This is a genomic window from Alishewanella sp. HL-SH06 (genome assembly GCF_052656265.1).
In genome coordinates this window covers 3,476,591-3,534,261 of the sequence record NZ_CP199752.1, presented here as the reverse complement: position 1 = coordinate 3,534,261, position 57,671 = coordinate 3,476,591, and the positions used below count along the sequence as shown (strand labels likewise).

Sequence of the window (57,671 nt, the reverse complement as noted above, 5' to 3'; positions counted from 1 at the left end):
AATATTTAAACCCACCTAAAAATTACCCCACTCCAAACCACTACACTCAAAAAGATGAAGTTAGGAAGTCTGCCAGTAGTGTTGATAAGGCTAAAGAGTTTCCCAAGTCCCTTGAGAAAGATAGGAGTGATTATATAACGCTATTTTTTTCAGAGATTAGGGTCGTAGGTGTATCTTTTACCAATACTAATGGAACAAACAGGCAAGACATCTTATCGCGTCTCAGAGAGGGTGCAAAGTTATCTTTAGTGCACATTCCTGATGAAAAGTACCCTAACCGTGTCTCTGTGCAGTCTGAATTTGGTTGTGTCGGAAACCTACCTGATGAATTTGCAAAAATGATTCTCAATATAGGTGTTTCAGAGGGGGAAGGGCATGTGGCAAGCATTGGAAAGAACTCGAAAGGCCTGATTGGTTTATATATTTATTTACGCGCTTATATAAAAAATCGTGTTGTAAGTGGTGAAATGTTAAATGGTTACGATAGTAAAACTGATCAATTTTTAAGCTTTAAACCTTCTTTACTTTACTACTTTTTAAAGGATTTTCAGAGGATTTATAAACCTGAGCATAGAATCATTCTGCTACATAAGAATAAGGGAGTTATGTTATTGGAAGGGTTATCAAATAAGGCATCCATGCCTAACATGTCATATAACAGCAATAGTGAGCCTTACCTAAACGTCAATATTCTATCCGAAGGGAGAACTGCGAAATTTACTTGTGATGTACTAAAAACAGACACGGTGAAAGAGGTATTAATTAGAAAGTCTGAGAGTTCTGAATACATAGCATTTTTTAACAAAAAAGACTGCAGTGTAGAAGATTTTAATAATTCAACGCTTTCTAATAATGGATTGCTACTTACAGGACTTGCTTCATCAGCTTTCTTGGTTAATGCCTTAACTAATGATAGAGAACAATTTCATCAATCCAATTATGATTTTCGTTCTGATCCTGCTGATTACAATGATAGTGATTATTTGGAACCTGATGAGGATTATGAAAAATATTATTGGGTAGCTGATGAAGATGCTAGAGAAATGAGAAATGAATGGAATAAATATGACGATTTCGAACATGATCATTCAATTGATTACTCTGAAAGTGAATGGGATTGAACTTACTTATCAACTTTCAATACCGGGTTACTAGATGGATTTTTTAAAACAACAAGGCATAAAAGCATTTAACTCTGGTATTACACTATTTCCGGATTGGGCGGCTTATGTGATAGGCCAATGCAGGGAAAATGGTTATGATCAGAAAAAAGCATTGCCGACACTTAAGCAGTTGTATGCCCAGATATTGGCTAACCCCGCAGTGTATGGTGTGCCATCTTCTTTTATTCAACGTGAAAGCACGTTGGCTGATGTAAGGCGTTTCAATTTAGACGAATTGCCGCAAGTTGATACCGGGTTTTATCTGGAGATGCTTAATTTACTGCTCACTGCCTGTTTCGACAAATGTTTACCTCAGCGTTTAACAATTCAACAAGCGCAAGAGTATTTGCTATATAACCTTGATGCAGAGTTCCATACAGAAATTTACGGTTGCATAAAAAGCCTTTACACAGCTTTAAAATATCACCCTGGTGCGCAGCGTTTTTTTGTTAGCTCAATTCAAAAGGTTGATGTATTCAACCCTTATGCACCGCATCACTTCACAGATGAAGATAAACGCATACTGCTCTGGGTAGGGAGCCTGTTAGGCAGAATTCAACATTTGGAGGCCTATGAGTCACTTGGAGATGGCTTTATAGATTACTGTAAGCTATTTAGGGCTCAAGTAAGTTATTTGTTAGACGGTAGCTTAGAGTCTGAGGCAGGTTTCCGGTTATCCGTCACTGATAAAAACGGCCATGAAAACTATTACTTAAGCGTTACGTTGAATCCGGGAGGTTTTGAATTTAACCTTTATGCTGATGGGAGTAACAATTGTAACGAACGCTATTCGGAGTCGGTTTTATATTGGTATGTCAATGAGGACGGCATTGAGAACGATGATTCGGCAAAACAGGTTTTACTTGAAGAGTACGAATACTGGTTTATTAATATGCAACCGGGCATCAAAATTGAAGCCTCTATCTTTATTGGTGATATGGACGAGTTCGAAGTTTCAACTATTGTAAAAAAACCAAACTTTCCGAAAAGTGATTATAGCCAAACAGATTGGTAAGATTGCCACAGTATCATACTAAGATTCTAATAAAAGCTAATCCAAGAACCCTTAAAATGTTCCCTATCTGATCCCTGCGCTTTAAAAAGAATTTATTTAAACCAAAGAAAGAATGTAAGTCATTGAAAAGATTGGTGGCCCCAGCTGGACTCGAACCAGCGACCGATCGATTATGAGTCGAGTGCTCTAACCAACTGAGCTATGGGGCCATTATATGTATGTGTTAAATCGCTTCTCGCCACTTGCAGTGACCGCCTTACACCTAAGCTATGGGGCCATTTCAGCATCTTGATGCTAAGTAACGTAAAGCGCAGGCAGTATAAAAACTTTTCGGCGCTTTGTCATCCGGCTTGTTAGGCTAAGTGGAGTTAATTGCTGATTTTTTAGGCTTAATTGCCGAGAAATAACAAAGGCGCCAATTGGCGCCTTTGTTTTTGCGTTGTGCTTACTCGTCTAAGAAGCTTTTTAATACTTCTGAACGTGAAGGGTGGCGCAATTTACGTAACGCTTTCGCTTCAATTTGACGGATACGCTCGCGTGTTACGTCAAACTGTTTACCTACTTCTTCTAAGGTGTGGTCGGTATTCATATCGATACCAAACCGCATCCGTAGAACTTTGGCTTCGCGGGCGGTTAAGCCGGCTAACACCTCGTTGGTAGCGTTTTTCAAGCTCTCCATGGTGGCGGAATCGAGTGGTGATTCACCCGCACCGTCTTCGATAAAGTCGCCTAAATGCGAATCTTCATCATCACCAATGGGCGTTTCCATTGAAATAGGTTCTTTGGCAATTTTCAGCACCTTGCGGATCTTATCTTCTGGCATTTGCATGCGTTCTGATAGTTCTTCAGGTGATGGCTCGCGACCCATTTCTTGCAGCATTTGCCGTGAAATACGATTAAGTTTGTTGATGGTCTCAATCATATGCACTGGAATACGAATAGTCCTAGCTTGGTCAGCAATAGAGCGGGTGATCGCTTGACGGATCCACCAAGTCGCGTAGGTTGAGAACTTGTAACCACGGCGGTATTCGAACTTATCTACAGCCTTCATCAAGCCGATGTTACCTTCCTGAATTAAATCCAGGAATTGTAAGCCACGGTTGGTGTATTTTTTGGCGATAGAGATAACTAAACGTAAGTTAGCTTCAACCATTTCTTTTTTGGCGCGGCGAGCTTTCGCTTCACCAATCGACATGCGACGGTTGATATCTTTAATTTTAAAGATGCTGAGGCCAGTTTCTTCTTCAACTTTTTTCAGCTTTTCAATATTGCGTACTAAGTCTTCCTGCATTTCTTGCAGTTTCGGCGAGTAGGCTTTATTGGCTGCGATCTCGGCTGATAACCAAGCCGTTGAAGTTTCGGCACCGGTAAAGGCTTTCACGAAGTTTTTCTTCGGCATTTTGGCGTATTCAACGCAGTGTTTCATCACTAAGCGTTCTTGCACGCGTACCCGGTCCATCATTTCACGCATGTTTTTCACTAAGCGATCGAACTGCTTAGGCACCAGGCGGAAACAGCGGAAGACTTCGCTCAGTTTTTCAATTTCTTCTTTGGTTGTGGGGTGTTCGCGGCCGTTTTGTACGATGGAGTGACGAGTCACTTCATATTGGGTACGCAACTCAGCAAATTTTACGCGAGCAACTTCTGGATCAGGCCCCGTATCCGTATCGCTATCGTCGCTGTCGCTATCATCATCGCTGTCGTCGTCGGTATCTTTACTGTCATCCTGATGTTCTTCAGGTAAATCAGAGCCGATATTGCTACCCATCACAGGTGCTTCTTCAACTTCGTTCGGATCAATAAAAGCAGAGACAATGTCGCTTAGGCGAATTTCTTCTGCTTCAAACTTATCCCATTGTTCTAACAGGTAAGTAATGGCTTCAGGATATTCAGCAACCGAAGTTTGCACCTGATTGATGCCTTCTTCGATCCGCTTAGCGATAACGATCTCGCCTTCGCGCGTCAACAACTCAACGGTACCCATTTCACGCATGTACATACGTACGGGGTCTGTGGTGCGACCTAATTCTTTATCTACGCTAACTAGCGCTTGAGCAGCTTCTTCCGCGGCGTCTTCATCGGCGGCGGCATCGGACATGATCAGATCATCAGCATCAGGTGCAGTTTCGTACACTTGAATGCCCATGTCGTTGATCATACGAACAATATCTTCGATCTGATCTGAATCGATAATGTCTTGTGGAAGGTGATCGTTAACTTCAGCAAAGGTTAGATACCCTTGCTCTTTACCTTTCAGGATCAGGAGTTTTAACTGCGACTGAGGACTTTGCTCCATAGAGACTTATCTTCCACCAAAGTTGATTAATCTAAAAATGCGAACTAGTGATTATAACAAAGCGGGGCTTTTCTAGCCAGCCGCGTTAGCCAACTGTTCGCGGTTTTTTGCTTTTTAAAGCTCTTAACAGCAAAACATACTCATGTTGTTCTGCTTGTGTTAGTTGTTTTAATTTATCTTTTCGTTCCAACGCTTCTAGTCGTTGTTGTAAATATATATCTTCGATCGAGTGAAACGTGTCGAGAAAATCCTGACTTAATTGTTCCGGTTCGATTTGATGTTCCCATGTAGCTAACTTTAACAGGATGGCATGCTCAGGCAAATCTCGCCAGTATTCCAACAATTGAGCTGTAGTTAGCTCAGGTTTTTCTAATAACAGTTCTTGTATTTTTAATAACAAGCTCATGCCAGGAATGCTTGCTGTTGCCAGTTCGGGAGCGTAGGGCATGACCTTTGCTAAAGACGGATACTGTAATAACAAAGCCATGGCGCGACGCATCGGTGTAATTTTTAGATTAGCACTGGCTGGGCGTGGTGCTACAGGCCTGGCGTTGCTGGGTTTAGTCCGTTGTGTTTTACGGCCTAACAAGTTATCCAGTTTGTCGGTTAATTGCTCGCGGTAAAAACTGCCGGGTATTTGTTTAATTAATTCAGCGCCTTTATTGGCCAGTGCCGATTTACCCGCATCTGTTGCCACATCATGCATCACCAACAAATGCTCGAATAAATATTGTGACAGCGGTTGTGCTTGCTCTAAGCGAGCCAAAAAGGCCTCTTTACCTTCTTTTTGTACCAACGAATCTGGATCTTCGCCATCAGGTAAGAACACAAAGTTAAGTTCTACACCGTCTTTTAATTGCGGCAAGGCATTTTGTAAGGCGCGCCAAGCTGCATCGCGACCGGCGCGATCACCGTCGTAACAACAAATTACCTGCGGAGCATACCGAAACAGTGTATTAATATGATCTGAAGTGGTCGCTGTACCTAAACAGGCTACAGCAAAACGAATGTCATGTTCCGCCAGTGCCACAACGTCCATGTAGCCTTCAACCACTAACAGTCGGCTTAGATGACCAGGTTGTTGGCGTGCTTCATATAAACCGTAAAGCTCCCGACCTTTATGAAATAAGGTTGTTTCGGGTGAATTAAGGTATTTGGGTTGCCCATCACCGAGTACTCGACCACCAAAAGCAATGACCCGTCCGCGCTTATCGCGGATCGGAAACATCAGTCGGTCACGGAAAAAATCAAACTCACGGCCATTTTCGTTGCGGCTAATCAGTTTTAATTGTAACAACTGATCTCGTATCGCTTTACCACCTTGGCCGCTGAGTACTTTCATCAGTGCGTCCCAGCTCTCTGGGGCATAGCCTAGTTGAAATTCGGCAGCGGTTTGGGCACTCAAACCACGACGAGCTAAATACGCTTGCACTTCCGCTGCTTTACTATGCTGTTGTAACTGCTGCTGATAAAAATCAGCCGCTTTTTGCATCAAGCTATAATCATCGGCTTGCGGTGCCGGCCTGTGCGGTTGGTTGCCTTGCTCACGCGGCACTTCCATATGCAGATCTTTGGCAAGCTCTTCAATCGATTCAACAAATTCTAGCTGCTCAAACTCCATCATGAAGGTGATGGCATTACCGTGCGCGCCACAACCAAAGCAATGATAAAACTGCTTATCGGGGCTAACGGTAAAAGAGGGGCTTTTTTCGTTATGAAAAGGGCAGCAAGCGGTGTAGTTGCGACTACCTGCTTTTTTTAACGGTACGCGTTTATCGATCAGCTCGACAATATCGGTACGAGCCAGTAAATCATCGATAAATTGACGGGGAATTTGTCCTGCCACTTTTGTCCTTTTTAATGCTGTTTCAGAAAAAGACAAACCGTGTTACAAGAACACGGTGTGCAGATAAAGCATGTTTCGAAAGCGGCAAGTGATTAACTTGGCAGTAGCACTGCGCTCCGCTTTCTACCGACAACCGGCAGCTGTAGATTAGTACAGGCGGATACGGCGTGCGTTTTCGCGAGAAAGCTTCTTAGCATGACGTTTTACCGCTGCTGCTTTCTTACGCTTACGAATCCAAGTTGGTTTTTCATAGAACTCTTTTGCACGTACGTCTGCTAATACGCCGGCTTTTTCACAAGAGCGCTTGAAACGACGTAAAGCTACGTCAAAGGGTTCGTTTTCTTTTACTTTAACTACAGGCATTAAATTCTCACCTCAGGCCAAAACTGGTTGTCGTTAACCAATACGATTAAAAATGGTGCGGTATTTTACGCAAAAAGCGCCCCAGATGTAAAGCGCTTATGCGATCTTAAATCAGATCATCTGGCTATAGGTGCTGCAAGCCGTTACAATGCGCGTTTTCAGGGCGGCAATCATAACGGAAAAAAGCAGCGTCTGCTTGCGTTTTTCTGCATTTTCGTCGTGCTTGGCGCAAATAATCTGCTGAGGCTCCAAGAATGCGTGTATTAGGTATCGAAACCTCTTGTGATGAAACCGGTATCGCCATTTATGATGGTGAAAAAGGGCTGCTTAGCCATGTGTTATACAGCCAAATCCCTATTCATGCTGATTACGGTGGCGTGGTGCCTGAGTTAGCGTCACGCGATCATGTGCGCAAAACCTTACCCTTGATTAAACAAGCTTTAAAAGAAGCCGGTTTAACGGCAGCAGATATTGATGGTGTTGCTTATACGGCGGGGCCAGGTTTGGCTGGCGCCTTGTTGGTGGGGGCCACTTTGGGACGCAGCTTAGCTTTTGCATGGCAGAAACCGGCGCTGGCGGTGCATCATATGGAAGGGCATTTACTGGCGCCAATGCTTGAAGAAGACGTACCGGCCTTTCCGTTTTTAGCATTATTAGTGTCGGGCGGCCATACGCAATTAGTGGCGGTAGAGGGCATTGGTCAATACCGTTTACTGGGCGAGTCAATTGATGATGCCGCCGGTGAAGCTTTTGATAAAACAGCGAAGTTAATGGGTTTAGATTACCCTGGTGGCCCGTTACTGGCTAAGTTAGCGAAAACGGGCGATGCTGAAAAATACCCATTCCCGCGGCCGATGACTGACCGTCCTGGTTTAGATTTTAGTTTTAGCGGTTTAAAAACAGCAGCCTCTATGGTAATTCAAAAAGAAGGCAACGCTTTACAGGTGCAAGCGGATATTGCCGCATCATTCCAGCAAGCAGTGGTTGATACCCTTTTGATAAAATGCCGTCGTGCCTTGGCAGAAACCGGCTATAAACGTTTAGTGATTGCCGGTGGGGTTAGCGCGAATGAATCGCTGCAACAGCAATTAGCCGAGTTGCTCAGTAGTTTAGGGGGGAAGGTGTATTATCCGCGCAAGGAGTTTTGTACCGACAATGGCGCGATGATTGCGTTTGCGGGTTATCAGCGTTTAAAGGCTGGGCAACAGCAAGATTTAACCATAGGTGTAACGCCACGTTGGCCGCTAGAGCAGTTACCTGCGCTATAAAAATCTCGGGTGCTTATTCACGCACCCGTTTTGATTTATCCCAAATTTTACTTTCTTGGCCGCGGTAGAGGCGCAAAATGTTTTCACGATGCCGTGCAATAATCAGCAGGCTAAGCATAAACACCGGCAGGGTATATAAAGGTTTAATCCACCAGGTAAATAGCGGTGCCAAAGCCACGGTCATTATTGCGCCCAGCGAAGAGTAACCCGTCACTAATACCACTGTTAGCCAAGAGCCAATTAATAAACCCGCTAAATCTAAGCCAATCGGCATCATTGCTCCTAACGCGGTGGCAACGGCTTTTCCGCCTTTAAAACCAAAAAATATCGGATAAATGTGACCGATACAGGCGCAAATACCCACAGCCCCTAACCATACCGGTTCGATTTTTAAGAAATAAGAGCCCCAAACTGGAATAGTGCCTTTGAGAATGTCGAACACTAAGACCAAAACGGCCGGGAATTTACCGCCAAGACGCAGCACATTAGTGGTACCGGGGTTACCCGAGCCATGAAAACGCGGGTCAGGTAAGCGAAAAAGTTGGCAAACCAGCACAGCTGAGGAGATAGAACCTAGCAGGTAAGCAATAAGCATCATTAACAAGATCAGCAGGGTCATTCCATGGTTCCTCAGCACCCTTTTTTACGATACTATTGCGGCATAATTGTCGGACAGCAAAATACGGGCGTTGCTGTATATATTCTATCCGACCAGCCTACCTGAAATGAAAAATAACGCAATGCGGAATTAACTGGATGGACATCGTTTTTATCAAGCAGCTACAGGTTGATACCGTGATTGGCGTGTACGACTGGGAAAAAACAATCAAGCAGCGCTTGCTGTTAGATCTTCGCCTAACCGCCGATCAGCGGGCTGCCGCTCAAGCAGATGATATTCGCTTAACACTTGATTATGCGGTGATTAGTGCCCGCGTGATTGAGTTGATTACTGCCGAACCTATTGAATTAATTGAAACCGTGGCTGAGCGCGTGGCGCATTTGTTATTAACAGAATTTAGTACCAGCCAAGTGGAAGTGACGGTCAGTAAACCCGGTGCGGTGCCTCAAGCGCAAACGGTCGGGGTACAGATCACGCGCTTTGCGCCAGAGGTTGATCACTGATGCCACGTATTTATATCAGTGTAGGTTCTAACATTAATCGTGATTTTCACGTGCGCCATGGTGTACGCGCCTTAGTCAGTGAACTGAGTGCGGTAACGTTATCTTCAGTTTATCAAAGTGAAGCCGTGGGTTTTGTTGGCGATGACTTTTTTAATATGGTGCTGGGTGCAGACACCGATTTATCTATTGTTGATTGCATTAGTTTATTAAAGCGCATTGAAGATCAATTTGGTCGCGTGCGTGGTGCCGAGAAGTTTTCTGGTCGTACTCTGGATTTAGATTTGTTGACGTACGATCAGCAAATTTGTGATTCACCCGTGGTGTTACCTCGGGCAGAAATTACCGAGAATGCTTTTGTACTGTGGCCTTTGGCTGAAATTGCCGCAGATGAGATCCATCCTACCACCGGTTTAAGCTATGCCGCTTTATGGCAGGGCTACAACCAATCCCAAAAAATATGGCCCGTTGAATTTTCATGGAGTGAGCCAACTTGAGTACCATTGAAGTTATTATCCTGTCTTTAATCCAAGGATTAACCGAATTTTTACCTATTTCCTCTTCGGCCCATTTAATTTTGCCGTCTGCCGTTTTTGGTTGGCAAGATCAGGGTATTGCTTTTGATGTCGCGGTGCATGTCGGTACCTTGTTGGCAGTGATGTTGTATTTTCGACAGGATATTGGCAATTTAACGGTGGGTTGGGTGAAAAGCCTCGGTGGTCACCACAGCACGGATAGCAAGTTAGCATGGTGGGTGATCTTAGCCACAATCCCCGCAGCCCTTGCCGGCTTATTGGCGGCCGATTTAATTGAAACCTTTTTACGTTCACCTTGGGTGATTGCTATCACTACCATCGTTTTTGGTTTGGCGCTATGGTGGGCTGATGTCACGGCAAAACAGCATATTCCGATGAATGCATTAACCTTAAAGCAAACCTTGTTTATTGGTTTTGCCCAAGCTATTGCCTTAATCCCAGGTACGTCGCGTTCGGGGATCACCATGACGGCGGCTATGTTAATTGGTTTAGATAAAGTCAGTGCTGCGCGTTTTTCTTTTTTACTGTCTATCCCGATCATCGTGCTCAGCGGTGGCTATCAGGCCAGCAAACTGCTCAGTGAGCCAGCCGAATATGATATGGGCGGCATCTTGTTAGGGGTATTGCTATCCTTTATCAGTGCCACCATTTGTATTCACTTCTTCTTAAAGATTATCAGCCGCATGGGCATGTTGCCCTTTGTCATTTACCGCATGTTGCTAGGTATCGGCTTGATGGCGTTTTTAAGCTTGTCTGCGAGCTAATTACCGTTTAGCGTTTGTTGTGCGTGGCTAATGGCTTGCAAGCGAGCTAGTTGCAAGGCCTCTTTAATGGCGGGCCCGGTGATGCCTTGTGTAATCAGGGCTTTTGCACTAACCGCCATCGCTGCTTCGGCCAGCTTGGGTAACAGCACTGCAGGGGGATAATCCGCTTGTTCAAAGCCTGTTCTACCGCGCAAATCAGCGGTACAGCACAGTAAAATATCGCTCAAACGCTCAGGCTTTCGCCACAAATCGATAGCGTTAAACAGTTTTAATACGGTTTTAGCATTAAGTTCTGCGGCACGATGGATCAGCTGATGGTATTCACAGACCAACAATGCCAGATCGCGACAGTCGTTGGGTACGCGTAGTCTTTTACATAATGCCGTAATGAGCGCTAAGCCACGATGTTCATGACCATGATGGGCGGGTAATTCTGCTGTTGGTGTCGCCCCTTTACCTACATCATGCACCAAAGCAGCAAAGCGGATGTCTAAGCGTTGACTTAACGCGGCCGCTTGTTGCAGCACTAATAAGCTATGAATACCGCTATCAATTTCTGGATGCCATTTTTCGGGTTGTGGTACACCCCAAAGCGCGGCAAGTTCGGGCATCAATACCGACAGTGCACCACATTGCTGTAATAACTGAAAATAAGCAGCAGGGTGCTCGGTATTTAACGCTTTAGCGGTTTCAACCCAAACGCGCTCTGCACTGAGTGTGGTTAATTCACCGTGCTGACTAAGCTGTGTCATCAGTGCTAAGGTTTCAGGCGCTACAGTAAAACTAAGATGCGCATAACGCGCATAAAAGCGCGCAACACGAAGCACGCGCAGTGGATCTTCAACAAAGGCGTCAGAGACATGGCGTAGCTGTTTTTGCTCTATATCACGCTGGCCGTGGAAAGGGTCAATATAGTTTCCTGCTGCGTCTTGGGCGATGGCATTGATGGTCAGATCGCGCCGGGCTAAATCTTGTTCCAAAGTGACATCTGGGGCGGCATATACCGTAAAACCAGTATAACCTGAACCCGCTTTGCGCTCTGTGCGCGCTAAGGCATACTCTTCTTTCGTTTTCGGGTGCAGGAATACCGGGAAGTCTTTACCAACTTGTTGATAGCCTTGGCTGAGTAATTCTGCGGGTGTTGCCCCCACAACCACCCAATCGCGTTCGTGAAAAGGGTAACCGAGTAATTGATCGCGTACTGCGCCGCCGACAAGATAAATTTGCACAAGCTTTCCTGCTGCTGGTTTTTTTGCCATTATACCTGCCTTGCGATGAAATGCAGTGCTAAAGGAATGTGATGTACACCGGATTTTTTGGTTTAAACAGTGCGCCATTTTCAATAGCGCCGAATCCCGACTTTATGTATCTCAGCCCACGTCATGCTGAAGCGTTAGCTCATTTGCGTTATGGCTTGGGGGATGCCGGCGGCTTTGTGCTACTGACCGGCGAAGTAGGTACCGGTAAAACGACCGTCTCACGCAGTTTGCTGCAAGAGTTAGACGAGACCACCGATGTGGCGTTTATTCTTAACCCCACGTTATCGGAATTAGAATTACTGGCGGCCATTTGTGACGAGTTGAAAATTCGTTACCGCAAAACTGATGCGAGCTTAAAACTATTAGGCGACAAAATTACCCAACGGCTGCAAAAAAACCATGATGCCGGCAAGAAAACCATTTTAATTATTGATGAAGCCCAGCATTTACAGCCTGCTGTATTGGAACAGTTACGCTTGCTCACCAATTTAGAAACAAACACCAAAAAATTATTGCAGGTGATTTTAATTGGCCAGCCAGAATTACAGCAGCTGTTGCAACGTAACGATTTACGGCAATTAGCTCAGCGTATTACGGCGCGTTATCATTTATTGCCGCTTAATTTAGCCGAAGTGCAGCAATATATGCGTTATCGTCTGCAAGTGGCGGGTTGTCAGCGACCGGTATTCAGTGACAAGGCGGTGAAAAAACTGTTTGAATTAAGCGGCGGTATTCCACGGTTATTGAATTTACTCGCCGACAGAGCGTTATTAGCAGCCTATAGTCAACAGCAAGCGTTAGTCGAATTAACACATGTGCAACGGGCTGCAGCCGAAATTTTGCCTAGTCACCCCGGCACAAGTCAGCGACAAGCTTTACCTAACTGGTTATGGCCGCTGTTAGCGCTATTAGGTATAATACTTGGGTTTTTATTGGCGCTACAAATTGTGCCGATACTGCGCGGAGAGTAAAGATTATGTCCATTTTAATGGATGCGTTAAAACAGCAACAACCCGCACCTCAGGTGCCATCCACCTTTTGGCGCAATGTGGCAATTAGCCTTGCCTTAATTTTAGCCACTACCCTTGGTTTTGTAGCCGGTTATATGCTGTTAGCCAGCAAACAATCGCCAAGCGATGTGACTCAACCGGCCGCACTGATCCCCGAGGCAGCGCAACCCGCAGGCCCAGCGTTAATAGCAAAAACCCTAGAGACCAAAGCGGTTGAAGCACCGGTGGTTGCAACAACAGAGCCAGAACCGGCCGCTGAGCCAGAGCGTTTTGCGCCTGAGCCACAGGTGGTAACTGTGACAGCGAATACACCACAAGCTGAGCCGGTGAACGAGCCGGAGATCTCGGCTGAGTTACGTGAGCGTTTTGCCAGTGCACTGGCCGAAACAGCAGGTAATCCGCGTTCTGCCTCGAATAATCTGACAACACACAGTGCGCCGGCGCAAGATATTGCCATGCTGGATCTCACTTTACAGCGGCAATTACCGAAGTTACGTTTTGAAGCCCATGTTTTTGCTACCCAGCCCGCTCAGCGTTGGGTGAAAGTAAATGGTAAATCATTACAAGAAGGGCAATGGATCACGGCTGATGTGCGCTTACGGGAAATTACACCGCAATATGTGTTGCTCGAATTTGGCCAACAACTTTTTAGCATGCGAGCGTTAAGTGAGTGGTGAGTTACAAATAGTTACGCACTTCTAAACCATATTTTCTTAAATCAACACAGCCTTCTATTTGTTCTTCTTGCTGCCGCGATAAATCGATGACTCGCGGCGGCAGATGATGTTGATGCACACTGTGGTAAAATACCTTTACCCGTGGCAACGTCGGCTTTTTCTGATTATTCTCCAGTACTAAGGCTAACCGTCCAGTCGTTAATCTTACTACGCTACCAGGCGGGTAAACGCCAATACATTTAATAAACAATTGCAGTAAACTATTATCCAGTTGTGCTGGCGCCATCGCCATCAGTTGCCGGATCACATTAAGCGGATTCACGTAGCTGGTTTGCACATTACTTAATTTCTCATACAAATTAACGATGGTTAGCATACGGCTACCATTACTGATTTGTTGTTCTTGCAGTGGCGGTGAGCCACTGCCATCTAACAAGGCACAGTGTTGGCTGATCCAAAAAGACACTTCGCCAGCCAAAGCCGTGCTTTGCTGCAACACCATCAAACTGGTGCTAATGGCGTTAGCATCCGGTTGTTGCAACAGCATCGGCTGTTGCGCTTTACCCACATCATGCAGCAAGGCTGCCGTGATCAGGTTTTGGACTTTGTGTTTGGGGAAATTTAAAAAACGGGCGAAAGCGGCCATATAAACGGCACAGTTAATGGAGTGTTGTAGCAGCATATCGCTTTTTTCGGCGATTCGAGTCAGATACAGCAAAACATCCGGATTGCGACTAACCGAATCAAATAACCCGGCACTGACTTCATGTACCAAGCTCAAATCAATAGGCTCTTCGTTTGCGGCGGCTTTTAGCACCTGCTGCTGTGTTTTTTTAGTTTGCTCTAAACTGCGCTCGGCTTTGGGTTGCTCTTCGGCAAATACTGCACGAAATGCTTCGGGCTCTTTTTCAGTTGGTGGCGGTTTTGTTTCGACTGGACGTGGGGGAAGTTGTTTGCTCGGGTCAATGGCAACGACAAGCACGCCCTGATTTTTTAAATTGCGGATGCTTTCACGTGTGCGGACAAAGCCAGCATGTTTGATGGCCAGTTGTCCGGTTTGCTCCAGCACTTTGACAATATAGCTGCCGGGCTGTAAATGGGCTATCGACACTCTTTGATATGGCATCTAATGATCTTTGCATCCGTGGAAAGTGTTGAGACTCAAATAAGTCGTATTTCTAGCATAGCAAAAAGCCCGTATTTAAGCGGGCTTTTTTAGTAGCATAAGCGTCTATTTTGCCGCGTTAACCGACGTTTTCAGCCATTGTCATTAACGAGGCATTTCCGCCAGCTGCTGTGGTGTTGATGGTAATGGTTTTTTCAGTGACTAAGCGATGTAACATTCGTTCATCGGCAGGCGCGGTGATTAACGGCAGTATTGCACCTTCACGCGCGGCGATGAGTTCTGCTGCCAGCGGTTTTAAAGCACTGCTGACTTCAATCACGGCACCGGCCAGATCGGTATGCGCTAACAACGTCGTTAAGCAATCTAAGCGAACTACCGCTAACAGATGTTGTGGCATACCGGCAGCAATTAACGCTTTAATACAGGCTTCCGCTTCGATAACATCATCTTCTTCAACCGCGGTGATCACGGCATTACCTGCGGCTAAAGCAGTAATAATGCTTAATAACCAATGGCTAAAACTGCTGGTGTCATCACGCAATAACGCTAAGATCCCGCGTGGATCTAACGTTAAAGTGTTGCTTTCACCTGTCGGCCCCGGCAGATTTATCGGCCGTTGCAGCTCCAGTTCAACACGTTGTAACTTGCTGCGTGCCACGGTTAACACTTGCTCTAAATCAGGCTCTTGTCGACTGACAACCTTGTTAGAAGCCAAAGAGGCTAAGAACTGCCGTAACACAGATGTACGCTGATTAATGGGTAAGGCTGCCCATTTATGCTGTGCAATATCCGCCGCTGGCATGGCATAAGCCACGGCACGGCTGGTGGTTTCTGCCAGCAAACGCACTTTTTTACCTTCATCTAACGCTGGGCAATCAACACTCAGGTTATCTTTGACTAAGCGCTGCAAATACAGTGGGCCACCGGCTTTGGGGCCGGTACCCGATAAACCACGACCACCAAAGGGTTGCACACCAACCACGGCACCGATCATGTTACGGTTTACGTAAATATTTCCGGCTTTAATTTCACGGCGAACTTTTTGCGTTAACTGATCAATACGGCTGTGCACACCGGTGGTTAGGCCATAGCCGGTGGCATTGATTTGCGCAATCACGTTATCAATCTCTTCCGCTTTAAAGCGAATAATATGCACCACAGGGCCAAACACTTCACGCTCTAACACGGTGAGATCGCTAATTTCGTATAAGTGTGGTGCAAAGAAGAAATGCTCCCCTTCTGCTGGGATCGGACAAGCAAAATGCAGCGTCGCTTTATCTTGCAAATACTGTACATGATTGGTTAAACGCTCATGTGCTTTGCTATCGATAACCGGGCCTAAATCGGTGCTTAACCACGCCGGATCACCTACGTGTAGCTCTGCCATGGCGCCTTTGATCATGGTGATAATTTTATCTGCAACATCCTCTTGCAGGAACAACACCCGTAAGGCCGAGCAGCGCTGACCCGCGCTTTGGAAACCCGAAGAGATCACATCATCGACCACTTGCTCAGGCAAGGCTGTCGAGTCGACTATCATACAGTTTTGACCGCCTGTTTCTGCGATAAGCGGCACAGGTTCACCGCCGCGCTCAGCTAATTTGCGGGCGATCCAACAACCGGTTTCTGTTGAGCCGGTAAACATCACACCTTGCACACGCAGATCCGGCACAATGTGCTCACCCACTTGGCGCCCTGGTGCAATGACCAACTGCACCACATGCTTAGGCATGCCGCATTCACTTAACAGCTCGAGCGTACGCACGGCAACTAAGCTGGTTTGCTCTGCCGGTTTGGCAACAACAGTATTACCGGCAACAATAGCGGCGGCCACTTGGCCGATAAAAATGGCTAGCGGGAAGTTCCATGGGCTAATACATAAGAACACGCCACGGGCTTGTTGTGGTTTAGCGAACAACAGCTCAGCTTGATGCGCGTAATAACGACAAAAATCAACTGCTTCTCGTACTTCCGCTACGGCATCGGCCAGCACTTTACCGGCTTCTTTAACGCAGAGGGTCAGTAATTCATCTTGATGTGCTTCCATGGCATCGGCTAAGCGGCGTAATAAGGCGGCACGCTCCGCAACCGGCGTATCGGCCCAACTGGCAAAAGCGGCGTCGGCATCGCTTAACATTTGCTGCATGGCTTCAGGGGTAGCATATTGCAGGTAACCAATCACTTCTTTTAAGTTGGCCGGGTTTACTACCGCTACGTCATCCGCGTCGCTGCTGACGACGTGCAGTTTGTCTTCCCACTCTTCCATACTTTGTTTTAGCGGCGTCAGCTGGTTGATGTCGGTGAGATCTAAACCCCGCGAGTTATTACGGCTGTGGCCAAATAAGGCTATGGGCAGTGGAATGCCTGGGTTACGTTTACTTTGCCAACCTTTCACGATTTCTACCGGGTCATGCAGTAAGGATTCAACCGGAATAGAATCGTCGATAATGTTGTTAACAAAAGAGCTGTTGGCACCGTTTTCTAATAAACGACGCACCAGATAGGCTAATAAGTCAGAGTGTTCGCCTACCGGGGCATAGATGCGGCACGGGATCTTTTCATTTTCGACAATCAGATCATAAAGTGCATCACCCATACCGTGCAGACGTTGGAATTCAAAGCCAGTCAGATCACCTGCCATTTCAATAATGGTGGCGACGGTATAGGCATTGTGCGTGGCAAATTGCGGGTAAATACTGTCACGATAACTGAGCAGTTTTTTGGCACAAGCTTGATAAGAGACATCGGTAGCCGGTTTGCGGCTAAATACTGGGAAGTCGGCTAAACCTTCTACTTGCGATAACTTAATTTCAGTATCCCAATAGGCACCTTTTACTAAGCGCACCATCATTTTACGGCCAACTTTAACCGTTAACTCGCGCAGCCATTCAATGACATAAAAGCCACGTTTTTGATAGGCTTGTACGGCTAAACCAAAGCCTTCCCAACCATCCAGTTCGGGGTCGCTAAACACTTTGGCAATCACATCTAACGACATGTCTAAGCGGTCAGCTTCTTCCGCATCCACGGTAAAGCCGATATCGTATTTTTTAGCGGCTAATGCCAGTTGTTTTAAGCGCGGCACTAATTCGGCATGCACCCGATCTAAATGGCTAAATTCATAGCGTGGGTGAATGGCTGATAATTTTACCGAGATACCCGGGCTAACAATGGGGCCCCGACCTTTGGCTGCTTTACCAATAGCTTCAATGGCGGTTAAATAAGCCTCAAAATAGCGATCTGCATCGGCCATGGTACGGGCGCCTTCGCCCAGCATATCGTAAGAATAACTAAACCCTTTGGCTTCCATGACGTTAGCACGTTCTAGTGCTTTATCAATGGTGGTACCCAAGACAAATTGCGTACCCATAATTTGCATGGCATAGCGCACGGCTTGGCGGATCACTGGCTCGCCTAAGCGACCACAAGTACGCTTGAGCAAACCAAATTGTTGTTTTTTCTCGTCATCAGAATAATTAACTAATTTACCTGTGACCAATAAGCCCCAGCTTGAAATGTTCACAAATAATGAGCTGCTGTTGCCTAGGTGAGCACTCCAATCGCCTTGCGATAATTTATCGCGGATCAGTCGATCGGCTGTTAGGCTGTCAGGCACACGCAGCAAGGCTTCGGCTAGGCACATTAATACCAAGCCTTCTTCTGTCGACAGTGAAAACTCGTTTAATAGGGCATCAACCCCGCCTTTACCCACCTGCGCTTGGCGAATATATAAAACCAGTTGCCGTGCACGCTCCCAGGCCCGACTGCGTGTTTTCGCATCCACTTCTGCCTGTGGCAACAAAAAGTCTAGAACGTCATCTTCATCGGCGCGGTAATAATCGCGAATGAGTTGGCGGATAGGGTCTGTGGTGACCAAAGAACCATTAAACAGCATAGAATTATCCTGATTGTCGATACGTGAATTGGCGCTGTCATTTATGACTCGCACGAACATGCCTTTGGCTTTGTTGTTATCAGCGGCATTTTAGAGAAAAGACCACAGCATAGGGTGGTTATTTTTGCGGTTTAACCGTATATAATTCTGTCAACAATATCAAATACCCAAGAAAATACTGCTATGAACTCGAACCCCAAAGCGAAAGCACTTGATCGTATTGACATCAGTATTCTCGATACGTTGCAAAAAGAAGGTCGAATTGCCAATGTTGACTTAGCCAAAAAAGTCAATTTAAGTGCAAGCCCGTGTATTGATAGAGTAAAACGTCTTGAAAAAGAAGGGTTTATTGAAGGTTATGGCGCAAGGCTGAATAGTGGCAAATTAGGTTATGGCACCGCGGCTTTTATACAAGTAACGTTAGATAGAACCACCAGTGATGTGTTTGATAAGTTTCGCGATGCCGTGGTGCAGATCCCGGAAGTGGCAGAGTGTCATATGGTTGCTGGGGGTTTTGATTATTTACTGAAACTGCGCTTACCGACGATGGAAGCTTATCGGCAGATCCTTGCCAAGATAGTCGATTTACCCGGCGTAGCGCAAACCCACACCTATGTGGTGATTGAGCAAGTGAAAAACGACCGCGGTTTACCTTTAAAAACACATGCTGATGCCAGCACGCCCCCGCAATAGGGGCGTTGGCATGTTACATCCAGCGGTCGCTGTTACGACGGCTTGGAATTAATTTGGGTAACAATAAACCGAACACTAAACCGAAGGTTAAAATCACACCACCAATGGTCATTGGCTGCTGCCAAAAACTCGCTTGGGTGGCATTCAGCTCAGTCGTTAAACGCTCGTTATTACGTCGCAGTTGTTCTAATTCTTGTACGGCTAAATCACGCTCGAGTGTCACTTGATCTAAAGTGGCTTGCAGTTGGCTGGCGCCTTGCTCAAGGCTATTTAAGCGCGAGCTTTGCTCTTGAAAAGTGGCCGTTAATTCACTCAGTTGGGCATTTAAACCGGGCGTAAATGTCAGATGCTCTTTTGGCAACCAAGCGGTTTTATCTTCCTCATACTGAATTTGCGCATAATCATTGTCTTCAGACAGGAATACCACGCTGCTTCCGGCCGCTAACGTGCCGACGATACGATATTGATTACCCGGCCCAGAGTGCAAGTACACCACTAAGGCATCGCTGATAAAAGCCTGTTTTTGCTCAGTTTGGCTTTGTGCCGGTAACCAGCATAGCAACAGACTGAGTAAAAATAACGAACGAACAGAGCTGCGAAATAATCTAAACATAGGTATCCTGAGACTTAATTGAAAACAGATGTCATATAACAATAACGGCGATGATAGGCAGTTGTGTGGCAATTGACAAGGACTAATAGCCGTAAGGCCAGTTCGCTGTCGGAGAGTGGTAATGAGTCTGGAACTTGAACTTAAGTATTTAATTAGTGCTGCAGATGCCGCGTTACTGCCGGATCTGTTGCAGCTTTACCCCATTTTACGTACAACTGAACCGCAATCACTGCTAAATGCTTACTTTGATACGGCAGAGCATTGGTTTCGGCAACATGATATGGGATTGCGCTCGCGCTTAAAGTTAGGGCGTTTTGAGCAAACCTTAAAGCTAGCGGGGCAACAACATGGCGCCTTGCAAATTCGCCCAGAATACAATGTACCATGTCATGGCGTCATACCGCAGCTTGACCAGTTTCCTGCTGAAGTGTGGCCCGCAGACACAGATATCAGCGCACTGCAAACACAGCTGGTTGAGCTATTTCGTACTGACTTTCAGCGCAGTAGTTGGGTGGTACAATTGCCGGATGCTGAAATTGAAGTGGTCTACGATAATGGCGAAGTGCGAGCCGGGGAGCGGCGCCAAGCGATTTCGGAAATGGAGCTGGAGTTACTTTCAGGGCGGCCACAAGCTTTGTTTGAACTCGCCGAATTCTTATTAAAAGCCTTGCCATTACGCACCGGTTGGCTCAGTAAAGCCGCCCGCGGTTATCAACTGTTTCATAACAAGACCACCGCCAGACCCAAGCCGTTAGCTGCCCAACAAGCCGCACAACCGCTACTGGTGTATTTGCAGCGTTTACAGCAATTAGAAAACTGCTATTTGCAAGAGTTAGCGCCTGATTTGTTGAGCGAGGTCGAAGACGCGTTACAGCAACTTGCGCATCAATTAACCGATGAAGGACAACAACTCTTGTCCAGTCAGGCCCGCACAGCGGCCAGAGAGTTGGCAGAAAGCGGTGCTTTAGTCTTTAACAGTCAGGCGTATCATCTGCTGTTATTAAAGGTATCCGCTTTACTGTTACAAGACGTTTAAGCAAAGGAGTACAACATGACCGCATCACAGGGGCAGGGTAGCTATTGGCAAGCCGATTTTGAAGCCTTATCACCGCAATTGGACGCGGCAACGTTGGCTAAGCTGACTCGTCTGTTGCAGTCTAGTACTTTTATTGGCCGTACGCTCAGGCAACAGCCGCAGTTGCTGGCGCTCTGTTGTGATAGTGAACGCTTACAGCAGCATTTAGCCGCTGGTTTTCATGATCCCTTAACTGCCATCACTTCAACGGCTGAAAGCGACGTATTTTCTGCGTTACGTCGTTATCGAAATGCCAGTTTATGCTTGATTATGGCGGCGGATATTTTTGAATTACAACCAATTGCCGCCAGCCTGACGTCGGTATCGCAATTAGCGAATACCTTGATTAACAGCGCCTATCAATGGGCTTATCAGCAGCAAAGTCTCAGTAGTGGTCAGCCTTTAGATGAACAGGGCGAGCCAATGCCGTTACTGATCTTAGGCATGGGTAAGTTGGGTGGTGGTGAGCTGAACTTCTCATCTGATATCGATTTGATATTTACTTATCCCAGTAACGGCGAAACGGTGGGCGGACGCAGGCCCCTAGAGCATCAACAGTTTTTCACTAAGGTCGGGCAAAAGCTGATTGCCGCCTTACATCAGGTGACGGCTGATGGGTTTTGCTATCGTGTGGACATGCGGTTGCGGCCTTTTGGCGATAGCGGGCCGCTGGTACTCAGTTTTGCAGCACTGGAAGATTACTATCAAGAGCAAGGGCGTGAATGGGAACGTTACGCCATGTTAAAAGCGCGCGTACTTAACCCCGATAAGCGTTACGCGCCTGAGTTACAAGTCTTATTAAAACCCTTTATTTATCGGCGTTATATTGACTTCTCCGCGATTGAATCGCTGCGGCGGATGAAACAGTTAATTGAACAAGAGAATCGTCGGCGCAATCGGCGCGATAACATTAAGCTTGGCGCAGGCGGGATCCGCGAAGTGGAATTTATTGTGCAAACCTTGCAGTTAATTCGTGGTGGGCGTATTCCACAATTACAGCAACAATCGCTGTTAAAGGTGTTGCCTTTACTGCAAGAGCACGAGTTGCTGAGTGCCGAGCATGCTGCCGCCTTGCAGCAAGACTATCTGTGGCTGCGTCAAGTAGAGCAAGGCCTGCAAGGTATTGACGATAAACAAACACAAACCTTACCGGCCGAGGCGGTTGGTCAACAACAGTTATTAGCCTGTTTAGGGCGAACCGATTGGGCCAGTTTGCAGGCAGACATTGAAGCGGCTATGCAGCGTATTCATCAGTATTTTAAATTGGTGATTGAGCCAGAAGAAAACTTGGAATCCCAAGAGTTAAGCCTTGGGCGCCTATTGTGGGACAGTGACAGTGTGGGCTCGGACTTAGCAGAGCAAGTTGATTGGTTAGATATGGCTGAGGCAACCGCACTGCTCGAACAATTACAGCAGTTTAAATTGGATTGTCAACGCCGCTCAGTGGGCCCGCGTGGCCGTGAATATTTAGCCAAGCTGATGCCACAACTGTTGCATTGGTTACAGCATCAACAGGCTTCTAATACCATTTTAAGTCGGATCCTTGGTGTATTTAGTAAAATCGTTACCCGCACCGCCTATTTAGAATTACTTTTTGAAAATCCGCCCGCGATGCAGCAATTGGTGCTGCTTTGCTCGCAAAGCGGTTGGCTGGCCGAGCAACTGGCCCGTTATCCAATGTTGCTTGACGAATTGATTGATCCGAGCCAGTTGTATCAGGTGGCCACCATTGATGACTATCGTGATCGCTTACGTTTATATTTATTGCGGGTGCCGGAAGATGACTTAGAGTTATTAATGGAAACCTTGCGGCAATTTAAACAAGCGCAGCAGCTACGTATTGCCGCAGCTGATATTTCGGGGGCTTTGCCCTTGATGAAAGTGAGTGATCACTTAACCTGGTTAGCCGAAGTGATTGTTGAACAGTTGGTAAATTTAGCGTGGCAACAAATGGTGGCTCGTTATGGTTTACCGGCGGGAGCCAGTGATCAGGATAAAGGTTTTGCGGTGATTGGTTATGGTAAGCTCGGTGGTTTAGAGCTGGGTTATGGTTCGGATCTTGACTTGGTATTCTTGCATCAATGCCGCAGCCAAGAAGGCACCTCTGGCGATCGCAGCATCGATTCGTTGCAATTTTACTTAAAACTTGTGCAGCGTATTCTCCATTTAAGTACCACGCGAACCAACAGTGGCGTGCTGTACGAGATTGATACGCGCTTAAGGCCTTCCGGTAATTCTGGCTTGTTAGCTATTCATATCGACACTTATCAGCAGTATTTACAGCAGGATGCCTGGACGTGGGAGCACCAAGCTTTAGTTCGGGCGCGGATGATCTTAGGCTCGGCGGAACTGCGTTCCGAATTCAGCCAGATCCGGCAACAAATTTTAACTTTGCCACGGGATGCTGCGCAGTTAACCCAAGATGTACTGCAGATGCGTGCTAAGTTGCGTGAGCATCATGGTGTCGCGACGGATGATGTAAAGCACAGTGTTGGCGGTATTGTTGATCTGGAATTTCTCAGCCAGTATTTAGTGCTAGCTTATAGTAAAGACTATCCAGCGTTGTTTGAATTCACCGATAATATTCGTATTTTAGCGGCCGCAGCGGCCAGTGGTCTACTGCCAGAAGCGGAAGCCATGGCTTTAGCCGAGGCGTATCAGGTATTACGTGGCGCAGGGCATCGGCATACACTTGCGCCTGCTACGGTGAATGTGGATAGCGGCTTGGCACAGCATCGCGCGCAGGTACAGCAAAGTTGGCAGCACTGGTTTGCGAATGCACCAAAAGCTTAAAGCTGGTAGGGGTTAGGCCCGGTCGCCACACAATTTTGTTGGAAAAACGGATCGGTTAAATAGGTCACCACTAAAGCCCGGGCATTAGGACAAAAAAAGCCAAAAATAGGCTGCTTAAAATCCGGGCTGATGGTCACCGTCATTTCCTGTAATGCTTCGACTAAACTACCGTTTGTGACAAAGTACTCTTTCACAACGTAGTCGCGTGGTAATGCCCAAAAAAGCTGCATCTGTTCTTGATCAGCATAATCTTGCAACACCTGCTTAATGGTTTTTCCGGCTTCAAAACGTCGACGGATCTTTTGGCCACGCCAAGTTGCCGCCGCCGGTGCGGCTACTTGCAATTCACGTCGACGTAGGCGTAAGACCAATTCATCGCTCGTATCCGGAATGGTAATAATAAAATCGCTGGCATCGCGGGTTTTTTGCAGGCTGGTGCGATAATCCGAATAAAAACGGCTAAAGCCCTCGGCGGCCGCATTCTTTTTAGTCGGATCGAACAATAGCTCAGGTTTAGTGATGAGCAAAAACACTAGGCCAATGACCAAGATCCCCACTAGCAGCTGTAATAAAATCTTCATGGGTTATAACGTCCTAGTCATATAATGACGGTGCTTCAGCATCCGGTCGGGTTTTAAACCGCCGATGCAGCCACATATACTGTTCGGGGTTTTTTAATACGGCTTGCTCAACCCACTGATTAACGCGGGTTACATCGGCGCGATCATCGCCACTGGGAAAATGATCAAACGCCGGCAGTATGTCAATTTGATAGCCGCGATAATCAGGTAAACGATAAGTATAGATCGGGATCACCACGCAATTTGCCGCATTGGCAAAAAGTAAGGTGCCGGTGGTGGTGGCGGTATCTGCCACCGCAAAAAAAGGAACAAACTCAGCCCGACTGCGACCGTAATCTTGATCGGGAAGATAAAAACACACTTCTTGCTGATTTAGCGCCTGGATCAAGCCTTTAACATCCCGCTTGCCAATCATATATTTATTGCTGCGGCTGCGACCGTGGTACTGCAGATAATCCATTAGCGGGTTATTGTTCGGACGATAAAAACCAATGCTGGGGTGGGTTAAGCCAATCACTCGCCCAGCCGCCTCTAAGTGCAGAAAATGCCCCGCCAGCAATAAAATACCCTTGCCGTTAGCGACTGCCTGCTGGATATGCTCATAACCGGTAATATGTGCTAAGCGACGAACTCGCCAATCCGGCCACCACCAGCCAATCACCGTTTCAAACATGGCTTTGCCACTTTCTTCAGCGTTGCGCCATAACAAGGCTTCACGTTCAGCCGCGCTTTTCTGTGGAAAACAAAGCTCGAGATTTCGTCTAGCAATTTTTTGACGGGATTTTAAGGCTTTAAATAATAACTTACCTAAGGCTGCGCCTAGGGTCATCAGCACACGGTAGGGTAACCAGCTGATAAGGTACATCAAGCCGACACCGATCCATAACAGCCAATAACGCGGCAATAAAAAACGCCAACTAAACTGAGGAGACTTAACCAAAATTGATATCCGAAAAAAACAAACTGTCGGTATTGTATCGAAAAAATCGCAGCAGGAAAGGTGAAACTGGTAGGAGCATACGAAAAGACGAGGTATACCGACGCGCGGTATACCTCAACAGATTTACATCGTCAGTGCGTTGTTAATGGCTAACAGGTCTTCTTCTGTTAAGTTACCGGCAGCTTGTTTGAGCTGTAACTGCGCTAAGATGTAATCATAACGCGCGCCTGATAGGTTACGTTGTGCATCAAACAAATTACGGGTGCTGAGTAAGACATCAACGATAGTTCGGGTGCCCACTTCAAAGCCGGCTTCGGTTGCTTGTAAGGCGCTTTGCGCCGAAATAACCGCTTGTTCTAAAGCACGGATCACAGACATTTGTGAATTGACATCGTTAAATGAGCTACGCACTTGGCGAACCACAGAGCGATAGCTTTGCTCTAAAGCTTGGCTGACTTCCACATAGCTAGCTTGTGCCACACGCACGTTTGCATCAATAGCACCGCCGCTGTAAATCGGTACAGAGAGGCTAATGCTGATTGAGCTGTTGTCAAAGCGATCAAAGCCTGATGTTTTAGATACACCTAAATTGGCAATCGCATCAACGGTGGGTAAATGCCCCGCTTTCGCTAAATCAATATCAATTTCAGCCACATCTAACGAAATGCGCTGAGCTTGTAATACCAAGTTGTTTTCCTCAGCAATGCCAACCCACTCATTGGCTGCAGCAGGCTGCGGCCGTGAGGTAGAAAATTTGTCGGTATTCAACATGGCGACTTCAGCATGATACTGACCCGTGATTTCGCGCAGGGCTTCACGGGCATTTTCTAGGTTATTTTCACTGCTAATTTCACGCGCAACCACGCTGTCATATTGAGCTTGAGCTTCATGCACATCGGTGATCGCGGTTAAGCCTACCGCAAAACGTTGCTTGGTTTGCTCTAACTGGCGTTCTACAGAGCGTTTTTCGGCAGCCACGAACGTTAAGTTATCTTTGGCTTTTAACACGTCAAAATAAGCTGACGTCACGCGTAAGATCAGACCTTGCACTTCAGCGTTGTAAATGGTTTGGCTTTGCAGCGCCACTTTTTCTGCGCGTGGCAAACTTTGCCAATCAAACCAATCAAACAGGCTTTGCCGCGCGGTAACGTTGGCACCGATGCTGTTACTGCCACCGAAGCGTAAATCATCGTTAGAGGAACGACCAATTTCAGCGCCAAAGCTGACAGAGGGTAATAAACGGGCTTTAGAGATATCAATACGCGCGGTAGCGGCATCGCGGTTAGCGGCAGCACGTTGCACAACCGGATCCTTTTGGGTAGCGAGCTGATACACCGCCTTTAAGTCATCAGCCTGTAGTTGTAGGCTAAAAAAACTTAGCGATGACAGCACGAGAGTGCTTAATAACGTTTTTTTCATGTAATAAATCCTGGCTGAATAAGGAAACTGCCCAAATGATAACCTGTTAAAGTAAACTAGGTAACGTTTAAACCGTAAAGTTACCCGGTAGAGTGTAACAAAATGTGAGGGCAACCATGTCGCAATTCAAGATAGGACAGTATCCTTCTTTTCAAGCAGAAGATCTGGACATTATCGACAAAACCACGGTTTTTCAGGGCTTTTTTCGGATTGAGCGTTGGCAACTGCGACATAAGCTGTTTGCAGGCGGTTGGAGCCAGCCAATGATCAGAGAAGTTTTCGAGCGCGGACAGGCTGTGATAGTCTTACCTTATAATCCACAAACCGACGAAGTGGTGTTGGTTGAGCAGTTCCGCGTGGGCGTGGTCGATCAAGGTCAAAGCCCGTGGTTACTCGAATCTATTGCCGGTATGATTGACGATGGCCAAACAGCAGAGCAAACCGCAATTCGTGAAGCAAAAGAAGAGGCGGGCTTAACCTTAAGCGAGCTTTGGCCAATGTTAAATTATTTTTCGAGCCCCGGTGGCAGCACAGAGAAAATTCATTTGTATTTAGCCCGGCTAACACAACCCGTTACTGGCGGTTTATTTGGGCTCGATGCTGAACATGAGGACATCAAAATGCACGTTATGCCACGGCAAACAGCCATGCAATTATTAGCATCAGGGCACATTAACAATGCTGCGACAGTGATTGGCTTGCAATGGTTAGCGCTGCATTTAAGCGATGTGCAGCAACGCTGGGGTACACGCCTTGCATAAATCGATTTATGTACCGCAGTTACCCGACTTTTTGAGTTTGTGTGAACGCAACTATGCCGCACTGCTGCCGTTATTGCCCGAAACGCCGCAACTTGGCCAGCAATTATTTATCGCGCTGGGTGAGCAGGATATTTATTGCTTAACGGTGCTTGAGGTTGCGCGCTTTACTACGCGGGTGAAAATAGAGTTGAGCAGTGCCGATCATGTTTATTTTCAACCCAGTTTTGATGTGCAGCTTTACCATGATGCGCGGTTAGCCGAAGTGGTGCGAGCGCAGCAGCAATGGCGCTTTATTGGTGTGTATCCTTATCCGAATGCCACCATGTCGCAGCCTGATGAAAAACGACAAATTAATATGTTACTTCGCGATTGGTTAAACTTGTGCGCGCGGCGTGGTACTCGGCAGCATTCGGCGGTGTCAGGTTAATGCACAACTATGTATTCCCAGCAAAAGCGGCCTATCGTTTAGTGCAAATTACCGATTGTCATTTATTGGCGGAACACGATGGCATATATCGTGATTGCCAACCGGCGGTGCACTTACAAGCGATTTTAACACAATTACAACTGTCGCCACCCGACGCACTCATTTTAACCGGCGATCTCACCCAAGATCACACCTTGGGCAGTTATCAATTATTGGCACAACTTTGCCAAGAGCTAAGCTGCCCTGTGTTTGTGTTACCCGGTAATCATGATGATTTGGCTATGTTAGCTCAGCTGCAACAACAGCCACCGTTTCAAAGGGCAGAAAGTTTAAGCTTAGGCGAGTGGCAACTGTTTTTGTTAAATACCAAGGGCCCGACACCTGCCGGTGAGTTTGCCGAGGAACGGCAAAGCGCTTTAGCCCAGCAGTTTGCAAAAAGTCAGGCCAAACAGTTTTGGTTGTTTTGTCATCATCACCCTCAGGCATTGGGCTGTTTTATTGATAAACATGGTTTGCGCGATCAACAGACTTTTTGGCCATGGTTACTGCGCGAACCCAAAATTAAAGGGCTGGCGCATGGCCACGCGCATCTGGCTTATCACAAGGTGGTGCAGGGTATTGATATTGTCGGTTGCCCAGCCAGTTCGGTGCAGTTTTTAGCAAGCGATGACTGGCAAACCGTTAATGCCGGACCACAATGGTGCGAATGGTATTTTGCTGCGGCAGGTCAGGTCAGTTGGCAGTTTAAGAGGCTTTAATGCAACGAATTTTATATTTACACGGGTTTGCCAGTTCCAGTCTTTCGACCAAGGCGGTGCAAACCCAAGCTTACTTTGCTGCATTACCGAATGTGCATTTTCAAGCGCTAGATTTACCTTACACGCCCGATGCGGCGATGCAGGTATTAGAGCAAGCCATAGTGCAACCGCCAACAGCCATTATTGGCAGCTCGCTGGGTGGGTTTTTAGCCACGGTACTGGCCGAGCGTATCGGCTGTCGCGCCTGCGTGATCAACCCGGCAGTGGCACCGCATCGGGTATTAAACCAATTTTTGGGTGAGTACGAACACCCGGTGTTACAACAGCGTTATCAGGTACAAGCGCAGCATATGCAACAGCTCGAAGCCTTGATGCCGATGCAGTTGCAACAGCCCAGTCGCTATTTAGTCCTTTTGCAAAGCGGTGATGAGGTGTTAGATTATCGTTTGGCCGTGGATTATTATCAGGGCGCACAGGTTCAGCTAGTTACAGGTGGTGATCATAGCTTTGTTGGTTATCAAGATTATCTGCCACACATTGCCGATTTTTGTCTGCAACCTCAGGAAACGGGAAGCCAAATTACAGTATGACTGAACAACTTTATAATGCCGAGTCGATCGAGGTTCTCACCGGTTTAGAGCCGGTGCAGCGCCGTCCAGGTATGTATACCGACACCACGCGGCCAAATCACTTAGCGCAAGAAGTAATTGATAACAGCGTGGATGAGGCGTTAGCCGGTCACGCCGATTTAGTGCAGGTGATTTTGCATGATGATCAATCGATTGAAGTTATCGATAATGGTCGAGGCATGCCGGTGGATATTCACCCCGAAGAAGGGGTGTCTGGCGTCGAATTGATTATGTGCCGGCTACATGCGGGCGGTAAATTCTCTAACAAAAACTACCAATTCTCTGGTGGTTTACACGGTGTTGGTATTTCTGTTGTTAACGCCTTATCAAGCCGAGTGGATGTGAGTATTCGCCGCGATGGTCAGGTTTATGATATCGCCTTTGAACATGGTAACAAGGTGGCAGAGTTAGCCGTTAGTGGCACCGTGGGTAAACGCAATACCGGTACACGCGTTCGGTTTTGGCCCACCGCCTCTTATTTTGATTCACCCAAGTTTTCAGTGAGTCGTTTGTTACATGTATTAAAAGCCAAGGCCGTATTGTGCCCTGGTTTAACCGTAAAGTTCGATGACAAAGTTAACCAACAACAATATCAATGGTGTTATGAAGCCGGTATTCGTGACTATCTCGCCGAAGCCGTACAGCATTTTATTGCCTTACCTGAGCAGCCGTTTGTTGGTCAATTTACCGCCAGTACCGAAGCGGTAGAGTGGGCGTTACTTTGGTTGCCAGAAGGGGGAGAGCTAACCACCGAAAGCTATGTCAATTTAATCCCGACGGCGATGGGCGGCACGCACGTTAATGGCTTGCGCCAGGGGTTGTTAGAAGCCATGCGAGACTTCTGTGAGTACCGCAATTTATTGCCCAGGGGTATTAAACTATCAGCAGAAGATGTTTGGGATCGCTGCGCTTACGTGATGTCATTGAAAATGCAAGATCCGCAGTTTGCTGGCCAAACGAAAGAGCGTTTATCGTCACGGCAATCGGCGGCTTTTGTCAGTGGTATAGTCAAAGATGCTTTTAGCTTGTGGTTAAACGAACAAACCGATGTGGCTTTAGCCTTAGCCGATTTTTGTATTAACAATGCCCAAAAGCGGCTACGGGCTGCAAAAAAAGTCATTCGTAAAAAAGTAACGTCAGGGCCGGCTTTACCCGGTAAGTTAGCCGATTGCTCGGCACAAGACTTAGCCCGTACCGAACTCTTTTTAGTTGAGGGTGACTCGGCGGGTGGCTCTGCTAAACAAGCGCGTGATCGGGAGTTTCAAGCCGTCATGCCACTGCGCGGTAAAATTTTAAATACCTGGGAAGTAGAATCTGGACAAATCTTGGCTTCACAAGAAGTTCATGATATCTCCGTGGCCATTGGTATCGATCCTGATTCGTTAGACTTATCCAGTTTGCGTTATGGCAAGGTGTGTATCCTAGCGGATGCCGACTCGGATGGGCTACACATTGCCACCTTGCTGTGTGCTCTGTTTATGAGACATTTCCGCCATCTAGTTGAGCAGGGCCATGTCTACGTTGCCATGCCGCCATTGTATCGAATAGACATTGGCAAAGATGTGTACTATGCGCTTGATGAAGAAGAGAAAAATGGTATTCTCGACCGTATCGAAGCAGAAAAGAAACGCGGCAAAGTCAATGTGCAACGTTTTAAAGGCTTAGGTGAAATGAACCCGCTGCAACTGCGTGAAACGACAATGGATCCGAACACTCGGCGTTTAGTGCAACTGACTGTAGACGACGCGGCGCAAACAATGGAATTGATGGATATGCTGTTGGCGAAAAAACGTGCTACCGATCGGCGTAATTGGCTGGAATTAAAAGGTGATAGAGCCATCATCGCTTAATTTAGGCACGGCTAAAGCATTTAGGGAGCCACCTGTGAAAAAACTGCTGGTCATTCTTCTGTGGTGTTGGGTTAGTCTAGGCCATGCTGCTGAGTCGTTACCTGATGATGTGCCTGAGTGGCTGCAGCAAGTTGCTGCAGAAAAAAATCGTGCACCAGAACAAATGCTCGATATTTTAACGGCTAATCAGGCGCAGTTTGCTAACTTAAGCGCTGTGGCTCAGGCTTATTGGTTAAATCATCAAGCCACCATTTTAAGTCATTTAGGTCGTTTTCAAGAGCAGCAAGCGGTGGCTGAGCAGGGTATTTCGCTACTCAAAGATAATCCGAGCAGTTTATATGCCGAGCTCAGCTATGAGTTGGGCTTTGCCTTTGAAATGAAATTAGCCTTAGCCGATGCGATGAAGTGGTATCAAAAAGGCGTAGCAACGGCGATGGCTGTCGAAAATGAAAGGCTGCGTTTACGCGGGCTGATTAATATTTCGGCGGTTGATTCGTTACAAAATCGTACGCATCAAGCATTACAAAATTTACAAGATATCTATGCGCGAGCGACGCAATTAAAAGATAAAGAGCTATTAGCCGAAGTGAATGCACAGTTGGGCTTGTTGTACTCTAACTTGTCGTATGAGCAAGACGCACAAGAGTTTCTAGAGCAAGCCTTGGTGTTGTATGAAGAGTTAGGCTGGCATAAAAACCGCGTGACAGTATTGTATAATTTGGCTCGCAATTACAGCTATTTAGAAGACTTTGAGTTAGCGTTACAAAGCTTTGAGCGGATGTTGCAATCGGCCTTGAAAGAACAAGACATACTGAATTTGTATTACGCTTACAACGGTTTGGCGATAACCAGTAATGAAATGGACAAACCGCAAGTGGCGTTAAATTACATGGAAAAAGCCGAAGAGTATTTGGCGGTTATTCATTCCGACTATTATTTAGCCAGTCATCATTATGAAAAAGCGCTGATTTATCAAAATTTGCAGCAAAACACCCAAGCTATGCAGCAATTATTGCTGGCCGAGCAATATGTGCAAACGGCAGAGAACAGTGGTTCGGGTAATATGCTGTTATCGTTTCAATTACTCAAAGCGGAATTGTTAGCGGATCAAGGGCAATATGAACGTGCTTTTCAAACTATGCGGCTTTTTGTTCGTGGCTTTCAGCAATTTCGAGATAAAGAAAACGAGTTAGAAATTGCAAAAATGCGCTTGAGTTTTGAAGCCGAGCGCGAGCAAGTTCAGCAAAATATGTTAGAGCAAGAATACCAATTAAACGCGTTACGCTTAGCAGAAGTTGAACGTAATAGAGTAATGCAATGGTTATGGCTGGGCATGGCCGCGACCCTAGGGCTATTCATACTGGTGGTGGTGTTATTACTACGCCGCACCCGTTCAGCGAAGGCCACACCCAGCTCGCCAACACGACAGGATCAGGCATGACAGAAACCGTACTTTCCGCCGATGGCACCGAACAGCTGCCACTGCGCCGCTTTACCGAAGAAGCCTATTTAAATTATTCCATGTACGTGATTATGGACCGGGCCTTACCGCATATCGGTGATGGGTTAAAACCGGTGCAACGTCGCATCGTCTATGCTATGTCCGAATTAGGCCTGTCGCATCTGGCGAAGTATAAAAAATCGGCGCGTACTGTCGGTGATGTGTTAGGTAAGTTTCATCCGCACGGTGATTCAGCGTGTTATGAAGCTATGGTATTGATGGCCCAACCCTTTTCATATCGTTATCCGTTGGTCGACGGCCAAGGAAACTGGGGTGCGCCGGATGATCCAAAGTCTTTCGCAGCAATGCGTTATACCGAAGCCAAATTATCGCGCTTTAGCGAAGTTTTGTTATCTGAGTTAGGCTCAGGCACTGCCGATTGGATCCCCAATTTTGACGGCACCCTCGAAGAGCCCAAGGTGTTACCGGCTCGTTTACCGCATATATTACTTAATGGTATCACCGGTATTGCAGTAGGTATGGCCACGGATATTCCACCGCATAACGTGCGTGAAATTGCCAATGCGTGTGCTGAGATCTTGGATAATCCGAAAGCTGAATTAGCCGATTTATTACAGCATGTGAAAGGCCCCGATTATCCAACCGATGCCGAAATTATCTCTTCTATCGAAGATATTGCGGCGGTATACGCGACAGGCCGCGGTAGTATTAAAATGCGTGCGGTGTATCTGCAAGAAGAGGGCGATATTGTGATAACGGCGTTGCCGCATCAAACGTCGGGCTCGAAGGTACTGGAGCAAATTGCGGCGCAAATGCAGGCGAAAAAGCTGCCAATGGTGTCAGATTTACGTGATGAATCGGATCACGAAAACCCAACCCGCATTGTTATTGTGCCACGCTCTAATCGTATTGATGTTGAGCAGTTAATGCAGCACCTGTTTGCCACCACTGACTTAGAGCGAAGTTATCGGGTTAACCTGAATATTTTAGGGCTAGATCACCGGCCACGGGTGCGCAATTTACTGGAAATCTTAACCGAGTGGCTGAGCTTCCGCCGTGACACCGTGCGTCGGCGTTTGCAGTTCCGCTTAGATAAAGTGTTAGACCGTTTGCATGTATTAGAAGGTTTGTTAATTGCCTTTTTAAACATCGACGATGTGATCCGCATTATTCGAACGTATGACGAACCTAAGCCTGAGTTGATCGCCTTTTTTGGTGTAACAGAGCGCCAAGCTGAAGCGATTTTAGAACTGAAATTGCGCCATCTTGCCAAGCTAGAAGAAATGAAGATCCGGGGCGAGCAGGATGAGCTGAGCAAAGAGCGCGATAAGCTTCAGGCTATTTTAGGCTCTGAGAAAAAACTGACTAAGCTCGTGCGCGATGAGCTGATGGCCGATGCACAAAAATACGGTGATGATCGCCGCAGCCCTATCGTGCAGCGTGAAGAAGCCAAAGCCTTAAGCGAAAAAGAATTATTGCCAAGCGAAGCCGTTACCGTGGTGTTATCTGAAAAAGGCTGGGTGCGCTGTGCCAAAGGGCATGATGTCGATGGCAATGCCCTAAGTTATAAAGCCGGCGATGCGTTCAAAGCGCTGGCAAAAGGTCGCTCTAATCAACAGGCCGTATTTTTAGATTCTTCGGGGCGCAGTTTTGCCACCGAAGCACATGAATTACCCTCGGCTCGTGGCCAAGGTGAGCCATTAAGCGGCCGTTTCGGCATTGTGGCCGGCGAAACCGTTGAGCATGTGTTAATTGCCGATGAAAAACAAACATTACTGCTCGCTTCTGATGCGGGCTATGGTTTTGTGGCTGAATTTAATGACTTACTCAGTCGTAATAAAGCCGGTAAAGCGCTGCTCAGTTTACCGACGGCGGCAAAAGTATTGCCACCGTTACCGGTTGGCAACCCCGATACCGATTTATTGCTGTGTATTTCAAACGAAGGCCGTATGCTGGTGTTCCCTGTGGCCGAGTTACCGAAACTCAGCAAAGGTAAAGGTAATAAGCTGATGTCGATCCCGTCGGCACGTTCCGCCAGTCGAGAAGAGTTTGTCAGTTTGCTAGCCGTAGTACCGGCTGATGGCAGTGTCACCTTAGTGGCCGGTAAGCGTAAGCTTAGCCTGAAAGTGGATGACTTACAGCACTATCATGGTGAACGGGGGCGGCGTGGTAATAAGCTGCCACGCGGTTTACAGCGCATTGATGAAATAATTGTCAATGGCCTTAGTGATCAAACCAGCAGCCCGAGCGAATAACGTTATACTAGGCCCCTGATCTGATTGTGGTGTGAGTTGGCAAGGGGCCTGATGTGGTTGCTGTATTGCGTATAGTGTTATTAGTGCTGTTTTTTATTGGCAGCACCGTGGCGGGATTACTGGTTTGTTTATTCCGCCCTTTTCATCCTAACAATGTGGCATTGTTTAGCAAATGGTACGGCAAGGTATCGTGGATCCTCGGCATTGACGTAGAGATCCGTTATGATCCGGCGATTGCACCAGGCGAGCCATACGTGTTTATTGCTAATCACCAAAATAACCTCGATTTATTTACGATCAGTGGTTCAGTGCTACCGCGCACCGTAACCATTGGTAAGAAAAGCCTGAAATTTATTCCATTCTTTGGCCAATTATATTGGCTTAGCGGTAACTTCTTAATTGACCGTGATAACAAAGCTAAAGCGCTCAACACGATGTTATTTGCCGCAGAGCGTATCGCTAATCAAAAGATCTCGGTATGGATGTTTCCCGAAGGCACCCGCAGTTATGGTCGGGGGCTGCTGCCGTTTAAGATGGGGGCTTTTCACATAGCTTTAGAAGCGAATGTACCCTTAGTGCCGGTATGTATGAGCTCTACGCATAACCAGTTTAAATTAAACCGCTGGCGCAACGGTAAAGTGATTATCCAAATGAATGCGCCGGTGGTGCTGACTAAAGATGACAATTTACGCCAGTTTGCCCGAAATATTCGTCAGCAAATGGCAGATCAAATTAGTGCGCTTGATGCCGAGCTAGCGAACGACTACACTGCGCAACAGCAAAAATAACTGAGTAATCTTTATGGAAAACTGGCAAGAATTTACCGCAGAAACTATCAGTGCCTTATTAGAAGATGGTAGCGATCCAGATGCGCTGTATACCGTGGAACATCATTTTTATGATAAAGACTTTAATAAACTTGAAAAACTGGCGGTTGAGCTGTTTAAGCTAGGTTATGAAGTGACCGACGCCGAAGAAGTTGAGTTTGAAGATGGCACCAATGCTTGGGTCTTTGATGCTATATGTGAGCAAGCTTTAGATGAAGCCGCGATCACGGCAGATGCCATTAAATTGGATGCCTTAGCGAAAAAACATCAGGTTGAATATGACGGTTGGGGCACCTACTTTGAAGGTGACGAAGACGAAGAATTCGATGAAGCGTTTGACGAAGACGACGAGGCTTAATTTAGCTTGGGATTGCTAGCTTCGCTGTTGTGCACAGCGAAGCGGTTAGCAAACCGTGTTTATTTACTGGTTTGTTTGTAACGTTCTTCTGCTTCTACAATTTTATTTTTACCATCCGTAATTAACTGTTGCCCTTTTTTGATGGCCGACTCACCTTCTTCTTGAGCGCTTTTACCGCGTTTGAGCAGCTCGTTTCCTTCTTCGACTTCTTCTTCTGCTTCTTCCCAAGCGTCAGTCAACTTTTCTAGTCTTGCCACCATGTCGCTGGCGGCTTTGCTAGTGTTAAGGTTATTTGCACTTAGCGCGAGCGTTTTGAATGCTTGGCGGTTTGTTTGTAAATCAGCGCTGCTATTTGCCAGTAATTTTTCGCCTTTACGGCTATAGTCTTTGCCATCAGCGAGTAGTTTTTTGCCTTCTTTTAACAGGGCTTCGCCTTCACGCGTGTCTTTTTTGCCTTGTTCCCACATTTTTGAGATAGCAATTTGCGATTCACCTTCGGCTAAAATCCGTTCGCCAAAAGTGGGGGCCTTCGTGGCACAGCCAGTCAGACTCACTAAACCCGTCAGTAAAATCATTGTTGCGATAGTCTTCATAACATCAACCTCTTAAATTTTTTATTCGTACTGCTATACCGTTTCAAAAACTATCTTTAGTAATGCAGCTAGATGCATTTTTATCCCGCTAAGCTGAGGTATATCGTTGCGCCCAAAGTCATGTGTCGTTTTCAGTCGCGTTTGCCTTGCAACCAAAAACTGTCATGCCTTATTGGTATTATGTGCTATTCCAAGGATGAATACTGTGTTGGCCGTTAAATAATATTTTTGTAAGCCAGAAGGTGAAAGTGCGTAAAGATCCGACGCTGCAAACATTCGCTATCGTCAGGCTGTGCATCAAGAGCGGTTGAGTGGATAATCTATTTTAAGTTGGCTTGATGCTGTCTTTAATGATTTGTACATCGTCAGCGTGCAGTAAAGCGTGTTCAGAGCGAATTAATGCGCGTTGGCTATGATAACGGGCTGCCTCACGGTTTTCCGCTGCGCCCAGTAATGACAATGACTGTAAAGCCTTTTGCAGTCTAACTGATACCTCAAGGATACCTGCACCATCTCGTGCTATCGCGGTAAAGGCATCGTCATACAGATCGCGGATCGTTAGCTCTGGCACAGCGACGCGTGGAAAAAGGGTCTTACTTTTTTGTTGCTCAGCGTCGGTGAGTGGCTTATTCCACAAGGCGATTAATCGCACTAAAGCCCCGGTAATAGTAATGGCTGTACCAGGATCGTTAACCGCAGGGGATAGTGCACGCCCCGCAATTTCGGATAACACCACTAACCCGAAGCGAGGATCATCGGCATATAAGCGTTCACGGCCAATTTGAAAGGCCTCGGCTATGCAGTGATCGTGTTCTAATGCACTGGCTGATAATTTATGCACGTAAGCCAATACACGATTGGGCGCAGCAAAGGTGCCCGGTAGTGCGGCAACCTCGACATGTGCATTCATTTTATCCGCCCATGCCTGAATTGCCGACATATCAATATGTTGCACATAGCCAATCTCGTTTGCAAAAACGGGGTGGCCTTTGCTGGCGTCAACTGAAGTGGGGATACCACATAATGTTGGGAAGATGCGGCGGCGTTCTAAAGCCGCGGCAGTGGCCAATTCCACTTTTTCGATAGTAGAGCCCAACCGCCCAAGACGGGCGATCTTGTCAACCCAGCGGACAAAAATGGTAATTACCAAGCCAAACACTAATACGGTTAGAGCGAATAAAATAAATATGCCTGCTTTGTCATAAAAACCATTTTTTAGCGCGGCTAGGGCCACCACACTAAAGATAAATGCCCCCACGAAGGTTGATAGCGCATTTTGTGAAACATCATCGGCCACCATTAAGCGAAATGCACGAGGCGTGGCAGAGTTACTGGCTGAGTTGTAGGCGGATATCATTGAAGACACAGAGAATGTCGCAATCACTAACATACTGGACGCCATAATGGATAATAACGTTTCTACAGAGTCGGTGCTGATAGGGGGTACCCAATGAATGATTGCTGTGCCATCGGCTAGTGAGGCGAAAAACGCAGCGGCAATCGACAATAAGCACACCGCTAAAGGCCGCACCCATAGCCGCTCGTGCAACTGATTAAGTAAAAAGCGTAAACGGTCTATCGTTACTAAAGCGGGCATGTTTATTCCTCTTTTCGGCTAAAGGGGGCTAGCGTGCAGCTAAACCCCGACTATTGCGGCTTTAGTTTGTCGGTGCAGCAATTAAAATTAAATCTTGCTGTGGCGCTGTTAAGAATTGTGCGCCTGCATCGGTAATCACCACCATTTCTTCTACAGAAATCGTTTTTGTTTGCTGTTGGGCGCTCCCTGGATAATACCAACTGTAAAAGCCGTCATATGAAAAGGTCATGCCAGCGTCGAGTTGTCGCTCGGAAGCAATGCGCACGCCCAGATTCGGGCCAGTATCATGTGCAACATAGCCTACCGGATGGCCCGTGCTCCACATGACGGGCAGTGAGCCTGCTTTGGCCATCACTTCGAGTTGCGCTTGATGCACGCTGTTTCCTGTAACCCCCGGCTTCATTGCCGCAAATGCTGCTCTACTGCCTGCTAGGGCGTTATCCCAGGCATGTTGAATGGCTGCTGGCGCTTTATTTTCGCCGGGTTTGAGCACATAAGCAAAGCGCTGAATATCCGTCACCCAATGATCGAAAACACGAATACCAAAATCGATTTGAATAACATCGCCGGGTTGGATCACGCGAGGAGTGGCATGAGAGTGACCACGGTCTGGTCCTGAGTTAACCGCAGGGTTTTGATCTGATGCCCAAGCATCTTGCACACCGGCCTCTGCCATTTTTTGTTTTAAATAATTCGCAATATCTAGATCTGTGGTAACGCCGGGGATAACTTGCTGATAAGCTTCATATTGCCAGTCTGAAGTGAGCTGTGCTGCTGCAGCCATAATGGCCACTTCGGCAGGTAGCTTCCGAGCCAGCCAATAATAAATAAGCGGCTCTGCCGCAACTAGGCTTAGCTCAGTGTCTTGTAAAGCGGAGCTCAAGGCAAGATATTGTGAATGGCTTAAGCCATCGGCCTGCGGGTTTTGGCTAAAACTATTCACGGCTAATGGGCCACGGATGTTTTGTTCTTTTAGCCAAGATGCCGCGGCATGAATAGCATCCTGTTGTTTTGAGATTTCAATCACTTCATCAAAGCGCTTTAATTCTTTCAAGGCGGTGGCTTCGCTTACAGGTGAGAATATGCGTGATGTTACCCCCTTGCTGGTGCGACTAAATAACACCACCGCCGTGCCGCCCGCGTTCTCACAGCCAACATGTTTGGCTAAAGGATCGTTGTCGTTCTCGCGGCACACAATTAACCAATGTGCCAGACCAGTATTATCCATAGCTTTCGGTAGCAAGGTCGAAATGCGTTGTTTAAGAATGTCTGGCCAAGGGGACGGGCCAGTTAATGGTGTGGGAAGCACTATTTGTGGCATTGTTGAGTTACCGGCATTTTGCTCAGCTGCAAAGCTTGTATAGCAAATGAAGGCGGCGAAAATCCAGCTAGATTTTTGAAATTTATTATTTTTTTTCATTGGAGCATGCCCTTGTGCGGTGAAGAGGCAAATGTCGAACGGCGCATAAGATGTATTTAATATTAAGCATAACCGTTAAAATTTTCGCTGTAAGTTATTGGCTGAAAGTTCTTTGTATGATTACTTTTAGCAACAAAAAGGCTTATTTAGCCAAGTTGCCAGCCTCAAGGATCGGCAAACCGGCTTCAGTTGGAATATAAATTCTTTCGCCTTTGCCATCCTGTAAGCCTTTGATCCAGATATACCGCAAATATTCTGTATTGCCTTTTAGCGACTCACCAATAATACGGTTGGACTCTGCAGCGGCTTTGGCTCGTTCAATATCGGCTAGGCCCTCGGCTTTGGCTCTAACCACCGCCGCTTTACCCTCGGCTTCTGCCAGCGTCACTCGGGCATTGGCTTGCATTAAGGCGGCCGTTTCTCGCGCTCGAGCTTCTTCAATCAAAATTTGTTTTGACCATTCGGCTTCTTTTAACGCGGCACGACCTTGCATCTCCATGCGATATAAGTTGTATTTAGGCCAGGCCCAAAACGACATCACAACAATGGCCACGCTAATCAACAAAAGCATAAACAATGAGCCTACTGCGAGTGCTTGCCTGTTTTGATACATTAATAAATCCTTTTTTCAGAGTGGTTTTTGGGATGTACTTTAGCTGAGCCGAAAAATAGCGTTGGTTATTGCTAATAATTTTGTAGCATAAGTTAGTTTAATCTTTTACAAAGCACAACACCTGATTACCTTGGCATAGTGACCACGAATCGATGTTAAAGCGCTAATGTCACAGATGATTTTTGATGCTGATCTTGCTGGATTACTCTAGATTTTGCTCTGAACGCACGGCTAACTCAGCATGACCATGACATCACGGCAACAAGATGCAGTTAAACCGCTTATGACATCGATGATATTAGGCGATGACTTGACGGCATGACTTTCGATTTTGGTCTGAGCGCACGGCTAACTGATCATGACCATGCCATAACCGCAACAAGATGCAATTTAACCACACATGTTATGGATAATATTAAGCGATGGCTATGTAGGATTATTCCTGATATTTATCTGACCAAACAGCAAATTCATTGCCGCTAGGCTCAGTGAAATGAAAGCGGTGACCACCAGGAAAGCTAAAAATAGGTTTAACAACAGTGCCACCGGCTGCGCTAATCTTTTTTAGGGTTTGCTCAAGCTGTTCACTATAAAAGATCAGCAAGGCCGCACCATGCTGTGTGTTCGAGCAGAGATCGGCTTGAAAAAAGCCTCCCTCTAATCCCTGATCGCTAAAAGCAGTGTACTGTGGCCCATAATCGACAAAGCTCCAATTAAAAACCTGTTGAAAGAACAGCTTTGTCGCCGCTAAATCAACGGCGGGCAATTCAACATAGTGTAACTTTTCATGCTGCATTAGTAACTCCGGTCTCTAAGTGTGGTCCGATCTGTCTCTGAGTAAGGTCAGATCTGTTCCAGAGTCGGGTTAAAGCTTTGTCTGAGTATAGTCTAGCCAAAGGGTTTAACCTTGGGCTAGGTTATGTTAACGCTGGATTGAAATGCGTTTGATTTCAGCAATCGCGATCCGCTCATCGGTTTTTTTAGTTTTTAAATACAGCCAGTAATCATCAAATTTAGTCACCACGCCTGACACTGCATACTCGTTCCACTGGGTACAATTTAAAAATATTTTCACTGTCTTGCCGGGTAATTCATTAAACATCGTTGCTCCTACACATGTTTAGTTTGCACTTAGCTAGCGCATATAAAGCTTGGCTAACTGGCTAATTAAGATATCCGCAGCCTTTCAGTGTGGCTTAATCCTTTGCTGTTCGTGGCCAGACCAGTGTCTGAGTGTGGTACAACCAGTCTCTGAGTGCGGTCTGACCAGTGTCTGAGTGCGGTCGGGTGAGATAGGTTAAACGCTAGGGTTATTTGGCGTCTTGAGCCAGCCATTCGTTAAAGAGCGCGAAGCCCTGTTCGGTGACGGGGATGGCGATATTGGTCAGTAGAACCAAGCCTTTTTCGGTTTTTAGGTCAAAAATCACTAAGCTAAAAAAGCCCGCTGTTTGGCCGTTATGCCATAACCAATTTTGCTCGGTTAGCATCCAACCTGGTGTCATGGCAGGTTGCTCGGTGGTGGGCAGTGCGGTTAGCCATTGTTGAAGTGCCTTATCTTTGGCGTGGTGTTGGAAAATATGGCGCAGCATAGTGGCCATATCTTCAATGGAAGCGACGACCGCGCCAGCGCCGGCTAAGCTGTCGAATTGCCAATTGGGCACGGTGTCTGTACTGATCGCATAGCCGCTAGCAAGATCTTTAAAGCTTTGCTTGCCGGTTTGCACCCCCGCCGTTTTCATGCCTAATGGCTGCAATACTTGCTGGTGCATCACGCTGGCATAAGGCATCTTTGCTTGCTGCTCTGCCAAAAAGCCCAGTAAGCCATAGCCAAAATTGGAATAGCTAAAGGCTTTTTCAGCAAACTCGGTGTTTGCGAGCGCGGCTTTTAGAGCCGCTTCATCATAACTGGCATAAGGGTTACTCAGATCATCCAGCGGCAAGTTGGCAGGCAACCTGGGCAAACCGCTGCGATGGGTCAGTAATTCTGCCAGGGTATAAAGATGTGCTGCGAGCTCGGGTAGGGGGCTTTGCTGAGCCAGCGGCGTGTCTAGCTGCCACTTGCCTTGTTGCAGTTGTTTGATAATAGCCAATGCTGTTAACGGTTTGGAAAGAGAGCCGATCTCAAACAGTGTGTTTTGACTCACCGCTTGCTGCTTTGCCACATTGGTTTGCCCATGCAGCTGATAGCGTACGGCTTGGCCATCCACCCAAGCGATGGCCACGCCGTGCTGGCCAAATTCATTCTTAAGCCATTCAGATATATTACTTAAGGTTGGTGTCATCGGTTTAGTTGGCTGCTTGTTTTTTAAGATAAGCGGTATAGCTTGGCTTTGTATAAAGCTGCCTTGCCACGCGTCATCTTGCCAAGTGCCCTGATAGCTGGCATTAATCATCGATGAGCCAAAGCGCAATTGCTGCTCATTAATACTGAATTGATCAACTGGAATACCATAACTTTGCTGTTTAGGGCTGTCGAGGGTGACATGATAACCGTTGGCAATTACCGCGATATTTAACACTAAAGGCAAACTGGCGTTAGCATTGATTTGCAACTCACCGAACAGCTGTTGTTCATGTACCAGCCGTGCTTCGTCGCTTTTCGTCAAGCGGCTTAAGGTTAGTGGTATTGGCCGACCTTGGGTAAAGGTCCCGCTGAGGGTTTCACCGTCAAATGTGCCAGTGAAAGCTGCTTTTAAGGCATCGACGGTAAAGTTTAAGGTATTGTCTTGTATGGTCATACTGCTAACGGCAATGTCGTTCGAGTGTTGATTAGGGCTGCGTAGTAACAGCTGATAACCTTCAGTGCTGGGCTGTATTTGCAGTGCCAAGGTCAGGCCGCTGTTTGGTGATGTGGCTAGCACACCACGCCAATGGCCACTGATATCGGCTGCATTCACATTCAGGCTAAGTGCTAAGCTGCTAATAAGCATAAGTAAAGATTTCATCTGATGTATTCCTTTTACACACAGTGAACAGTATAGACAGGGATGACGTTTTGTGTGAAAGCCCCGACCTACCATGCATTATTGGCAAATCGGGGCTGGTAAGCTGCTTAATTACCGCCTAATTTATCTAGTAAGCGGTTACGCAGTTTGTCTTGTATGGAACCCATCTTGGCATTTAACAGCTCTTCTAACTCGCCTTCCAGCGCTTTAGTATCACCTTCTTGCTGTTGCAATAAACTGAGCCATTCTTGTTGCCCGGCTAATTGTTGTTGTAAGCGGCTATCTAAATCACTGCGCAGTTTCGTTTGCAGAGCCGCAACTTTTTGCTTAGCTTCACCCAGCAAGGCATCACCTAACATCCGATCTAATGACGAGCGAATAGTCACGTCAGGTTTAGAAATTAAGCCTTCGGCTAACACATCCAGTGGGATCTGACTTTGCTGGTTTAACAGCGACACCAGCTGGTCTAAATAGCGGTTGCCGGTTTTATCAAAGTTAGCGTTTTTCAATAGCACTTTGGCTTGTTGTTTTAGTTGATCATCGACCAGTTTCAGTGAGCCGGTGGCACTAAATAAACCAGCCAAGATGGTCATAGCGGTTTTATCGTTGCCTAGCGTCAGATTCTCTAAGGCCATATCATCAAGCTGCCAGCTAAGGTTGGTGATCATCTGCTCCAGAATCGCAAAGTCGCCATTGAGCTTCAGGCTGTTCAGTTTAGGCAAACCCGATACATCGACTTTAAAGCGCGTCGCCACATTATTAATGAGTTGATGCTGAGTGGTAATGTCTTGCATATTAATGGTGGTTTCGGTGCCGGCCAGTAATAAATGCAGCTTGGCTTGTTTTACCCAAAAATCAGGGTAGGGCTGATTCAGATCCAAAGGTTTGGCTGGCGTCGCATCGCCTTCTTGTTGTAAATAGGGTTTGGCCAGTTGATACAAAGCTTCGAGCTTTTGCATTTCACGGGCCCACACATCACCCAGCAAGATTTGGAAGATCGGTGCTAAGCCGCCGTCTTGAATATTCGCCAATTGTTTTAGTTGTTGCCAATCTTGCTCGGCTGCACTGCGTACCGCTTTTACTGCATCGTTCAGCTGGTCACGGCTTTGGCCAAAACTTTGCTGTAGGGTGCGAAGTTTTTCACGCTCGGCCTTTAATTGTTGCTGTAAGCTGCTCAGTTGCTGGGTTTTTGTAGCTAAATCTGCGGCATCACTGATCTTGCTGTCGGTTAGTGCTTTAATTTTAGCTTGAAACTCTTCTAACTGTTGCTGGGTAGGCAGTTGCTGCCGTAACTCGGTAAACTTTTGGCGTTGGCCGCTGATTAACTCTTTGAGTTGCTGCCCTTGTTGCACGGTTTGTAAATTGGCGCGCGCTAAAATCGACTCTGCAGTAGGCAATTCCACTTGTAATAACGAGGCTAAATCCAACGCATTGTCGTTCGGGGGCGGCTCTCGATACACTTTACCGGGTTGCTCACGCGCACTGCCATAGGCTAACTCGTTCACTTCTAACTCTTCTACCACGTAAAAACCTTTTAAGGCAGGCCAAGGATCAATGCGGGCAAAGGCTTGGCGAAAGCTGATACTGTTATAAGCCGGTTTAGCGGGATCGGTGAGTTGTACACCATTAATTTGTAATGATACCGGCATGAGGCGAAGCGATACGCTGTCGACATTCGCTTCAGCGCCGGTGGCTTCTTCAAGTTGGTCAATCAGTACGCTTTTAATGATAGTGTTAGCCAGTAACCAGCCAATCACCAGAAGGGTGATCAGACTGACGGGAATAAGCCAAAGTAGTTTTTTCATCAGGAAATCCTTATCTGCAACAAAGAGGCAAGTTGACCCCTACAGTGTAAGGTAAAACGCGGTTTGCTTCATCTTTTTGCAAAATAACCGGGTTTAGCCTTGCGACAGGTAACAGCTGGTTGCGATAAAGCAGGCTGTTCCAAAGCGCCTCAGCGTTTATGCTAAAGCATAAGTCAGTATTTGTAGGATCGATCTGTTATGCGCATATTATGTCTGTCGTTAAGTATGGTGTTGTTAGGCTGTCAACCGGCGGTAAAAGAGCAGCCGGTAACCTTAAGCTCGCCCGCATGGACTGATGCCCGTGCCGCTCAGCAAGGTTTGGCCGCGGGCACCTTTACCAGTGAACAATTAGTGCAACATTATCTGGAGCAAATAGCCGCGCACAATCTGCAAGGCCATGAGCTGCGCGCTATTGTCGATGTGAATGTTGAGGCTCTGGCGCAAGCAAAATTGTTGGATGAAGAGCGGGCGCAAGGCAAAATGCGTTCACCGTTGCACGGTTTGCCGGTAGTGTTAAAAGCCAATATTGCTACCGCCGACCAATTACCGACTACTGCTGGCGCTTTAGCCTTAAAAAATCACCTCACAGCCAAAGATGCCGAGCTGGTGAAGCAACTGCGAGCAGCCGGTGCCGTGATCCTTGCCAAAAGTAACTTGTCAGAGTGGGCGAATTTTCGTGGTGAAGACTCGTCCAGCGGTTGGTCAGCGTTAGGCGGGCAAACCCGTAATCCACACGTATTAACCCATACGCCTTGTGGTTCGAGCTCAGGCTCAGGTGTGGCGGTGGCCGCTGATCTGAGCTTGTTGGCCGTGGGCACCGAAACTGACGGTTCTATTATGTGTCCTTCTTCTATTAACGGCATTGTTGGCATTAAACCAACGCGTGGCGCCGTTTCGGGTGAAGGCATTATTCCAATTGCTGCGGCGCAAGATATTGCCGGGCCAATGGCGCGCAAAGTGTATGATGCGGCATTATTATTAGAAGCCATGCTGACAACCGAAGCGCGGCAAAAATTACCAGCGTCTTTAACCGCGGCCGCGTTACAGCCTGCAACCAGTGGCAAAGTATTGTTAGTGCGCGCTTATGACAGTCGTAACCCGGCATTACCGGCTACTTTAGATAAAACGGCGGCAGTGCTAACGGCGGCGGGTATTGAAGTGGTCACTACCGATCAGTGGCAATTGCCGGGGGAATTATATCAAGCAGAGTTAGCAGTACTGGTGTACGAGTTTGCGCGAGATTTACAGCAGTGGTTGACTGATTACAACGTGCCTGCAGCCGTTAATACCGTGCAAAAAATTGTCGACTTCAATAACGCACAGGGCGAAACAGCTTTGGCGTTTTATGGTCAAGAATACCTTGAGCAAGCCGCTGCCACCGACTTAACCGCCCAAGCCGAAGCCTATCAGCAGGCGTTAACGCGTAGCCGTGAACTGGCAGAAGCAGCATTAAATACCTATTTAAATGACGGCTACAGCGCGATAATTATGCCTTCTTATGGACCAGCTTGGCCGATTGATCATGTAAATGGTGACAATTTTAATTTTGGCACTTCTACTGCTGCCGCGGTGGCCGGCTACCCATCGATTACGTTACCGGGTGGTTATGATGGTGTGTTACCACTGGGCTTAAGCGTGGTCGGTTTACCCTGGTCTGAGCCCGAACTGTTGCGCGTAGCGGCATTGTTAGAGCAACAATTATCAGCGTATCGGCGTCCGGGTTTTGTAGCAAGTTTACCCAGCAATGCTGAGCCTGCAGTAAAATCAGAGTAAGGTTAAGCGTTTAACTTACCGTGTAATTAAGGCGGCGAAGTTTGCAGCATGCTGAGTAGTGGCTTAGGCTATACGCAGTCTTGCTGTTTCACCCACGCCATTCTTCACGCTAAGGAGCTCAAACGATGTCAACTTCTGCTTTGCAGCGCATACACATTCCGATCACCGGCCTGACTTGCGCTGGTTGTGTGCGCCGTGCGACTTCGGCGCTGACTAGCGTTACTGGTGTCAGTGAGGTGAGCGTCAATTTAGCCACTGCTAGTGCGGAATTTAGCCTCACCGATAACACGCTATTACCGACAGTGACCAGTGCTTTGCGACAAGCCGGTTATCCTACCCGACTCGAACAGATCGAACTGCACATTGCTAATATGCACTGCGCCTCCTGTGTCAGTAAAATTGAAAAAAGTGTGTTGGCGCTGCCCGGTGTGCTTAAGGCCAAGGTCAATCTCGCCTCAAACACGCTGCAACTGACGCGTATTACTGGGCTGGCGGCTGAACGCGCAGTACTTAAGGCGATTGCTGCTGCGGGTTATCAAGGCAAGGTGCAAAGTGCAGAGAATACCGATCTCGTGCAAGAGCAGCAACAAGCACAACAACGCTTAAGCCGACAATTCTGGTTAGCGCTGCTGCTAAGTTTACCGGTGTTTGTGTTAGAAATGGGCAGCCATCTGTTACCGGAGTTAGCGCAGTGGCTGCAACAGGTTCTACCCGCCCCTTATAACGGCCTGCTGCAATTTGTGTTAACCAGCGTGGTGCTACTTGGCCCGGGGCGTCACTTCTTTACAACGGGGCTCCCCAACTTATGGCGACGGTCGCCAGATATGAACTCGTTAGTCGCGCTGGGTACCTTAGCGGCGTGGAGCTATTCTAGCATCGTGTTATTCCTGCCCGCACTGCTGCTTGTTGGCAGTCAGCATCTGTACTTTGAATCGGCGGTGGTCATTGTAACGTTAATCTTGCTTGGCCGCTGGTTAGAGGGGCGTGCGCGTGGACAGACGGGGGCAGCTATTCAGCGTTTACTTGGGCTACAAGTGAAAACCGTACGGATAAAAAGAGATGATGACTTTCAGGATCTCCCTATTAATGAATTGCAAACGCAGATGCAATTTCTGGTGCGGCCGGGAGAGCGGATTGCGGCTGATGCCGAGGTCGTGTCCGGTGAGTCTTGGGTTGACGAAGCCATGTTAAGTGGTGAGCCTATGCCTGTTGCCAAAGCGGCTGGTGCCAAGGTGACGGCCGGTACCGTTAATGGTGAGCAAGGCAGTTTACTCTGCCGCGCTACCGCCGTAGGTGAGCAAACGGTATTGGCGCAAATTGTGCGCTTAGTGCAACAGGCACAAAGTAGTCGGTTACCCATTCAAGCTTTGGTGGATAAGGTGACGGCCGTGTTTGTACCGGTGGTCCTGGCAATTGCTTTATTAACAGCGCTGCACTGGCTTTGGTTGGGTAGCGAAGACGCCGTCAGTTTTGCGTTGGTAAATGCCGTAGCGGTGCTGATTATTGCCTGCCCTTGTGCCATGGGACTGGCCACGCCAGTCTCCATTATGGTGGGTACTGGGCGCGCAGCGGAGCTAGGGATCTTATTTCGGCAAGGTGATGCGTTGCAGCAATTACAACAAATTAAGCTGGTGGCCTTTGATAAAACCGGCACCTTAACCGCCGGTAAAATGCAATTGACAGACGTACACTGCGCCGATGGCGTTACTAAAGAACACGTGTTGGCGTTGGTCGCAGGCGTGGAGCAACATGCGGAACATCCGCTGGCACAGGCCTTATTAGCGGCCGCTAAGCACGCTGAGGTTAAGCCGCTTGCCGCGACCGAGTTTAAGGCGTTAACCGGGTTTGGCGTTAGCGCACAGGTGGATGCACAGCCCGTGTTATTGGGCAGTGCCGCCTTGTTGGCGCAGCAGCAGATCAGTGTGGCAGCTTTTGATGCACAGGCAAAAAACTGTCGTGCTGCCGGTAAAACCGTAATTTATTTAACCCATGCTGGAAAATTACTGGCGTTACTGGCCATCGCCGATCAATTGCGCGCAGACAGTAAAGATGCGGTTCGGCAACTACAACAAGCCGGTTTGCGGGTGGTAATGGTCAGTGGTGATAATCAGTACACCGCCAATGCGGTGGCCGCCGAGCTAGGTATTACCGATGTGAGAGCGCAAGTGCTACCGGCCGATAAACAAGCGGTAGTGCAAGCGTTGCAACGTGAGTTTGGCAAAGTGGCGTTTGTGGGCGATGGCATTAACGATGCCCCCGCGCTAGCCGCAGCCGATGTCGGCATTGCCATTGGTAGCGGCACCGATATTGCGATCGACGCTGCCGATGTGGTGTTACAACGCAGTGAAGTTATGGCGGTGTATCGAGCACTTGGTTTAAGCCGCGCAGTGATGCGTAATATTAAACAAAACTTATTTTGGGCCTTTGCGTATAACATCGTACTGATCCCGGTTGCAGCGGGGGTATTGTACCCCGTCGCCGGTATCTTATTGGCGCCCGGTTTAGCCGCAGCCGCCATGGCCATGTCTAGCGTGTTTGTACTGACCAATGCGTTGCGCTTGCGGCAATTTCGCTAGTTTTTGACAGCAGTCGCTGGTCAGCGTATCTTTACCGTGCGCCTATAGCCCTATTAATAGACAGGAACATTAATGTTAAGCACCTTGGTTAAACGCCAAAAACTCTGGACTGTGCCGCTGCTCGTCAGCTTGGCCTTTTCCTGGTGCTTAATGCTGTGTCAAAATGTGGCACAGGCCGCCACGGTGACTTCAGCTGCCATAGAGCAAACCACACCGCCTTGTCATAGCGCAGCCAACCGTGACGATGCAGCAGAAATGCCGCTGTCATCAAGTCAACCACTAGCAAGTCAACAACACTGCTCAGGTTGCGATAATCAAGCTGCCAGCGCAGAGCCAGTGCAGCTGGCTTTTTCGGCAATATTTATTACTTGGCAAAAGTTGTCAGCCGTCGAGTTTTTATCTACGGCTATCCCAGTCAGTCAATTACATACGCCCCCGCCAAAACGACGGTTGCCGTTGTATTTATCGAACAATCAATTACGTATTTAACCCTTTTCTGAGTCGCTTTTTTGCTGATGCTTGCATCGGCTCCAGCTATTTTCAGTAAGGGTTTTTATTATGTTGCCATCTTCTTCACTCGCGTCATTATTGTTTTCTGTCAAATTGCTTTTGTTGGCACTGCCGTTATGTTTATTGCCGCTGTCTGCTATAGCGCAGCAACAAGCTGATCCGCATGCGGGGCATGCGCACAGTCAAATGCAGTCAAAGGTTGCTGATCCTTTAGCGGCGTTGCAGCCAGACAGTCAGGTGTATACCTGCTCGATGCATCCGCAAATTCGTTTAACTGAGGCTGATGCGCGCTGCCCTATTTGTAGTATGGCGTTAATCCCGGTGCCGCAAGAAAATATGGTAAAAGATGAAGCCGCTAATGCGGCAGTGCTGCGGCTAAGCCCGCGTGCCGCCGCCTTACTGCAAACACAGGTGCAACCGGTACGCCTTAGTACAGCAACTACAAAGCTTAACTTGCCGGGCACCTTGGCGGCTGATGAAAGTCGTATTCAAACTATCAGTGCCTGGAGCAGTGGGCGTATTGAACAAGCCTATGTGAATCGCACCGCGCAAACGATAAAAGCTGGCGAGCCGATGCTGGAAATCTTCAGCCCCGATTTGATTGTCATCCAGCAAGAATTGTTGCAAGCCAAACAGCTGAGTGCTAGCCGCGGCAGCTTGCCGGCCGGTACGACGCTCGATAGCGCACGCCGTCGTTTACGTTTGTTAGGTGTACCTGTCACGCAAATTGAACAGATCCTGCAGCGTGAACAGTTACAAGATACCGTCACCATCAGTGCACCAGTCAGTGGCATTATTACTGAAAAATGGGTCAATCAAGGTGCCTATGTCAGTACCGGTCAACCGCTATTTACGGTGCTGGCACTGGATCAATTGTGGTTAGAATTAGAAGTGTTTGAGCAACAGCTCGGATTACTGCGGGTTGGACTGGCGCTAGAGGTGCAGTTGCCAGCTTTTGCGGGCGAGACGTTCAGTGCCAGCATTGAGCTAATTGAGCCGGTGTTAGATGCGACCAGTCGCACTGCGCGGATCCGAGCGGTGATACCGAACCCCACTGGTCGTTTAAAACCGGGTATGTTAGCCCAGGCTCGCGCGCAATTGCCGGTTGCAGAAAGTCTATTAATTCCCGCCAGTGCTGTGCTTTTTACGGGTAAGCAATCCCTGGTGTATGTGCAAACCGACGCCGAGCAACCGCATTATACTCCACGTCGTATTACCCTAGGGCAGCGCATTGGTGAGCAATATCAGGTATTAGCGGGGCTAGAGCAAGGTGAGTTAGTCGTGACACAAGGGGCGTTTCGCTTAGACAGCGAGCTGCAAATTCGCGGTTTAGCCAGTATGCTTAACCCCACTGCTATCGGTCTTGCCCCGATGTTACACCAACACGGTTCGAGTAGTAGTTTAAACACCAGTGCAAGTAATAATACCAGTAATAGTGCAAGCCATGCAGATCATAGCCTGCTGGACAGCCAAGAGAGCGCCGCAGCGGTAACACCGGTTAAACCAAGCTCGGGTTTTGTGTTAAGTGATGAGCAACAAGCCCCGTTATTGGCCGCTTATCAGCAGCTATATCTCGGTTTAATCAGTGACGATCTTAGCGCATGGCGCCAAGGCACGCTGGCAATGCAACAAGCGGTCGCGGGCATTGTGTGGCCAGATCGTTTTCCGGGGCTATTAATGGCCCTTAAAGCCGGTGAGGGCGAACTTGAGCAAGTAACGGATCTAGAGAGTGCTCGCGCTTTGTTTTATCGGCATAATATCGGTTTATTACGTTTTGCTGAGCTAGGGGTATTCGCCCAAGGTTGGTATGAGGCCTATTGCCCGATGGCGCGCGACGGTGAGGGTGCCAGCTGGTTGCAGCCTACCGATCAGTTACGTAACCCGTATTTCGGTACGATGATGCTCGGTTGTGGCGACTTGGTCCGTCAATTTGGCGGGGAGGCATAAGCATGACTGCACAAATCGGCGGCTTTGGCCGTGTGCTGGCCGTGCTGATGCGGCAAAAATTAGTGGTGATGCTGCTGGCATCGCTGTTGTTAGTGGCGGGTATGGGGGTGGCGCCTTTTGCCTGGCAACACGGTATACCACTTAAACCCATTACGGTGGATGCCATCCCTAATTTGGGTGAAAACCAACAGATCGTTTTTGCGGATTGGGCTGGGCGTTCGCCACAAGATGTCGAAGATCAACTCACTTACCCGCTCAGTGCTGCGTTGATGGGCGTGCCAGGGGTGAAGGATGTGCGTTCACTGTCGATGTTCGGTTTTAGCAGTATTGCGCTGATTTTCGACGAAGATATCGAGTTTTATTGGGCGCGTTCGCGCATTTTAGAGAAACTGGCTAGTCTACCTGAAGATACGTTACCTAGTGGTGTGCAGCCCGCCTTAGGCCCTGATGCCACCGGTTTAGGGCAGGTGTTCTGGTACACCTTAGAAGGACAAGACCCGCAGGGAAAAACCACCGGTGGCTGGACCTTGGCTGAGCTGCGTTCAGTGCAGGATTGGTATTTACGCAGCGGCTTGTTAACCGCTGAAGGTATCAGCGAAGTCGCGGCCATTGGTGGTTATCAGCGCGAATATCAAATAGAAGTCGATGCCAATTTACTGCGTTTGTATCAAGTCAGTTTAGAGCAAGTCACGGCGGCGGTGATGGCATCGAATCTGGACGTGAGTGCGGGCAGTCGCGAAATTAATGGTGTTGAGTACCTGATCCGCGGTCAGGGCTTTATTAAAAACCTCGCCGATATTGAACAAGCGGTGGTGCGACTGGGGCCGAATAATACGCCCATTCGGGTGCAAGACGTGGCTAGCGTGAATGTCGGCCCTGCTGCCCGGCGCGGTGCTTTGGATGTGGCCGGTGCAGAAGCGGTAGGCGCCGTCGTGACGGTGCGTGAAGGCTATAACCCACGGCAAGCGATTACTCACTTACGCCAGCGCATGCAAGAGTTAGTGCCAGGCATGCCGGCCAAAGCGGTGATTGACTGGGCAAAGATTAGTCAGGTTGAAGTTGAACGCTTTGCCAGCGCCCAATCACTGCCAGATTATCAACAGCAGCCTAACGCCTGGCGCGACTGGCTACGCGCGCAACCGCAAGCTGATTGGCCTACTTGGCTAACGCTAAGTCAGGTCAGCATAGTGCCGTTTTATGATCGTTCGTTATTAATTGATGAAACCGTCGGCACGTTAGAAAGCGCCCTCAGTTTGCAATTATTGTTAACCACGATTGTGGTACTGGCTCTGCTGTGGCAAGTGCGGGCCGCCTTGGCGATCAGTTTATTATTACCGGCCACGGTACTCTGTACCTTTTTGCTGATGCGGCTGTTTCAGGTGGAAGCCAATATCGTCGCCTTGGCCGGTATCGCCATCGCTATCGGCACTATTGTGGATTTAGGCATCATTTTTACGGAGAACCTGCTTAGACAACGGCAAGATCAACCTGCTTTGTCTTTGCAACAAGCCATCATGCAAGCAGGCCAAGAAGTGGGCCCCGCTATCCTTACTGCTATTAGCACCACCATCATCAGCTTTTTACCGGTGTTTGCCATGACGGGCGCCGAAGGCAAATTGTTTGGGCCTTTGGCCTACACCAAAACCTTTGTGTTACTTTGTGCCGTGTTGCTGGCGGTCACCTTATTACCGGTGTTGCTGTATTTGTTGTTCGCGCCTAATACGCAAGGTTTACGCAGCCTGTTACAAGGTTTGGTTCAGCGCATACCTGCGCCTTTATTGGCATGGACGGCTTTCTTACCCAGCGGCTTATTACCGCGTTTAAAGCATGTGCTAGTGATCATCCTGCTCATTACCGCCTTGGTGTTGCTGTCGCAATTGTGGCTACCACTTGGCCCTGCCGCCGGTTTTTGGCATAACTTACTGTTGGTCAGTACGCTGTTACTGCTGATTTTAGGCGGCTTTTGGTTGTTTCAGCGCGCCTACTTGCCGTTATTAGCGCTGTGTTTACGTTTTAAAGCACTGTTTATAGTTTTACCACTGTTGGTGGTGCTAACGGGGTTAAGTGTCTGGCTGGGTGCGGATCGCGTGATCCCGGGTGTACAAGCCGACAGCGCGTTAGCCAAACGCTTTCCGGGCTTGGGACGTGAGTTTATGCCGGCACTGGATGAAAGCGCTTTTCTGTTTATGCCCTCGTTAATGCCGCATACTTCAATCAGTGAAGCCTTAGCCGTGCTGCAACAGCAAGACAAAGCCATTGCCGCCATTCCCGAAGTTAAATCGGTAGTGGGCAAAATAGGTCGAGCCGATACCGCCTTAGATCCCGCGCCACTGGGCATGATTGAAACGCAGATCCAGTATCACAGTGAATATCGCACTGATGCGCAAGGACGTCGGCAATTTTTCCGCTTTGATAGTAGCAGCCAGCAATTTACCCGTGATACTAATGGCGAGTTGATTGCTGATGCGCGTGGCCGACCTTATCGGCAATGGCGTGAGCATATAACGTCGCCAGAGGATATTTGGCAAGAAATTGTGCAAGCGGCGCAACTGCCAGGTGTGACTTCTGCACCGAAACTACAGCCGATTGAAACGCGCTTACTGATGTTACAAACCGGTATGCGGGCGGCGATGGGCATTAAATTGCAAGGGCCAGATTTGGCGACATTAGAGCAAATGGCGCTGCAATTTGAAGCCATACTGCGCCAAGCTCCAGGCATAGTACCGTTAACGGTGAATGCCGAACGGGTGGTCGGCCAGCCTTATTTAAGTATTGTGCCGGATCGGCAAGCGATTGCCCGACATGGCTTGTCGATGCAACAGGTGCAGCAAAGTATTAGCACGGCGCTGGGTGGCATGGAAGCGGGGCGCACGGTAGAAGGGCGCGAACGTTACCCGATCCGCGTGCGTTATCAGCGTGAGCAACGCGATACCGTGGAGGCGATTAACGAGGTGCTGATTAGCACGCCAGCGGGCTATCAAGTGCCACTCAGTCAGCTGGCTGAACTGCGCTATGAGCGCGGCCCACAAATGATCCGCTCTGAGAACAGCTTTCTCACGGCCTATATTACCTTTGGCGCCCATCCCGGTTTAGCTGAAGTAGAAGCCGTGGCGCAGGTCGAAGCGCATTTAATGCAATTGCTAAACGAGGGCGAATTAACGTTGCCCGCCGGTGTCAGTTATCAGTTTGCCGGCAGTTACCAGCAACAACAAAGCGCGGCGGCCACCTTAATGTGGCTGGTGCCGTTAGCGCTAATTTTGATTTTTATGTTGATGTACTTACAGTTCCAGCAAGTCAGTACGGCCTTGATGATTTTTAGCAGCATTGCCATTGCCTGGGCCGGCGGCTTTATTGCCTTAGATGCCTTTGCCCAGCCCGATTTTCTTAATGTTAGCTGGTTTGGTGCCAATTTACGTGAGCTGTTTAACCTGCAAGCCTATAACCTAAGTATCGCCGTGTGGGTCGGCTTTTTAGCGTTATTTGGTATCGCGGTTGATGACGGCATCGTAATGGCGACCTATTTAAAGCAGCAATTTGCCGAACATCAACCGCGTTCGCAAGCGGCGGTGCGTGAACTGGTATTAGCCGCGGCAGGCAAACGCATCGGCCCTTGCTTAATGACGTCTGCCACTACCATCTTAGCGTTATTACCGGTGCTCAGTGCCAGTGGCCGCGGCGCCGATTTAATGATCCCCATGGCCGTGCCCACCGTCGGCGGCATGTTTTTTGTGCTACTGAGTATCTTTTTAATTCCGGTACTCTACTCAGCACGCGAGGAGTGGCGCTTAGCCATGAAGTAGTATGAGAAAAAGCGAGAAGGGCGCACTTAGCGCCCTTTTTAATCTGTAGAGAGGTAGGCATTTATCTGCCGTAACTTAGCGGGTGCTGGGTTACGGCTATTGCTAACTTATAGATGATAACTAATATGCTGATGAAAACGCACAGTGAGATCGTCCCGCTCGGGTTGCAGTGCTAAGCTTTTGGCAAAGCGATGTAACGCCGCTTCTACCTGGTTCATAAAGCGGCCATAGCCCATATCGGTTTGATCGGCTGGCGTGGCGAAGATCACTAATTGCATCATTTCAACCAGTTTATCGCCTTGCAAATCGCTGATCAGTTGACCTGCTTGCGCGCTCGGATCAAAACCAATCATCTGCAACTCTGTACCATGGCTGCTTTTATCAAATTGACTATTGCGCACCAAGGGTAACAAACCATTAGCCAGCACGGCTAAATGTTTGAATTGCTCGGGCTGACAGGCGCTGACAAAGCTATCACTGACTTTTTGATACAGCGGCAGATATGGCGCATCACTCTGTAAATTCAATGCGACTTGCTCTTTTAGGCGCCGGCTTAACGGTAAGTTGACGATGACATAGGTAAGCGCATTATGTTCTGGCAGTTCACATTGCCGTGCTTTATAGCGCGCTCCAATTGAGCGCAATTTGTAGCCGTAACTTTCTTTATGGCCTTTGGCCTTGGCAAACAAATCATAAGTAAGATGCTGATGGTCACGCACTTTTACTTTTGTCTCAGTCATTTTTAACTTAGCCAGCAGTTGTTGTAGTACTGTCGTGACTTTTTGGTGGAACGTTGCAGCGTTGGCGCGTAATGGCTGGTCGGTGGCTAAAAATAATAAAGAAATTTTTCGTGCCCGGATGCTGGCATCATAAAAGCTATGCTGTGCTTCGTGATAGCTGGGGTTATAGAAAAATAAAATTTGTTCAGTGGTTTGTAATACGTAAGCTTCCTGATGGAAGCGTACAACCGGCGTTTTACCATTAGCAATCAGATGAACATTGTGCAGCTGTGCCGCATCAGCCAGTTCAAAAAACTGCTGTGACAATTGCTGATAAAGCTGTTCAAACGGTTTTGCTGGGTTGCTAGCAGGAAAGGCCGCGAGTAGTTCGTCTGTTAACGCAAATTCAGCTAAGAGATATTGGTTATCTCGGGCTTCAGCTGGTAAATAAACTTTGTGTTGCGAGCTTACAGGCATAGGTGTTTCCTCAGGTGTATAAATTAGCGGCAATTTTACCAGAAATACAATGTTAATATAGAAATGTTTAATGTAATTATTTTAGACTTGTTAAGGTTAAATTCAGCTTAATTTAAAGTAGCTATGAAGGCTCCACAATTTACTCGATATCCATCTATCTTGGCCGTATTTTGCCTTGTTTAGCGGTGCGTGTTTCCATTGAGCTTTGCACTAATATCAATATCTGCGAAATGGCTTTGTATTTATGCTTTACAGCACGTTAAAGCTTATGTGATGTGGCAAGCCGCAGATGCGCTTTTCAGCGGTTGAAAGCTCATCTGCATGAAGTGAGCAGGTTTTGCTGCTCCCTTAAACTAGAACCTAAATGGTTTACACCTTTAATTTGGCTAGCGTTCGTTGATCAGCATGATAGGAGCGCACTGTTTTAGTTCAGCATCACTTTAGCTTAACTGACGCCAGCGCCAACTATCACGTAGCACTTCCCATGCCGGAAATAACGCTAGCACAACTAAACTTATCGTTATTGAACGTTCAACTTGCGCCGAGCTAAGCATGCCAAGCAAAGGCTGTTCGGTTATTTGCAAAAAAGGCGACATCATTGCCAAATACAGAATTACCAAGGTAAACAAAGCGTTGATGATAATATTCGCCTGCAATAGCGCTTTCTGCCAAATACGCTGCTTTAATTGCCATAGGCTATTGCAGATACCCACGAGCAACAAAGGTGTACACCACAGTAGCAATGTTTTTACCTCGTTGCTGAGCAATACGCTAGGCGTTTCTGCTGGCGCCACAACTTGCCACAGTGGGTAAAATATGGCCACCAGTAAAAATAAATAACTCGCCAAATCAGTAAAAATATCTTGTAGTGCAATCGTCTGCCAGCTAAAGCCCGCGCTAGGTAAATTTTCCGGCTGCCAGTTTTGCCAGCAGTGCTGCTCTGGTTCAGGGGTTTGTTTGGAAATGACAAAATAACCTAGGGTAATGGCAGTAAAAGCAAAGCAAGCATCATCAATCCAACCTGCCGCGATACTGAACACTAAGCTAATCAAACCGACATCAGCGTAGGATAACCAGCCAAAAGTGCTCTTGACCACTTGGATCAAAAACAAGATCCC

Annotated in this window: 46 protein-coding genes and 1 tRNA gene (2 of these 47 running past the window's edge); 25 read left to right on the top strand and 22 right to left on the bottom strand. The window is 47.6% G+C overall.

What is annotated here, in order from left to right; translation table 11 throughout:
• Nucleotides 1-1,121 carry the 3' portion of a hypothetical protein gene (locus tag ACUJFK_RS16350; RefSeq protein ID WP_226751717.1) on the top strand. The gene continues 124 nt to the left of window position 1, outside the view, so the window shows 1,121 of its 1,245 coding nt (coding positions 125-1,245); its start codon lies off the left edge, out of view; it ends in the stop codon at nt 1,119-1,121.
• Between the two features lie 34 nt (nt 1,122-1,155).
• Entirely contained in the window at nt 1,156-2,178 is a 1,023-nt protein-coding gene (locus ACUJFK_RS16345; protein ID WP_226751718.1) for a hypothetical protein, read from the top strand.
• Nucleotides 2,179-2,310: 132 nt separating this feature from the next.
• On the opposite strand, the gene ACUJFK_RS16340 is transcribed toward ACUJFK_RS16345, so the two are convergent.
• From ACUJFK_RS16340 to rpsU, 4 genes are all read right to left on the bottom strand, one after another.
• Nucleotides 2,311-2,387: transfer RNA gene (locus tag ACUJFK_RS16340), tRNA-Ile, on the bottom strand.
• A 236-nt stretch (nt 2,388-2,623) separates the two neighbouring features.
• A complete protein-coding gene (gene rpoD, locus ACUJFK_RS16335) occupies nt 2,624-4,474 on the bottom strand; it encodes an RNA polymerase sigma factor RpoD (RefSeq protein WP_226751719.1) in 1,851 nt (616 codons plus the stop codon).
• Between the two features lie 85 nt (nt 4,475-4,559).
• Entirely contained in the window at nt 4,560-6,320 is a 1,761-nt protein-coding gene (dnaG, locus tag ACUJFK_RS16330) for a DNA primase (RefSeq protein ID WP_226751720.1), read from the bottom strand.
• A 147-nt stretch (nt 6,321-6,467) separates the two neighbouring features.
• Nucleotides 6,468-6,683, bottom strand: coding sequence for a 30S ribosomal protein S21 (gene rpsU / locus ACUJFK_RS16325; RefSeq protein WP_189430033.1), 216 nt, complete (start codon nt 6,681-6,683; stop codon nt 6,468-6,470).
• Nucleotides 6,684-6,937: 254 nt separating this feature from the next.
• Here rpsU and tsaD point away from each other — a divergent pair, with 254 nt between their 5' ends.
• Complete coding sequence (tsaD, locus tag ACUJFK_RS16320; protein ID WP_226751722.1) at nt 6,938-7,951, top strand: tRNA (adenosine(37)-N6)-threonylcarbamoyltransferase complex transferase subunit TsaD; 1,014 nt, start codon at nt 6,938-6,940, stop codon at nt 7,949-7,951.
• Between the two features lie 13 nt (nt 7,952-7,964).
• On the opposite strand, the gene plsY is transcribed toward tsaD, so the two are convergent.
• Nucleotides 7,965-8,570, bottom strand: a complete 606-nt coding sequence (gene plsY, locus ACUJFK_RS16315) for a glycerol-3-phosphate 1-O-acyltransferase PlsY (RefSeq protein ID WP_229587069.1) — start codon at nt 8,568-8,570, stop codon at nt 7,965-7,967.
• 137 nt (nt 8,571-8,707) lie between these two features.
• Between plsY and folB the strand changes: the two genes are divergently transcribed.
• From folB to ACUJFK_RS16300, 3 genes are read left to right on the top strand one after another with little or no spacing between them, the layout of a single operon-like run.
• Nucleotides 8,708-9,073, top strand: coding sequence for a dihydroneopterin aldolase (gene folB / locus ACUJFK_RS16310; RefSeq protein ID WP_445425484.1), 366 nt, complete (start codon nt 8,708-8,710; stop codon nt 9,071-9,073).
• The gene (gene folK / locus ACUJFK_RS16305) at nt 9,073-9,567 is read left to right on the top strand and encodes a 2-amino-4-hydroxy-6-hydroxymethyldihydropteridine diphosphokinase (protein WP_226751725.1); all 495 of its coding nucleotides are present in this window, start codon (nt 9,073-9,075) and stop codon (nt 9,565-9,567) included. Before folB ends, folK begins: the two co-directional genes overlap by 1 nt.
• Complete coding sequence (locus tag ACUJFK_RS16300; protein WP_445425483.1) at nt 9,564-10,370, top strand: undecaprenyl-diphosphate phosphatase; 807 nt, start codon at nt 9,564-9,566, stop codon at nt 10,368-10,370. The genes folK and ACUJFK_RS16300 overlap by 4 nt, the downstream gene beginning before the upstream one ends.
• On the opposite strand, the gene ACUJFK_RS16295 is transcribed toward ACUJFK_RS16300, so the two are convergent.
• On the bottom strand, nt 10,367-11,599 hold the full coding sequence (locus tag ACUJFK_RS16295) for a multifunctional CCA addition/repair protein (protein WP_445426799.1): 1,233 nt from the start codon (nt 11,597-11,599) through the stop codon (nt 10,367-10,369). The genes ACUJFK_RS16300 and ACUJFK_RS16295 overlap by 4 nt on opposite strands.
• A gap of 71 nt (nt 11,600-11,670) precedes the next feature.
• Here ACUJFK_RS16295 and ACUJFK_RS16290 point away from each other — a divergent pair, with 71 nt between their 5' ends.
• Both ACUJFK_RS16290 and ACUJFK_RS16285 read left to right on the top strand, forming a co-directional pair.
• Nucleotides 11,671-12,600: an ExeA family protein gene (locus ACUJFK_RS16290; RefSeq protein WP_445425482.1), complete on the top strand. Its 930-nt coding sequence runs from the start codon at nt 11,671-11,673 to the stop codon at nt 12,598-12,600.
• 5 nt (nt 12,601-12,605) lie between these two features.
• Entirely contained in the window at nt 12,606-13,316 is a 711-nt protein-coding gene (locus tag ACUJFK_RS16285; protein WP_226751729.1) for a general secretion pathway protein GspB, read from the top strand.
• A gap of 1 nt (nt 13,317) precedes the next feature.
• Here ACUJFK_RS16285 and ACUJFK_RS16280 read toward each other — a convergent pair whose 3' ends face one another.
• Complete coding sequence (locus ACUJFK_RS16280; RefSeq protein WP_445425481.1) at nt 13,318-14,442, bottom strand: HD-GYP domain-containing protein; 1,125 nt, start codon at nt 14,440-14,442, stop codon at nt 13,318-13,320.
• A 118-nt stretch (nt 14,443-14,560) separates the two neighbouring features.
• Complete coding sequence (putA, locus tag ACUJFK_RS16275; RefSeq protein WP_445426798.1) at nt 14,561-18,337, bottom strand: bifunctional proline dehydrogenase/L-glutamate gamma-semialdehyde dehydrogenase PutA; 3,777 nt, start codon at nt 18,335-18,337, stop codon at nt 14,561-14,563.
• A 183-nt stretch (nt 18,338-18,520) separates the two neighbouring features.
• Between putA and ACUJFK_RS16270 the strand changes: the two genes are divergently transcribed.
• On the top strand, nt 18,521-19,030 hold the full coding sequence (locus ACUJFK_RS16270) for an Lrp/AsnC ligand binding domain-containing protein (protein WP_226751731.1): 510 nt from the start codon (nt 18,521-18,523) through the stop codon (nt 19,028-19,030).
• Between the two features lie 13 nt (nt 19,031-19,043).
• On the opposite strand, the gene ACUJFK_RS16265 is transcribed toward ACUJFK_RS16270, so the two are convergent.
• The gene (locus tag ACUJFK_RS16265) at nt 19,044-19,643 is read right to left on the bottom strand and encodes a TIGR04211 family SH3 domain-containing protein (protein ID WP_306177824.1); all 600 of its coding nucleotides are present in this window, start codon (nt 19,641-19,643) and stop codon (nt 19,044-19,046) included.
• A gap of 121 nt (nt 19,644-19,764) precedes the next feature.
• Between ACUJFK_RS16265 and ACUJFK_RS16260 the strand changes: the two genes are divergently transcribed.
• Nucleotides 19,765-20,679, top strand: coding sequence for a CYTH domain-containing protein (locus ACUJFK_RS16260; protein WP_229587121.1), 915 nt, complete (start codon nt 19,765-19,767; stop codon nt 20,677-20,679).
• A 15-nt stretch (nt 20,680-20,694) separates the two neighbouring features.
• Entirely contained in the window at nt 20,695-23,511 is a 2,817-nt protein-coding gene (gene glnE / locus ACUJFK_RS16255; RefSeq protein WP_445425480.1) for a bifunctional [glutamate--ammonia ligase]-adenylyl-L-tyrosine phosphorylase/[glutamate--ammonia-ligase] adenylyltransferase, read from the top strand.
• Here glnE and ACUJFK_RS16250 read toward each other — a convergent pair.
• From ACUJFK_RS16250 to tolC, 3 genes are all read right to left on the bottom strand, one after another.
• Nucleotides 23,508-24,092: a TcpQ domain-containing protein gene (locus ACUJFK_RS16250; protein WP_306177822.1), complete on the bottom strand. Its 585-nt coding sequence runs from the start codon at nt 24,090-24,092 to the stop codon at nt 23,508-23,510. The two genes, glnE and ACUJFK_RS16250, sit on opposite strands and share 4 nt — an antisense overlap.
• Nucleotides 24,093-24,105: 13 nt before the next feature.
• Nucleotides 24,106-25,032, bottom strand: a complete 927-nt coding sequence (gene lpxL / locus ACUJFK_RS16245; RefSeq protein ID WP_445425479.1) for an LpxL/LpxP family Kdo(2)-lipid IV(A) lauroyl/palmitoleoyl acyltransferase — start codon at nt 25,030-25,032, stop codon at nt 24,106-24,108.
• 123 nt (nt 25,033-25,155) lie between these two features.
• Nucleotides 25,156-26,451 (bottom strand): outer membrane channel protein TolC, encoded by a 1,296-nt coding sequence (gene tolC / locus ACUJFK_RS16240; protein ID WP_445425478.1) that lies wholly within the window; start codon nt 26,449-26,451, stop codon nt 25,156-25,158.
• 116 nt (nt 26,452-26,567) lie between these two features.
• Between tolC and ACUJFK_RS16235 the strand changes: the two genes are divergently transcribed.
• Genes ACUJFK_RS16235 through rraB form a run of 9 tightly spaced genes read left to right on the top strand, consistent with a single transcriptional unit; the run spans nt 26,568 to nt 35,778 of the window.
• Nucleotides 26,568-27,212, top strand: a complete 645-nt coding sequence (locus tag ACUJFK_RS16235; protein WP_445425477.1) for an NUDIX domain-containing protein — start codon at nt 26,568-26,570, stop codon at nt 27,210-27,212.
• A complete protein-coding gene (locus tag ACUJFK_RS16230; protein WP_226751739.1) occupies nt 27,205-27,639 on the top strand; it encodes a DUF1249 domain-containing protein in 435 nt (144 codons plus the stop codon). The genes ACUJFK_RS16235 and ACUJFK_RS16230 overlap by 8 nt, the downstream gene beginning before the upstream one ends.
• Nucleotides 27,639-28,397 (top strand): metallophosphoesterase family protein, encoded by a 759-nt coding sequence (locus ACUJFK_RS16225; protein WP_445425476.1) that lies wholly within the window; start codon nt 27,639-27,641, stop codon nt 28,395-28,397. The genes ACUJFK_RS16230 and ACUJFK_RS16225 overlap by 1 nt, the downstream gene beginning before the upstream one ends.
• Nucleotides 28,397-28,987, top strand: coding sequence for a YqiA/YcfP family alpha/beta fold hydrolase (locus ACUJFK_RS16220; protein WP_229587181.1), 591 nt, complete (start codon nt 28,397-28,399; stop codon nt 28,985-28,987). Before ACUJFK_RS16225 ends, ACUJFK_RS16220 begins: the two co-directional genes overlap by 1 nt.
• Complete coding sequence (parE, locus tag ACUJFK_RS16215; RefSeq protein WP_445425475.1) at nt 28,984-30,876, top strand: DNA topoisomerase IV subunit B; 1,893 nt, start codon at nt 28,984-28,986, stop codon at nt 30,874-30,876. The genes ACUJFK_RS16220 and parE overlap by 4 nt, the downstream gene beginning before the upstream one ends.
• A gap of 34 nt (nt 30,877-30,910) precedes the next feature.
• Complete coding sequence (locus ACUJFK_RS16210; RefSeq protein WP_445425474.1) at nt 30,911-32,317, top strand: diguanylate cyclase; 1,407 nt, start codon at nt 30,911-30,913, stop codon at nt 32,315-32,317.
• The gene (gene parC, locus ACUJFK_RS16205) at nt 32,314-34,593 is read left to right on the top strand and encodes a DNA topoisomerase IV subunit A (protein ID WP_229587206.1); all 2,280 of its coding nucleotides are present in this window, start codon (nt 32,314-32,316) and stop codon (nt 34,591-34,593) included. The genes ACUJFK_RS16210 and parC overlap by 4 nt, the downstream gene beginning before the upstream one ends.
• Before the next feature lie 53 nt (nt 34,594-34,646).
• Nucleotides 34,647-35,381, top strand: a complete 735-nt coding sequence (locus ACUJFK_RS16200; RefSeq protein WP_226751745.1) for a 1-acylglycerol-3-phosphate O-acyltransferase — start codon at nt 34,647-34,649, stop codon at nt 35,379-35,381.
• A 13-nt stretch (nt 35,382-35,394) separates the two neighbouring features.
• Complete coding sequence (gene rraB / locus ACUJFK_RS16195) at nt 35,395-35,778, top strand: ribonuclease E inhibitor RraB (RefSeq protein ID WP_445425473.1); 384 nt, start codon at nt 35,395-35,397, stop codon at nt 35,776-35,778.
• Nucleotides 35,779-35,837: 59 nt separating this feature from the next.
• Here rraB and ACUJFK_RS16190 read toward each other — a convergent pair whose 3' ends face one another.
• The 8 genes from ACUJFK_RS16190 to ACUJFK_RS16155 all read right to left on the bottom strand — a co-directional run bounded on the left by ACUJFK_RS16190 (nt 35,838) and on the right by ACUJFK_RS16155 (nt 44,751).
• Entirely contained in the window at nt 35,838-36,371 is a 534-nt protein-coding gene (locus ACUJFK_RS16190; RefSeq protein WP_445425472.1) for a hypothetical protein, read from the bottom strand.
• Nucleotides 36,372-36,696: 325 nt separating this feature from the next.
• Nucleotides 36,697-37,968: a DUF2254 domain-containing protein gene (locus tag ACUJFK_RS16185; protein WP_445425471.1), complete on the bottom strand. Its 1,272-nt coding sequence runs from the start codon at nt 37,966-37,968 to the stop codon at nt 36,697-36,699.
• A gap of 61 nt (nt 37,969-38,029) precedes the next feature.
• On the bottom strand, nt 38,030-39,388 hold the full coding sequence (locus tag ACUJFK_RS16180; protein ID WP_445425470.1) for a M24 family metallopeptidase: 1,359 nt from the start codon (nt 39,386-39,388) through the stop codon (nt 38,030-38,032).
• A gap of 142 nt (nt 39,389-39,530) precedes the next feature.
• The gene (locus tag ACUJFK_RS16175; RefSeq protein WP_306177808.1) at nt 39,531-40,001 is read right to left on the bottom strand and encodes a hypothetical protein; all 471 of its coding nucleotides are present in this window, start codon (nt 39,999-40,001) and stop codon (nt 39,531-39,533) included.
• A 436-nt stretch (nt 40,002-40,437) separates the two neighbouring features.
• Nucleotides 40,438-40,797: a VOC family protein gene (locus ACUJFK_RS16170; RefSeq protein WP_226751751.1), complete on the bottom strand. Its 360-nt coding sequence runs from the start codon at nt 40,795-40,797 to the stop codon at nt 40,438-40,440.
• 126 nt (nt 40,798-40,923) lie between these two features.
• A complete protein-coding gene (locus tag ACUJFK_RS16165) occupies nt 40,924-41,103 on the bottom strand; it encodes a hypothetical protein (protein ID WP_445425469.1) in 180 nt (59 codons plus the stop codon).
• Between the two features lie 208 nt (nt 41,104-41,311).
• The gene (locus ACUJFK_RS16160) at nt 41,312-42,946 is read right to left on the bottom strand and encodes a serine hydrolase domain-containing protein (RefSeq protein WP_445425468.1); all 1,635 of its coding nucleotides are present in this window, start codon (nt 42,944-42,946) and stop codon (nt 41,312-41,314) included.
• Nucleotides 42,947-43,053: 107 nt separating this feature from the next.
• Nucleotides 43,054-44,751 carry a TIGR03545 family protein gene (locus tag ACUJFK_RS16155; protein WP_445425467.1) on the bottom strand — a complete coding sequence of 566 codons (1,698 nt, stop codon included), beginning with the start codon at nt 44,749-44,751 and terminating at the stop codon, nt 43,054-43,056.
• Between the two features lie 198 nt (nt 44,752-44,949).
• Between ACUJFK_RS16155 and ACUJFK_RS16150 the strand changes: the two genes are divergently transcribed.
• The 5 genes from ACUJFK_RS16150 to ACUJFK_RS16130 all read left to right on the top strand — a co-directional run bounded on the left by ACUJFK_RS16150 (nt 44,950) and on the right by ACUJFK_RS16130 (nt 55,357).
• On the top strand, nt 44,950-46,524 hold the full coding sequence (locus ACUJFK_RS16150; protein WP_445425466.1) for an amidase: 1,575 nt from the start codon (nt 44,950-44,952) through the stop codon (nt 46,522-46,524).
• A gap of 125 nt (nt 46,525-46,649) precedes the next feature.
• Nucleotides 46,650-49,100 (top strand): heavy metal translocating P-type ATPase, encoded by a 2,451-nt coding sequence (locus ACUJFK_RS16145; RefSeq protein WP_445425465.1) that lies wholly within the window; start codon nt 46,650-46,652, stop codon nt 49,098-49,100.
• A gap of 72 nt (nt 49,101-49,172) precedes the next feature.
• Nucleotides 49,173-49,589, top strand: coding sequence for a hypothetical protein (locus tag ACUJFK_RS16140; RefSeq protein WP_226751757.1), 417 nt, complete (start codon nt 49,173-49,175; stop codon nt 49,587-49,589).
• 69 nt (nt 49,590-49,658) lie between these two features.
• Nucleotides 49,659-51,557: an efflux RND transporter periplasmic adaptor subunit gene (locus ACUJFK_RS16135; protein ID WP_445425464.1), complete on the top strand. Its 1,899-nt coding sequence runs from the start codon at nt 49,659-49,661 to the stop codon at nt 51,555-51,557.
• A gap of 2 nt (nt 51,558-51,559) precedes the next feature.
• Complete coding sequence (locus ACUJFK_RS16130; RefSeq protein WP_445425463.1) at nt 51,560-55,357, top strand: efflux RND transporter permease subunit; 3,798 nt, start codon at nt 51,560-51,562, stop codon at nt 55,355-55,357.
• A gap of 107 nt (nt 55,358-55,464) precedes the next feature.
• Here ACUJFK_RS16130 and ACUJFK_RS16125 read toward each other — a convergent pair whose 3' ends face one another.
• Together ACUJFK_RS16125 and ACUJFK_RS16120 are read right to left on the bottom strand one after the other, a co-directional pair.
• Nucleotides 55,465-56,553 (bottom strand): DUF3083 family protein, encoded by a 1,089-nt coding sequence (locus tag ACUJFK_RS16125; RefSeq protein ID WP_445425462.1) that lies wholly within the window; start codon nt 56,551-56,553, stop codon nt 55,465-55,467.
• 440 nt (nt 56,554-56,993) lie between these two features.
• A protein-coding gene (locus ACUJFK_RS16120) for an HAAS signaling domain-containing protein (RefSeq protein ID WP_445425461.1) crosses the window boundary here: on the bottom strand, nt 56,994-57,671 show its 3' portion. It continues 270 nt past the right edge of the window; the window shows 678 of its 948 coding nt (coding positions 271-948); its start codon lies beyond the right edge, outside the window; its stop codon occupies nt 56,994-56,996.

Excerpts from the sequence above, each read along its gene's own strand:
- rpoD (WP_226751719.1), bottom strand. The coding sequence starts at position 4,474 with ATGGAGCAAAGTCCTCAGTCGCAGTTAAAACTCCTGATCCTGAAAGGT.
- ACUJFK_RS16185 (WP_445425471.1), bottom strand. The coding sequence starts at position 37,968 with ATGCCCGCTTTAGTAACGATAGACCGTTTACGCTTTTTACTTAATCAG.
- ACUJFK_RS16145 (WP_445425465.1), top strand. The coding sequence starts at position 46,650 with ATGTCAACTTCTGCTTTGCAGCGCATACACATTCCGATCACCGGCCTG.
- ACUJFK_RS16125 (WP_445425462.1), bottom strand. The coding sequence starts at position 56,553 with ATGCCTGTAAGCTCGCAACACAAAGTTTATTTACCAGCTGAAGCCCGA.
- ACUJFK_RS16270 (WP_226751731.1), top strand. The coding sequence starts at position 18,521 with ATGAACTCGAACCCCAAAGCGAAAGCACTTGATCGTATTGACATCAGT.
- ACUJFK_RS16160 (WP_445425468.1), bottom strand. The coding sequence starts at position 42,946 with ATGAAATCTTTACTTATGCTTATTAGCAGCTTAGCACTTAGCCTGAAT.
- ACUJFK_RS16180 (WP_445425470.1), bottom strand. The coding sequence starts at position 39,388 with ATGAAAAAAAATAATAAATTTCAAAAATCTAGCTGGATTTTCGCCGCC.
- ACUJFK_RS16175 (WP_306177808.1), bottom strand. The coding sequence starts at position 40,001 with ATGTATCAAAACAGGCAAGCACTCGCAGTAGGCTCATTGTTTATGCTT.
- glnE (WP_445425480.1), top strand. The coding sequence starts at position 20,695 with ATGACCGCATCACAGGGGCAGGGTAGCTATTGGCAAGCCGATTTTGAA.
- ACUJFK_RS16225 (WP_445425476.1), top strand. The coding sequence starts at position 27,639 with ATGCACAACTATGTATTCCCAGCAAAAGCGGCCTATCGTTTAGTGCAA.
- ACUJFK_RS16235 (WP_445425477.1), top strand. The coding sequence starts at position 26,568 with ATGTCGCAATTCAAGATAGGACAGTATCCTTCTTTTCAAGCAGAAGAT.
- ACUJFK_RS16165 (WP_445425469.1), bottom strand. The coding sequence starts at position 41,103 with ATGTTTAATGAATTACCCGGCAAGACAGTGAAAATATTTTTAAATTGT.
- ACUJFK_RS16345 (WP_226751718.1), top strand. The coding sequence starts at position 1,156 with ATGGATTTTTTAAAACAACAAGGCATAAAAGCATTTAACTCTGGTATT.
- tolC (WP_445425478.1), bottom strand. The coding sequence starts at position 26,451 with ATGAAAAAAACGTTATTAAGCACTCTCGTGCTGTCATCGCTAAGTTTT.
- ACUJFK_RS16265 (WP_306177824.1), bottom strand. The coding sequence starts at position 19,643 with ATGTTTAGATTATTTCGCAGCTCTGTTCGTTCGTTATTTTTACTCAGT.
- ACUJFK_RS16170 (WP_226751751.1), bottom strand. The coding sequence starts at position 40,797 with ATGCAGCATGAAAAGTTACACTATGTTGAATTGCCCGCCGTTGATTTA.
- ACUJFK_RS16250 (WP_306177822.1), bottom strand. The coding sequence starts at position 24,092 with ATGAAGATTTTATTACAGCTGCTAGTGGGGATCTTGGTCATTGGCCTA.
- putA (WP_445426798.1), bottom strand. The coding sequence starts at position 18,337 with ATGCTGTTTAATGGTTCTTTGGTCACCACAGACCCTATCCGCCAACTC.
- ACUJFK_RS16220 (WP_229587181.1), top strand. The coding sequence starts at position 28,397 with ATGCAACGAATTTTATATTTACACGGGTTTGCCAGTTCCAGTCTTTCG.
- parC (WP_229587206.1), top strand. The coding sequence starts at position 32,314 with ATGACAGAAACCGTACTTTCCGCCGATGGCACCGAACAGCTGCCACTG.
- ACUJFK_RS16130 (WP_445425463.1), top strand. The coding sequence starts at position 51,560 with ATGACTGCACAAATCGGCGGCTTTGGCCGTGTGCTGGCCGTGCTGATG.
- plsY (WP_229587069.1), bottom strand. The coding sequence starts at position 8,570 with ATGACCCTGCTGATCTTGTTAATGATGCTTATTGCTTACCTGCTAGGT.
- folB (WP_445425484.1), top strand. The coding sequence starts at position 8,708 with ATGGACATCGTTTTTATCAAGCAGCTACAGGTTGATACCGTGATTGGC.
- folK (WP_226751725.1), top strand. The coding sequence starts at position 9,073 with ATGCCACGTATTTATATCAGTGTAGGTTCTAACATTAATCGTGATTTT.
- ACUJFK_RS16285 (WP_226751729.1), top strand. The coding sequence starts at position 12,606 with ATGTCCATTTTAATGGATGCGTTAAAACAGCAACAACCCGCACCTCAG.
- ACUJFK_RS16135 (WP_445425464.1), top strand. The coding sequence starts at position 49,659 with ATGTTGCCATCTTCTTCACTCGCGTCATTATTGTTTTCTGTCAAATTG.
- tsaD (WP_226751722.1), top strand. The coding sequence starts at position 6,938 with ATGCGTGTATTAGGTATCGAAACCTCTTGTGATGAAACCGGTATCGCC.
- ACUJFK_RS16290 (WP_445425482.1), top strand. The coding sequence starts at position 11,671 with ATGTACACCGGATTTTTTGGTTTAAACAGTGCGCCATTTTCAATAGCG.
- ACUJFK_RS16260 (WP_229587121.1), top strand. The coding sequence starts at position 19,765 with ATGAGTCTGGAACTTGAACTTAAGTATTTAATTAGTGCTGCAGATGCC.
- ACUJFK_RS16140 (WP_226751757.1), top strand. The coding sequence starts at position 49,173 with ATGTTAAGCACCTTGGTTAAACGCCAAAAACTCTGGACTGTGCCGCTG.
- parE (WP_445425475.1), top strand. The coding sequence starts at position 28,984 with ATGACTGAACAACTTTATAATGCCGAGTCGATCGAGGTTCTCACCGGT.
- ACUJFK_RS16150 (WP_445425466.1), top strand. The coding sequence starts at position 44,950 with ATGCGCATATTATGTCTGTCGTTAAGTATGGTGTTGTTAGGCTGTCAA.
- rpsU (WP_189430033.1), bottom strand. The coding sequence starts at position 6,683 with ATGCCTGTAGTTAAAGTAAAAGAAAACGAACCCTTTGACGTAGCTTTA.
- ACUJFK_RS16280 (WP_445425481.1), bottom strand. The coding sequence starts at position 14,442 with ATGCCATATCAAAGAGTGTCGATAGCCCATTTACAGCCCGGCAGCTAT.
- ACUJFK_RS16155 (WP_445425467.1), bottom strand. The coding sequence starts at position 44,751 with ATGAAAAAACTACTTTGGCTTATTCCCGTCAGTCTGATCACCCTTCTG.
- ACUJFK_RS16190 (WP_445425472.1), bottom strand. The coding sequence starts at position 36,371 with ATGAAGACTATCGCAACAATGATTTTACTGACGGGTTTAGTGAGTCTG.
- rraB (WP_445425473.1), top strand. The coding sequence starts at position 35,395 with ATGGAAAACTGGCAAGAATTTACCGCAGAAACTATCAGTGCCTTATTA.